This window comes from Undibacterium sp. Ji49W, assembly GCF_049340205.1.
Taxonomy (GTDB): Bacteria; Pseudomonadota; Gammaproteobacteria; order Burkholderiales; family Burkholderiaceae_D; genus Undibacterium.
Genome location: NZ_JBMPOW010000030.1, coordinates 1 through 56833, shown reverse-complemented (window position 1 = coordinate 56833; position 56833 = coordinate 1). Strand labels below are relative to the sequence as shown.

Below are 56833 nucleotides of genomic sequence, written 5' to 3'. Positions count from 1 at the left end.
GTGCAATCACTTTATACCCTGCTTTATGAGCAAGATAATCCTGCACTACTTTTAACTTGAACTGCTCGTCGTATTTAGTCATGAAAAAACCCAAAAAGTTGGTGTCCAACTTTTTGGGTTCAGTTCATGTCCGGAGCTGTTTTTTTACTGACAGCCCAAAGCACTCACACCGACAAATCTACCTGCTGCAAGCTATGCGCCTTGCCATCTTCACTCAGCCACACGCCGGAAGAACGGATTTGTCCATTCGATTGATTTTGCGCATTATTCAGAGAAAACTGGGTGCTGGCATTGCCCAGATACAGGGCGCCGACATTCGCCTGTTTTAGTGTCTGCAACTGGTCGTGGCCGGCACCGTCCTTGGTCCACACTTTCAGTTTCTGGTAGACCGCATCATTTTCATCTATCCAGTGATTGCCGTCGCTGTCGTAGGCCGCCAGCTCAGCGAAGCCATTGCCGGTACCGGGGCCAAATAATTCAGTGCCATTATTGATCTTGCCGTCATTGTTTTTATCCAGCGCCAGAAAGCCCGCACCCTGGACAAAGGAAATATTTTCTTTGGTGCCGTCACCATTCAGATCAAAGGCAAATTTCTGTGATGTCAGTTGGGCAGAATTACCGGCAAAATTGATGACCAGGGGATCCACTTTTTTGGCATCACCAAGGCGGATGTGGGTATCGCTTTCTTCGTGATAACTGCGGTTTAGCTCGAAGGACAGATCGAAACTGATTTCCTTGTTGTCGGCAGTGAGAATTTTACCGCTGGCCTTGAAAGAAGTCTGCTCGGTTTCGGTATAGGATTCGTGCGTATCGACCTCGACACCCCATCCAGCCTTTGCTGCTGGTTGTGCCGGTGGTGCTGTCGATGGTGCTGCCGTAGCATCAGCGGCTGGCGAGGCTGTGCCTGCCGTGGTACCTGACTGCACATCGGCACTGCTTAAGGTATTGATTTTCTTGCCGGTCATCAGTTCGATAATGTATCTGATCAAACGTATGCGCGGGTCATTGTCGGCCTCATCGGTGGCCTTTTGTACTGCATCAGCCTCAGCAGTCGAACTTGCCGGTGCCGCCTGGGCGGCACGTGCCGCATCAGAAATCTGCACGCTGCTGGAGGCATTCTGCAAATTTGCCGGCAAAGCGGTGTTCCGCCCTTCAAAATCGGGGCGCGTGTCACCTATCCAGGCACGCAGTTTTTCCTGGGTTTCCAGCGTACTGCTGGCAACATGATTAGATGCCAGGGATATGTCAGAAGAAACAATTTTCACGATGCGCTCCCGCCTTGCACTAAAAAATCAATATTGAGAACCGGCGGCAAGTTGTTGTGTCATTTTTCAAAACCCAATACCTTACCATCGCAGCCCAGGCAGGGACGCGACCACGCATGACGTGCATGCCTGATGCCAGTTTTAACGGCACGCAAACCCTGGTCTGATGAGCATTCAGACGAAATGTGCGTGATCACATGATCTAACGGTCAAAGTTGAAAAAGCTTTATAGAACAATGCAAAGAAAAGTGGATTTGTTCCCGACATGCATGGAACCTTTGGAACATTAGAGGGTCTGTTTGCTCTTTGCAGAGCAACACGATAGCAACCATTTCAAAAACAGGATTTACGCTTCTGACAATGAAGAAAATGCAAATGAGGAATTGAGTTCTGCTAAGCTTGCGAATTATTTTTCGATCCATTCGATCCATTCAACTCATTTCATTCAACTTATTTACCAGGAAAGTTCATATGACCAGATTGCGCCTCTTGAGCAGCATCCTTCTTTCCGCAGGCTTGCTGAGTTCAGTCAACCTGCTGGCGATTGCCGCTGCCTTGCCTGGGCAAACTGTCAGTTCTGAACCAGCCATGCCTGCCGGCAAAGTCAGCGCAAAAGTCAGTGCCGAAGCAAGCAGGCAACTCAATGCACTGGCTGAACAGTATTACAACAAGCAGGCAGCATTCGAACCCATAGGGGCGTCCTATAATGGCGACACCCGCTTTGATGACCGTTTGCCAATGACCATAGCACCTGCCGTCAAGGCCAAACAGGTCGCCATGTGGCAGGACATCGCTGCCAATCTCTCCAGAATCAATCGACACGCACTGACCGTAGCCGACGCCGTCACCTATGATTGCCTGAATTTTGAAATCCATGCCAATCTCGACATGAGCAAGTTTGATAATCAGTTGTTACCACTAAATCAAATGGATAGCGTGCCGGTCACATTGGCGCAATTTGCCTCCGGTCAAAATGCCCAGCCTTTAAAAACGGTCAAACAATACCGGATATTCCTGCGTCGCCTGCAACAATTGCCGCTGTGGCTGACGCAGGCCACCAGCAATATGCGTGAGGGCATGCAGCGTGGCATCGTATTGCCCAAGGCACTGGTTACCTCTGCCCTGCCGCAATTTGCACAACTGGCACAACTGACGCAATCAGCAAACGACAAAATCGACGATCATGCCTATTACGCTCCTATCAAGAATTTTCCTGCCAACTTCTCCGTGGCTGAAAAACAGGCATTGACACAGGAATACCGTAACGCACTAAACAGCCAGGTGTTGCCGGCACTGCGCCAGTTCTATCAATTCCTGTCTACCGATTACCTGGCCGCCAGTCGCAGCAGCAGTGGCTGGAGCGCCCTGCCCAATGGCGATGCCTGGTACCGTGCCTGGGTCAAAGACCAGACCACGACCGACATGGCTCCGGAACAAATCCATGCCCTGGGTCTGAAAGAAGTGGCGCGCATACAAAGCGAGTTTGTTGCTCTGGGACCAAAACTAGGCTACAAGGGTGACCCGGTTGGTTTGCCCGCATGGATAGATACACAACGCCAATATCGCCCGTACAAAACTGAGGCCGAGGTACTGGAAGGCTATCGCCAGATCGAAACCAAGGTCAAAGCTAAACTGCCGGCCCTGTTTGACAAGATGCCCAAGGCCCCGCTGGATATTCGTGCCGAACCTGAAATCAGCCGCCAGACGGCATCTGACCATTACACCCAGCCTGCATTTGACGGTTCCCGTCCTGGGGTGTTCTGGGCGGTCATCAACGATCCGGCCGACTACAGCACGACGGGCATGACAACCCTGTATCTGCATGAAGGCCAGCCCGGCCACCATTTTCACCTGGCAAGATCACAAGAACTGGATATCCCCAAATTTCGCAAATTTGGCGGCAACAATGCCTATACCGAAGGCTGGGCGCTGTATGCCGAAACCCTGGGCAGGGAAATGGGCTTATTTGAAAATGATCCGAATGCCTATCTGGGTCACCTGACCGATGAACTACTGCGGGCCACCCGCCTGGTGGTGGATACCGGCCTGCATTCCAAGGGCTGGACGCGTGAACAGGCTATCGCCTACCAACAGGCTACCCTGGGTTACAGCGAAGCTGCTTCGCGCCAGGCGACAGAACGTTATATGGCCTGGCCGGGTCAGGCGCTAGGTTACAAAATAGGTTCGCTGAAAATCATGGAATTGCGCCAGAGAGCCAGCACTGCGCTCGGCCCGCGCTTTGATTTACGACAGTTCCATGACGTTATTCTCAGCGATGGCACCTTGCCGCTGGCCTTGTTGGAAGCCAAGGTGGATAAATGGATAGCTCGCCAACAGACAAATTGATGCAGATTTGACTTATTTTGCATTGCTTGATTGACCTGCAACACTATCTGAAGCAGAATGAAATGAAATAATTCATTCTTTTATGATACGTGGGGACAGGTCACAAGCGGATGCGACGCCGCACCTCCCCCGACTGAACGGGCAGCAAGTATGCCCACACTCATGGTTGTTTAATTTGTGCAAAAGACATCTGCGATGAATAAAATCGATGCACTCAATAGCATAGCCGAACAAGCGCAACGCGGAGAACTGGTGTTCCCGACGAATGTGGCGGCTTCTCTCAAGCTTCAACAAACGCTGGATGACCCGGATTGCAGTATTGATACGGCCACCAAGCTGGTACTGAACGAGCCCTTTCTTGCCGCCCGTATGGTGGCGATTGCCAATTCTGCCGCCTACAGCAGAGGCAGCGATGTGACCAATGTCAAAGCGGCCATCAACCGGCTGGGGTTCCGTACCCTGCGTGCGGTCGTGGCGTCATTAGTCGTACGACAACTTGCTGGTACCAGCAAGAACAAGCAATTGCAGATGATGACCAACAAGCTGTGGGAACACACGGCCCAGGTCGCGGCCCTGTCCCAGGTGATTGCCCGACGCATTACCAAGCTTGACCCGGACACTGCCATGTTTGCCGGTATCGTGCATGAGGTAGGTAATTTTTACCTGCTGTCGCGAGTGGATGAATATCCATCACTGATAGAACGTGATCAGCCTGCCCCGGATTCCAGCCCTGATGATTTGCCGTCTTTTTCGGATACCATCATCGACCGTGAATCGTCTGAAACCCAAATCGGTTCTGCCGTCATACAAAGCCTGAAGTTGCCACAGGCCGTGGTAGAAGCGGTGCAAGCCCTGTGGTTTGGCTTGCGCGCCATGCCGCCAGAGACCCTGGGTGATACCCTGCTGCTGGCAAACGAACTGGCCACCACGCATTCCCCCATGGACATTCATTCCTACGCTGAAGAATCCGAACAGTATTCATCAGAAATTGATTTCGTCGTCGGTGATGGTACGCTCAACAGCATCCTTGAGGAATCGGAAGAAGAAGTCAAAACCCTGGCTGCCGCACTGCTGGTCTGAATCAGCCCATATCACAAGAAAAAGGGAAGGCAGCTGTAGCGCCTTCCCTTTTTGTTTTAGGGCGTGTTGACCTATGTTTTAGACTCTGAGGCTTTCAGGCTTTCAATGCAGCCATAATTTGCTGCAAGGACGATGGATCTTCTATCGTCGTTAAATCACCTGCATCACGCCCTTCACAGATCGCCTGTATCGAGCGGCGCAATAATTTGCCGGAACGGGTTTTCGGCAGCATGCCGACAAAATGCACGCGTGCTGGCCGGGCGACCGCACCGAGCTGTTTGTCGACAACGCCCATCACTTCCCCTTCCAGTGCACGCTTTTGTTCAGGTGTGGTGGCCAGTTCGGGATGCCGGAGTATCGCAAAAGCCACCGCCACCTGACCTTTGAGTTTGTCTTCCACCCCCACCACCGCCACTTCAGAAATTTGCGGATGGCTGGAAATGCTTTCTTCTATCTCGCGTGTGCCCAGGCGGTGTCCGGCAACATTGATGACATCATCGGTACGGCCAAGGATGAAGTAATAACCATCCGCATCCCGGATGCCCCAGTCAAAGGTTGAATACAATTGTTCATGCGCAAAATTGGACCAGTAGGTTTGTACAAAGCGCTGATCATCCCCGTACACGGTCTGCATGCAACCTGGTGGCAAAGGCCCCTTGATGGCGACCACGCCTTTTTCATTGACGCCACATTCGGCCCCGGTATTTTCGTTGATAATGCGCACGTCATACCCATACATGGCAATACCGGGGCTGCCCAATCGGGTCGCAGTCTGTTCCACGCCACGTGCCACAGTCAAAATCGGCCAGCCGGTTTCAGTCTGCCAGTAATTGTCGATGATGGGCACACCCAATTCAGTAGCGATCCAGCTGGATGTGGTTTCATCCAGTGGTTCGCCAGCAAGGTACAGGGCTTTCAGCGAAGACAGATCATATTTACGCATCAGCTCAGACGGATGCTTCTTCAAGACACGTACCGCTGTCGGTGCCGAGAACATGCGCGCGACCTTGTACTTTTCAACGATGCTCCACCAGATGCCGGCGTCCGGACGTATCGGCGTGCCTTCATACATGATGGTAGCCATGCCGGAAATCAAAGGGCCATACACGATGTAGGAATGCCCTACCACCCAGCCTATGTCCGATGTCGCAAAATAGGTTTCTCCCGGCTTGGCACAGAAGATCTGTTTCATCGATGAAGCCAGTGCCACCGCATAACCACCGACATCACGCTGCACGCCCTTGGGTTTGCCGGTAGTGCCGGACGTGTACAGGATATACGACATGGCATTCGAATCCAGCCAGGTCACAGCTACCTGCGCATCCATGTGTTGCGCCCTGGCTGTCGCATAATCGACATCACGCCCAGCCACTAACTGCATGGCATCCAGACCGCGATTCACCAGCAAGACATGCTCGGGTTTGTGTTCAGCCAGTGCAATGGCGTCATCCAGCAAGGGTTTATAAGGCACAGCCTTGCCACCACGCATGCCGGCATCGGCCGATACCACCAGCACAGGCCTGGCATCATCGATCCGCGTACCCAGGCTTTTTGAGGCAAAGCCGCCAAACACCACGGAATGCACGGCACCTATGCGGGCACAGGCCAGCATGGCAAAAGCTGCTTCGGCGATCATGGGCATGTAGATCAACACCCTGTCACCCTGCTTGACGCCCAGATTCAGCATGATGGCTGCCATGCGCTGCACCTCGGTGTGCAGTTCGGCAAAGCTATAGGTTTTCTCGGTATTGGTTTCAGTAGAAATGGCGATCAATGCCGGCTTGTCTGCCTGTGTTTTCAGCCAGCGGTCCACCGCGTTATAGCAGAGATTGGTTTCACCGCCGACAAACCATTTTGCAAACGGGGGCTTGCTGTGGTCAAGCACCTGCTCATACGGCTTGTGCCAATCTATCAACTGCGCTTCTTTGGCCCAGAAGCTTTGCGGGTCTTGTATCGATTCCTGATAAAACGCTGCGTAAGTCATGCTGTCTCCTTCGGTATCACAAAATGTTTTCACCTAGTACCGCACCGCTGAGCGTTTATTTTTATTTTTGGACAGTGGCGCTGGCGCGAGGCCATGCCTGCACTTTGACGTGCATAAAGCTACTTCAATTCAAATCAGAAAACTGTCAGCTAATATCTATGGCCGGAATGCGTACCCATCCCTCCATCAACACCCGCGCGCTGCGGCTCATGATGGCCTTGGTGACACTCCATTCGCCGTTGACCTGTGTCGCCTCAGCCCCTACCCGCAAGGTGCCGGACGGGTGCCCAAAACGCACGGCAGTACGTGCACCACCTCCAGCAGCCAGATTCACAAGAGTACCCGGTATCGCTGCCGCAGTGCCGATGGCTACGGCTGCCGTACCCATCATCGCGTGGTGCAACTTGCCCATGGACAGGGCGCGTACCAGCAAATCCACATCAGTTGCCTGGACTTGCTTGCCACTTGAAGAAGTATAGCCAGCCGGTTTGGCAACGAACGCCACCTTGGGCGTGTGCTGACGTTGTGCGGCTTCGCTGATATCCTTGATCAGCCCCATGCGCAATGCACCATACGCACGTATGGTCTCAAACATGGCGAGAGCCTTGGCATCACCATTGATGGCATCCTGCAATTCGGTACCGGTATAGCCGATCGCCTCTGCATTCACAAAAATCGTAGGAATACCTGCATTGATCATGGTCGCTTTAAGCGTACCCACACCTGGCACGTCAAGATCATCAACCAGATTACCGGTCGGGAACATGGAACCGCCTGCGCCCTCTTCATCTGCCGCCGGGTCCATGAATTCAAGCTGTACTTCTGCTGCCGGAAAGGTAACGCCATCCAGCTCAAAATCACCCGTCTCTTGCACTGCCCCATCAGTCACCGGCACATGGGCTATGATGGTCTTGCTGATATTCGCCTGCCAGACACGGATGGTGGCTATGCCGTTTTGCGGCACACGTTCAGCATCGACCAGCCCGGCACTGATGGCAAAGGCACCGACAGCGGCAGACAGGTTGCCACAATTGCCGCTCCAGTCTACAAATGCCTTGTCTATAGCTACCTGGCCAAACAGGTAATCAACATCATGATCCGGTTTGCTGCTTTTGGACAGGATCACGGTTTTGCTGGTACTGGAAGTCGCGCCGCCCATGCCATCGATCTGTTTGCCATACGGGTCGGGGCTGCCGATTACACGCAATAACAAGGCATCACGTGCTGCACCTGGCTGCTGTGCTGCTTGCGGCAAATCCTGTAGGCGAAAAAACATGCCCTTGCTGGTGCCACCGCGCATATACGTCGCCGGGATTTTGATCTGAGGAAGATGGGCCATTGTCTTTAACTCTTTAAAATTTGATTCAGAGGTAGCGCTACTCAATGATGAGTAGCGCTTACAACTAATGTCAGCACAACTAATGTCAGCACAACTTACGCAGCCTTGGCAGACTCCAGGAAGTCTTGCGCAAAACGCTGCAAAACACCGCCAGCTTCATAAATCGATACTTCTTCTGCTGTATCCAGGCGGCACAGCACAGGCACTGCCACTGATTCACCATTCTTGCGGTTGATGATCAGCGTCAGGGTTGCGCGTGGCATGCGATCACCTATGACGTCAAAGGTCTCTGTACCATCGATGTTCAGCGTCAGACGATTCACACCCGGCAAAAATTCCAGCGGCAAGACACCCATGCCGACCAGGTTGGTGCGGTGTATGCGCTCGAAACCTTCAGCGACAATCACTTCTACGCCAGCCAGGCGCACGCCCTTGGCGGCCCAGTCACGTGAAGAACCCTGGCCATAATCAGCACCGGCAATCACGATCAAAGGCTGTTTGCGCTCCATATAGGTTTCTATGGCTTCCCACATGCGGGTGATCTGACCTTCGGGTTCTATGCGTGCCAGTGAACCTGCCTTGACCTTGCCATCGACCACCACCATTTCATTCTTTAGTGTCGGGTTGGCAAAGGTGGCGCGTTGTGCCGTTAAATGGTCACCACGGTGGGTCGCATAAGAATTGAAATCTTCTTCTGGCAAACCCATCTTGGCCAGGTATTCGCCAGCGGCACTATCGAGCATGATGGCATTCGATGGTGACAGATGGTCGGTCGTGATGTTGTCACCCAATACTGCCAGCGCACGCATGCCCTTCATGCTGCGCGCCCCTGCCAGTGCGCCTTCCCAATATGGTGGACGGCGGATATAGGTGGTTTGTGGACGCCAGTCATACAGGGGGCTGACTTTTTCACCATCATCAGCCTGTCTGGCAAACATGGGGATATAGACTTTACGGAATTGCTCAGGCTTGACGCTGGCAGCCACCACGGCATCGATTTCTTCATCCGTAGGCCAGATATCTTTCAAGGTCACAGGCTTGCCTGCTGCATCCAGACCCAGCACATCTTTCTCGATATCAAAACGGATCGTGCCAGCAATCGCATACGCGACGACCAGCGGTGGCGAAGCCAGGAAGGCTTGTTGCGCATACGGGTGAATACGTCCATCAAAATTGCGGTTGCCCGACAACACAGCCGTTGCATACAAATCACGGTCTATGATTTCTTTCTGGATGACAGGGTCAAGCGCACCCGACATGCCATTGCAGGATGTGCAGGCATAGGCAACCACACCAAAGCCCAGTTGTTCCAGCTCAGGCATCAAATTAGCCTCTTCCAGATACAGGGTCACGGCCTTGGAACCAGGGGCAAGTGAACTCTTGACCCAGGGTTTGCGAGTCAGGCCCAGCCTGTTGGCATTGCGTGCCAGCAAACCTGCAGCCACCATATTGCGTGGGTTATTGGTATTAGTGCAGCTGGTAATCGCAGCGATGATGACTGCGCCGTCAGGCATAAGACCAGGCTCATTTTCTACCGTACCACTGATGCCGCGTGCAGCCAGCTCAGACGTTGGCACACGCTTGTGCGGGTTGGACGGGCCAGCGATATTGCGGACAACAGAAGACAGATCAAACTTCAGCACGCGTTCATATTCTGCATTCTTCAAGGTATCAGCCCACAGGCCAGTCTCTTTGGCATAGGTTTCTACCAGCTTGACGAGCTCATCATCACGACCTGTGAGTTTCAGGTATTTGATGGTTTGCTCATCGATGTAGAACATGGCGGCAGTGGAACCAAATTCAGGTGCCATGTTGGAAATAGTAGCGCGGTCACCCAGAGTCAGATGGGATGCACCTTCGCCATAAAATTCCAGATAAGACGATACGACTTTTTGATTGCGCAAAAATTCTGTCAATGCCAATACCGTATCGGTTGCAGTGATGCCTTCTTGTGGCTTGCCTGTCAGTTCTACGCCGATGATGTCTGGCAAACGCATCCAGGATGCGCGACCGAGCATGACGCTTTCTGCTTCCAGGCCACCGACACCAATCGCGATCACACCGAGCGCATCCACCATAGGCGTATGGCTATCGGTACCGACCAGGGTATCTGGATAAGCTACGCCGTCTGTGACCTGTACGACTGGTGACATGCGTTCCAGATTGATCTGGTGCAGGATGCCGTTGCCAGGTGGGATCACATCCACATTCTTGAATGCCTTCTTGGTCCAGTTGATGAAGTCAAAGCGATCTTCATTGCGCCTGTCTTCAATGGCACGGTTTTTATCAAACGCATCAGGGTCAAAACCACCGCATTCAACCGCCAGCGAATGATCAACCACCAGTTGGGTAGGCACGACCGGGTTGACCAACGCCGGATCACCGCCCTGCAAGGCAATCGCATCGCGCAAGCCAGCCAGATCGACCAGCGCAGTCTGGCCGAGGATGTCATGGCAAACCACACGGGCCGGGAACCACGGAAAATCCAGATCACGCTTGCGTTCTATGAACTGGCGCAGGGAATCAGTCAGCGTAGCCGGGTCGCAGCGGCGCACCAGGTTTTCTGCCAGCACACGTGAAGTGTAGGGCAGCTTGTCATACGCGCCTGTCACGATGGCATCTACTGCTTCACGTGTATCAAAATAATCCAGAGTAGTGCCAGGTAGTGGCTTGCGGAATTGAGTATTCATGGCTCGCTATTTTTAAATATTAGTATTCGGTATTTAGAAGATTTCATAGAACAACTCAGAGTTGCAATTTGAAGCCTTCATGTGATGCTGTGAAGCCCATGCTTCCGTAGAATCTGTGCGCCTGTATGCGTTTCTTGTCGCTGGTCAGTTGCACCAACTGGCAACCGCGCTCACGCGCCAATTGTATGGCCTGCTCTATGAACCAGTGCCCTATGCCCTGCCCGCGCAGATAACCCTCAACCCGCACGCTTTCTATCATGGCGCGGGTAGCACCTTTTCTGCTCAGACCGGGGATGAAAGTCACCTGCTGCATGGCAATGATGCGGCCATCCATCTCAGCCACCATCAGAAATTGATTGTCATCGGCTGTTATGCGCTCAAAAGCTTCGGCATAACATGCGTCCTCCGAGCCCACGCCTTCACGATTTTTGCCCAGGTCATCATCGGCAATGAGTTCCAGCAGGCGCGGCAGATCCTGCCTTACAGCGCGTCTTGTGCTGAGTCTGGACAGGTCTGCCTGCTCTTTCATATAGCAACCTCTGGTTTGCTTGCTTATTTAGTTACTTGCGTTTATTCAAAGGAACAAATTTCAGGTCTTCAGGGCCTACATAATTGGCACTAGGACGAATGATCTTGTTATCGATACGCTGTTCTATGATGTGGGCCGCCCAGCCCGATGTACGCGCAATCACGAACAAAGGCGTGAACATGGCAGTTGGTACACCCATCATGTGGTAAGACACGGCAGAGAACCAGTCCAGATTCGGGAACATCTTCTTGATATCCCACATTACTGTTTCCAGACGTTCGGCGATATCAAACATCTTCATTGCGCCGGCTTCTTTGGACAGGCCGCGTGCCACTTCCTTGATGACCTTGTTGCGTGGATCAGAGATGGTGTACACAGGGTGACCGAAACCGATCACCACTTCCTTGTTTTCCACGCGTTTCTTGATATCTGCTTCTGCTTCATCCGGATTGTCGTAACGCTTCTGGATTTCAAACGCGACTTCATTCGCGCCGCCGTGTTTGGGACCACGCAAGGCACCGATAGCACCAGTGATGGCGGAATACATGTCAGAACCTGTGCCAGCGATGACTCGACCAGTAAAGGTGGATGCATTGAACTCATGTTCTGCATACAGGATCAATGAAGTATGCATGGCTTTTTCCCACGATGCGCTTGGCTTTTCACCGTGCAGCAGATGCAGGAAATGGCCGCCTATGGAATCATCATCGGTTTCAGTTTCTATACGCTTGCCGTTGTGGCTGTAGTGGTACCAGTACAGCAGCATGGAGCCCAGCGATGCCATCAGACGGTCGGCAATATCACGTGCGCCGGGGGTATTGTGATCATCTTTTTCTGGTAATACGCAACCCAGTGCAGACACGCCGGTACGCATGACATCCATAGGATGGGACGATGCTGGCAACCATTCCAGTGCCGCCTTGACGTTGGCAGGCAAGCCACGCAAGGCTTTCAATTTGGCTTTATAAGCACGTAATTCTGCGACCGTCGGCAATTTGCCATGCACCAGCAAATGGGCAATTTCTTCAAACTCGCAAGCGTCCGCCACGTCCAGAATATCGTAACCACGGTAATGCAGGTCATTACCGGTTTTGCCTACGGTACACAGAGCAGTATTACCTGCTGTCACACCAGACAGGGCAACCGATTTCTTGGGTTTGAAAGGAACTGCTTCAGTCATGATTTTTTCTCCAGTATTTCATTAGAAGTGCTATTCCCCTTGGCTGGCTTGATGCAGCACAATAAGGGAACGGGCTATATACGTATTATTTACGTACTATTGGGTCTTTTGCTGTGCAAAAAGAGCATCCAGCTTTTGTTCAAAATCGTGGTAATTGATGCGCTCATACAATTCCATGCGGGTTTGCATGGTGTCGACGACATTTTTTTGCGTGCCATCACGACGTATCGCGCCATAGACGTTTTCTGCCGCCTTGTTCATGGCGCGGAAAGCGGACAATGGATACAACACCAGGCCCACATCCACGGCGGCCAGTTCTTCGACAGAGAACAATGGCGTCGCACCAAATTCAGTAATATTCGCCAGAATAGGCACTTTGACGGCATTGGCAAATTGCTTGTACATCGCCAGTTCAGTAATCGCTTCCGGGAAGATCATGTCGGCACCTGCCTCCACACATGCCAGGGCACGTTCAATTGCCGCTTCCAGACCTTCGACGGCCAAGGCATCGGTGCGTGCCATGATGACGAAGTTGTCATCGGTACGTGCATCGACTGCCGCTTTCACGCGGTCTACCATTTCCTGCTTGCTGACTATCTCTTTGCCCGGACGATGGCCGCAACGCTTGGCACCCACCTGGTCTTCAATATGCATGGCAGCAGCGCCAAACTTGATCATGGATTTGACGGTACGTGCCACGTTAAAGGCAGAAGCGCCAAAGCCGGTATCGACATCGACCAGCAAAGGCAGGTCACAGACATCGGTGATGCGGCGCACATCGGTCAGTACATCGTCAAGGTTAGAGATACCCAGATCAGGCAAACCCAGAGAACCGGCAGCAACGCCGCCACCGGACAGATAAATTGCCTTGAAACCGGCACGTTTTGCCAGCAAGGCATGGTTGGCATTGATTGCACCTACGACTTGCAGTGGGGATTCTTCCTGCATCGCCTTGCGGAAGGCGGCACCTGCGGAGTATGTACTCATGTGTATGCTTTCAGGTTAATGAACAGATTCTGGCAAGCGCATTGCAAGCGGCATGCCACCTTTGGTAACAAACACGACCAAGGCAACTGAAACACATAAAAATCAACTACTTATCCAAAAAAATCGTGAAACAGGCCTTGAGGCAAACAGAAAATAAAGTGCATAATGATGTTTCAAATAGAAACTTGAAACGAAATTGAAACAACGTTGAAACAAATTTGAAACATTAATTGAAACGCACATTGCAACACAGCTCGAAACACTCAATGAAGCAAGCCCAGGAACAATCCTGAACACAGGCAGCACACATCCTATAAGACACTACATGCAATGAAACACCCAGCACCGCAACGCGACAACAGCGACAAACCCGTGATCTGGACGGTATCCATTTCGCGGCTGTTCGACATGTTCCGCGACATCATGGTCGAATACGATGGCCGCGCCGACATTGAACCCATACACATGGGCTTTGAAGAAGCCGCGCAATACCTGAAAGAACGCCTGCAAACGGAAAGATGCGATGCCGTCATAGCCGCTGGTTCAAACGGTGCCTATCTGAAAAATAGACTGCCGGTACCGGTCGTCATCGCCAAGGCCAGCGGCTTTGATGTCATGCAGGCCCTTGCCAGGGCACGCAAGGTCTCCCCCGCCATCGGCCTGATCAATTACCAGGAAACCATGCCGGAACTGGCGGATTTCAAAACCACCTTCGGCTTCCCGCTGGAACAGCGCACCTATGTCACCGAAGAAGATGCACGCGCCCAGATCAGTGAACTGAAAGCCAGTGGCATCAAGGCCATCGTTGGGGCCGGCCTGATCACTGACCTGGCAGAAGAAGCCGGACTGACTGGTATCTTCATGTATTCAGCGGGGTCAATACGCCAGGCCTTTGATGACGCACTGGAAATCGCCCGTCTGACCCGGCTGGAATCTGCCCGCGGCCGCCAGCATCCGGCGGCAGATGCACTGCGTGCACGTCACAACCTGAATGACTTGCGGGGTGACTCGGCTATCATGCAGGCAACCCGCAAATCGATAGCCCTGTTTGCCCGCTCACCCGCTACCGTATTGCTGCAAGGTGAAACCGGCACCGGCAAGGAACTGGCAGCCCAGGCCCTGCACCGTGAAAGCACCAGGGCACGCCAGCCTTTCGTGGCCGTCAATTGCGGTGCCATTGCCGAAAGTCTGCTGGAATCTGAGTTATTCGGCTACGAAGAAGGTGCGTTTACCGGATCAAAACGGGGTGGCCATGCCGGCCTGTTTGAAACCGCCCATCGCGGCACCGTATTTCTGGATGAAATTGGTGAAATGCCTCTGGGTTTGCAAACCCGGTTATTGCGGGTACTGGAAGAGCGTGAAGTAATACGTGTAGGCAGCATGCGTCCCATTCCGGTTGACGTGCGCATCATCAGCGCTACACACTGCAATCTGGAAGACCGTATCAAGGAGGGAAAATTCCGCGCCGACCTGTATTTCCGGCTGGCGGTTTTGCGACTGCATCTGCCCGCATTAAGGGAACGAACAGACGACCTGCTCCCGCTTGCCGAATGGTTTCTCAAGCATGCTCTGGCCGGCATGGGCACGCGGCCCCATGCCAATTTGCATGCAGAAATCGCCTCTTGCAGCAATTTGTTGCAGCAATACACCTGGCCTGGCAATGTCCGGGAACTGCGAAATCTGATGGAACGCCTGGCCCTGTTCCTGGCAGCAGAACCCTTACAGGCCCTGACGCCAGGCTTTGTTAACCGAACCTTGCCGGAACTGATAGCAGTTGGCATACCTGCCAACGTAACTGAAACGACCGAATTGGCAGACCCGGCGACAGACTTGACGAACAAGGAAGAATCACTGGAACAGGTCATGCAAAAATTTGGCAATAACCGTGAAGCGGTGGCAGATTATCTGGGTATCAGCAGGACCACTTTGTGGCGGCGGCTGAAAAATTGAGGCTGACGGCAGTTGCAGAAAAAAGCGTAAAAAGCAGTTGCGCAAAACAGGCTGTGCAAATAGCTGTGTAAATAGCCGTGTAAATACCGCCAGAGAAACATTTATTGAACATCTTGACCACTCAATTTCCAGTACGGTAAGGTAAAATGAAATTGAGCTGCAACTCACTATCAATGGGTGCATTTGTCTTGCATAAAAAATATTATGAAAAAATTACTAATTGTTGATGATAGCAAAGTGTCACGCATGGTCATACGTGCCCATGTCAAGGCAGCGCAGCCAGATTGGGAAATCTTCGAAGCCAGCACGGGCGAAGAAGCCATGAAATCCGTGCAGGAAAACAAGCCAGACTATTGCACCATGGACATCAACATGCCTGGCATGCTGGGAACTGATGCCGCAGAGAAAATCTTGAAAGACCATCCGCATGTACGCATTGCCATCTTCTCTGCCAACGTGCAAGATAGCATGCAGACAAGAGCCAATTCCATAGGCAGTATTTTCGTGGCCAAACCCGTCACTGAAAAATCGATCACCATCGTCCTCAATTATTTTGCGAGCGGTCAATGAACACTCTGACTGAACTTCATCTTGATGCACTGAGTGAAGTTTTCAATGTCGGTGCTGGCAGGGCAGCAGCCAGCCTCAGCGACATCGTTGGTGAAGAAGTTCGTCTATCGGTTCCTTCTGTAGAAATTCGCAAGTCGTCAGAAATTGACGTGTCCATCATGGGCATGCAAAGCGACAAGTTTGGTGCCGTTCACCAAACCTTTAGCGGTACGTTTGAAGCCGACGCCATACTCCTGTTCACCGAATCCCATGCCCTTGAAATCGTGCGCGATATGATGGGGTCACAGATCAGTATCGAAGACCTGGCAGAGTTCGAGCAGGAAGCCATGTGCGAGCTGGGCAACATCATACTCAACGCCTGCCTGTCGGCGATGGCAGATATGCTGAATATACCGCTCACCTGTTCCCTGCCTGATTATTCGGTCGCCACCACGGAAGAAATCTTCCGGCGTGTCAGTGATGATCTGGAGCAACCATATGTCTTGCTGCTGCATATAGACCTGACGATAGAGAGAAGACATTCCGAAGGTCATCTGATTTTCCTGCTCAGCTCAACTTCGTTGACTGATTTGATCACTCAAATAGAACGTTTCCTGGGGGAAACCTGATGGCGCAGTTCTTGTCCACCAGCCCGGTCGCTGTGGAGCAAATTCTGAACTCCATCAGCCTTGGATTGATACTGGTCGATGCAGAACAACATGTCTGCCTGTGGAATGGCTGGGTAGAAAGGCATAGCGGCGTTGCCGCCGGGCAGGCACTGGGCCGCCATATTTCAGAAGTTTTTGAAGAATTGCCCAGTCGTGCCATCCTCAATGCCATCAGCAATACCCTGAATTACGGGTTGCCGGTGGTCTTGTCAAATGCGCTGCATCGCTCACCCTTGCCTTTATTTGAGCGCAGTGAGCAGGACGATGAAAAAAAGCGCATCCACCAGTCCATCACCATTACGCCGCTCAATGCGGACAATGGCAGCAGGCTATGCCTGATACAGGTCAGCGATTCATCTACCTCAATCAAACGCGAAAAAATCCTGCGCACCCATTCCGAGGCATTGAAGCGAGAAGCTACTACAGACAGTCTGACCGGCATCTACAACCGCCGCTTCTTTGACGAACATTACAAAATAGCGCTGGGTCACGCGGTGCGTCACAATGTTCCCTTGTCTATTTTCATGCTCGACATCGACTTCTTCAAGGAATACAACGATAGTTACGGCCACGTAGCTGGTGACAAGGCCTTGATACTGGTCGCCGCTGCTTTACGCAAACAATTACTGCGCGCCACCGATGTGCTGGCACGTTTCGGCGGTGAAGAATTTATCTTGATGCTGCCAAATATGGCGCCGGAACTGGCGATGGATTTTGCAGAAAAACTGCGTCGTGCCGTATGGGACCTGAATATCCCGCACATCAATTCGCGCATCGGGGACCGTGTCAGCATCAGCATAGGTTTCAGCAATTTCTACAAGCATCCAGAAGTGGATCAGCATATGTTACTGAAATGTGCGGACGCAGCTTTATACGAAGCAAAAAAATCTGGTCGAAATCAAAGTCATTACCTGCCATTGCAAAATTTTCACGTACCTTTGGCCAGCAGCACTGCTTCTACTAATATTCAAGACCAGGGCTTGCTCAAGCAAGAGGTCGGCCCGGTTTAATTTTCATCTGTTTTTTGTTTTCAACTCATGACCTAGGCATGTGCCCATTTAGTGGCTGGTCAAGCCACGCATACGCATACACAAACACATACACATACATCAACACAAACACTCACAAGGTATAAGCATGCGTAAATCACTTTCAGTATTTTCTCCTGCACGCCGCACTATGCATCACCTGATCGCTGCCGGTCTGCTGGCTTTTTCTGGCCTGGCAAGTGCACAGCAAGTCTTGCGCGTGTCCGCCATACCCGATGAAGCCCCTACAGAATTGCAGCGCAAGTTCAAACCACTGGGCGCGATGCTGGAAAAAAAGCTGGGTATGAAAGTGGAATTCATTCCCGTCACCGACTATGCGGCATCGGTCGAAGGCCTGATTAATAAAAAACTCGACATGGTCTGGTTTGGCGGCTTTACTTTCGTACAGGCCAAGGTCCGCAGCAAAGATCAGGTCATACCGCTGGTGCAGCGTGAAGAAGATGAAAAATTCAAATCAGTATTCATCACCACCGACAAAAGCATCACCAAACTGGAAGACCTGAAAGGCAAGACCTTTACCTTTGGTTCCGAATCCTCTACTTCCGGCCATCTGATGCCCCGTTCTTATCTGCTGGCCGCGAAGATCAACCCTGACACGGACATGAAACGCATCGCCTTTTCTGGCGCGCATGATGCGACTGTGGCTGCGGTATCGGGCGGCAAGGTAGATGCAGGTGCGCTGAATATTTCAGTCTGGGAAAAACTGCTGGCACAAGGCAAGGTCGATACCAAACTGGTCCACGTGTTTTACACCACCCCAGGCTATTTTGACTACAACTGGTCAGTGCGTGCCGACATGCCTGCCGACTTGCGCAAGAAGATCACAGATGCATTCCTGAATCTTGATCCCGCCAATCCGCAAGACAAGGAAATCCTGGATCTGCAACGTGCGACCCGCTTCATCCCTACCAAGGCTGACAACTACAAGGCCATAGAAGCGGCAGCACATAATGCCGGCCTGCTGAAGTAATGCCGGCAGCAATGTCGGCAACAATGACTACAGTGCAGCTACGTTTGCAGCAATTGAGTGTGGCTTTTCCCGGTGCGGCACACACTGCACCGGTGACAGAGCAAGGGCAAGAGCAACAGCAATACATACTTGAGAACCTGAACCTGACAGTAGCCCAGGGTGAGCAGATTGCCATCATAGGCCCGTCTGGTGCTGGCAAAACCACGCTGCTGCACACCCTGGCTGCGGCCCACCAGCCTGCCAGTGGCCAATTCCAGTTCATGGACCACGATGTCTGGGCGCTGTCACATACGGCGCGCCATGCCTTGCGCCGCCATCTGTTTCTGGCGCCGCAAACACCGCCACTACCAGCACGTCAGCGCGTGGTTACTGCGGTACTGGCCGGTCGCCTGCCACACTGGACACTGGCACAGGCACTGCGCAATCTGATCAAGCCCACAGACCCGCTGGCTGCCTGGCAAGCCTTGCAGCGTTTTGATCTGCAACACAAGCTGTATGCCAGAGTAGATAAACTGTCTGGCGGTGAACGCCAGCGCTGTGGACTGGCACGCCTGCTATTGTCCGATGCCAGCCTATTGCTGGTAGACGAACCCCTGTCTGCACTGGACCCGACTCTGGCCCTGCAAACCCTGAACACCTTGCAGCAGGAAGCACAACAACGCAATGCAACACTGATTTGCAGCCTGCATCAGGTAGAACTGGCACGTCAGCACTTCACGCGCATCATAGGCTTGCGTGCCGGTAAAGTGCTGTTCGACAGCAATAAAGTAGATGATCAGATGATCGCTGATCTGTACCGGAATGCTGGCAGCCCACAGCAACAATCATTGGATATGACTGCGCTGGATCAGCCTGATTTTTCTGATGCCCCCCGCTGTTTTTAAGCACGATGACACAGCAAGCAAGCCATTCCAACTTACAGCCAGCACATGATCCTGCATGGCGCATACGGGTAACAGCCACGCTGTGCATGCTGGTGCTGCTCTGGCCCATGCTGCTGATCACTGAATTCAAACCCTGGCAACTGATCGATGCACAAAGCCTGGGGGCAACCTGGCGTTTTTTGTCCGGCTTTTTTCCGCCTGCGCATTCCACAGAATTTTTATTGATCGTGCTGGAAGCAACCTGGCAAACCATCGCCATTGCTACGGCGGGCCTGACACTGGCCTTGCTGGGCGCGATACCCATGACCCTGATCGTCAATGAACATTTATCGATTTCACGCATCGGCAGCGGACGCATGCATGGCATGGCCAGGCTGTTGCGCCAGATGGTACGCTGGAAGCTGGTCTTGTTGCGCAGCGTGCCCGAGCTAGTCTGGGCCTTGTTGTTTGTGCGCCTGGTCGGGCTGGGGCCGACAGCGGGTGTATTTGCCATCGCCCTCACCTATGCCGGCATGCTGGGCAAGGTTTATGCTGAAATACTGGAAGCCAATGATGCCCACGCCACTGACAGCCTGCTCAGGAATGGTAGCAGCCGTCTGACGGCGTTTTTGTACGGGGCCTTGCCAAATGCCGCGCCAGAACTGATTTCCTACACCATCTATCGCTGGGAATGCGCGATACGTGGCTCGGTCGTCATGGGTTTTGTCGGTGCTGGCGGCCTGGGGCAGCGTATGGATGAATCCATGAAAATGTTGTCAGGCGCTGAAGTGTCGACCATGCTGATCGTTTTCGTGCTGCTGGTGGGCATTGCGGACCTGGCCAGTAAATTATTCCGCAAGGCACTGGCATGAGTACGCAAGATAACAACATGCCAGTCGCACCGGCGCTATTCAGCCCGCTCAAGCTGGCATTGAGCACAGGCATCATCTTGCTGGTCGTGACCAGTTTTGTCAGTCTGAACATGGAATGGCGTGCCCTCTTCAGCGACGATGCCGCAGGCAAAACCTGGGAATTTCTGCAAGGCTTCGCGCCGCCAGACATCAACCCTGCCCTGCTCAAAAAAACCGCCTTCGCCTCTTTTGAAACCCTGGCCATGTCGGCACTGGGCACCTTGATTGCTGCCATCCTTGGCCTGTTTCTGGCATTGCCAGCCAGCGGTCGTTTTGGCCAGGTTGCAAAAAGCAGTACGCGATTATTTCTGAATGTAGCGCGCGCCATACCCGAACTGGTGTGGGCATCCATCATGCTGATTGCCGCTGGGCTGGGTCCATTTGCCGGCACTATCGCGCTGGCCGCCCATACCACCGGCGTACTTGGCCGCCTGTTTGCTGAAGTTCTGGAAAACGCTGCGCCACAGGCAGAGACCAGTTTGCGCCTGAACGGTGCATCTGCCATCAATGCCTTTATGTATGCCACGCTGCCACAAAGCCTGCCGCAAATGCTGTCTTACACCCTGTACCGCTGGGAAAACAATATCCGCGCTGCCGCCATACTAGGCGTGGTCGGTGCCGGTGGGTTGGGGCAGATGTTGAAGTATCATCTGTCGCTATTCCAGATGCAGACAGCCGCCACGGTCATCATCGCCATGCTGATACTGGTCGCCATGGTGGATGCATTGAGCTTCGCCATGCGGCGCTGGCTCATGCATTAGATTAAAATGACTTCATGAGCCTATCCGCCAAACCCTATCTGCAACGCATCAGCATGCGCGATGATGCTGTCATTGATTTTGACAGCTACCCTTACCATATCCCGGCAGTACGCGAACTGGACGTGCTGGAGTTTCATGCCGATGTGACTTTTTTAGTCGGTGAAAACGGGGCCGGCAAATCAACCGTGTTGGAAGCCATCGCCATGGCGCTGGGTTATGGCCAGGAAGGTGGTACGAAAAATGTCGCCTATCGCACCACTGATTCAGTGTCTTCATTGCATCAGAATTTACGATTATCCAAAAGCTTCAAGAAACCACGTGATGGTTATTTCTTGCGAGCAGAAAGTTTTTTCAACGTCGCCACCTATATGGATGAAGTTGGCTATGTTGGGGGTTATGGAGGATCACTGCATACACGCTCGCATGGCGAATCTTTCATGGCACTGTTGCTGAACAAACTCGAAGGGAATGGCCTTTACCTGATGGATGAACCCGAAGCTGCGCTGTCACCCAACCGTCAACTGGCCGCCCTGAGCGCCATCCATCAACTGGTACAGGATGGATCGCAATTCATTATCGCCACGCATTCACCGATACTGCTGTCCTACCCGCATGCGAAAATCTACCAGTTTGATGGCAGCGGCATCACGGAAACCAGCTATGAAGACACGGAACACTTTGCAGTGACCCGTGACTTTCTCAACAATTACCCCAAGCGGCTGGAACAGTTATTGGCTGATGAAGAATAAGCAGATTCTCAACGCTTGCTTTACCAGTTGATTACGCAAGACAAAGCCAGCAAACCCAGTGCCAGGACAAAATACAACAACTGCAAGGGTATCATCCACTTTGCCCAGGTAGCCCAGGGTATGCGCGCCAGCGCCAGCACGCCGACGGTAATGCCGGATGTTGGTATCATCGGCGTTGTGAATTCACCAAACTGAAATGCCAGTATGGCAGTCTGTCTGGTCACGCCGACCAGGTCAGCCAGGGGTGCCATGATGGGCATGGTCAATGCTGCCTGCCCGCTGCCCGAATGGATGAAAAAGTTGATGACAGACTGAATCACAAACATCTTGTGTGCTGCAAAGATAGGATGCGAGGACTGCACGAAAGGCATGAGAAAATTCAACATGGTGTCAATGATATTGGCATCACGCGCCAATATCATGGTGCCGCGTGCCAGGGCTATCACCAGTGCGGTGGTGACCAGGTCTTTGGCCCCCTGCATGAAAGCTTCTACAAAACTGTCAGCACTGAGCTTGCCGACCACACCCACCAGGATGGCCATGACCAGGAACAAGGCCGCAATCTCTTCTATATACCAGCTGTATTTAACTACACCGACCACCATGGCAATCAGCGTAAACAGAAACATACATAGCACAGCCTTATGAGTCGTGGTCATGCCAGTAAAACTGGTGAATTCATCAATTTTGAGATTTTTGCGTTTTTCCTCATCAATTTCAAAAGTTGGGCTGAGCATGGGATTTTTCTTGATGCGTGCCGCATACCAGCTGAGAAAAGCAATAGTGACCACTGTCGCCAGCAACCACGCAACAAGCCGGAAACCTATACCAGAAAATAAGGGCACGCCAGCAATTCCCTGTGCAATACCCACATTGAAGGGATTCAGAAACGCTGCAGCAAAGCCCACTTGTGAACCGATAAAGGGAATCGATACGCCCACCACCGAGTCATAACCCAACGCCAGTGCCAACGGGATGAAAATCATGACAAAAGGTATCGCTTCTTCTGCCATGCCAAAAGTCGCGCCGCCCAAGGAAAACAGCGTCACGAACAGAGGAATGATACCAGCCCTGACCAGGCTGGAATGGGTATGCGCCCTGGCCACGGATTTGATCATGGCATCAATCGCTTCCGTTTTTTGCAAGACGGCAAATGCTCCGCCGACGATGAGTATAAAACCGATGATCAATGCCGCTTCCACAAAGCCCCTGACCGGTGCCATCATCAGGGCAACGATACCTTGCGGATTGCTGGTGACGTAATGAAAGGTGGAAGGATCAATGAGTGTCTTTCCATTGACCATATGGGTATCATATTTGCCGCCAGGTACCAGCCAGGTGGCCAGTGCAATCAGGGCCAGCAAGGAAAATAGCAGGACAAAGGTATTCGGCAATCTGAGGTTTTTCAGCATGATGGATTCCGGGTCACAAAGACAGTAAATTGCCGGTGCGGTACGCAACAGGGCCAGCAATCTTGGCGATGCGCATGCCGTGGGTGGCATAACGTCTGGCCACACGCGCAAACAAGATGCCCGATACCGTCGCCAATACCGGCGTCATCCGTGCGCTGACAGGATCAACAATGTCTGCCACTTTTTCACCTGCTTCAATGTAATCACCCGTTTCCCTGGTAAATACCAGGATGCCTGCATGTGGGGCGCGCAAAGGCTCTACACCTTCCAGCGGCGTGGGCTGGCATAAGGCCTGAGGTAAGGCTGGTGCTTTTCCACGCAGATAACCCGCATGTCTGAGGAAATTAATGATAGCCAAGGCATCTGCCTGCGCCACTTCATGACTGACCTCGGTTTCGCCACGCAATTCCACTGTGATGGCCATGCAGGCATTCGGGATCGGCGTCGCCGTACCAAAGTGTTGCGCCAGTTCCCACCAGTGGCGTGAGCAGGATTCGTCAAAAGGATCATCCCCCGACAATACCGATACCAGCACCGCCTGCGCCCCCAAATAAGCTGCCAGCGGCATACAATCATCTGCCAGGGGTGTCCCTGTATATAAATGCATGACAGCCTGGTTATCACAATGCAGGTCCAGCACGATGTCGGCATCCACCGCCAGGGTTTGCAAGATTTTCTTTTGATGATCGGTCGCGGTGTCCGGCTGCCATTCCCGCAATACGGCAAGTGCCTGCTGGCGTATCAGTTTTACATTTTCATTTGCATCTGCACCCAGTTTGCTCTCCAGCAAAGGCAATAGATGTGGCGTCAGATGGCGATAACCACGGTTGAAATTGATGCCTGTCGCCAGGTCAAAGCGGCCAAAAGCCGTGCCCTGTATATCCTGCGCCAGCCCTATCGGGTTAGCCACTGGCACCAGCACGATTTCTGCGGCGATGGCTGCAATTTTTTCATACTGCTCCAACATTTCACGCAGGTAGTAGTTCACCAGCATGCCGGGTATTTCATCCGCATGCAAAGACGACTGTATATATACCTTGCGCCCCTGGCCCGATTGAGCAAATGAGCCGTAATGAAAACTCCGCAATTCGCGCACCGTCCCGCTACTGATATCGGGCAATGCATGTTGCTGTATCTGCATAGAAAACTCTTTTCTTTGTTGGTAATACTAAAACCAAAAACAGAATCGCAATTTGATTCTGAATTTACATGAATATGGTCCGGCTCATGCAGGATTTATCCCAAGGATGTTCCCGCTACTTCAATCGCAATTTGTACAGGCAGCGTAAAAACAACACCGCAGCAACTGCCTCTCACTGCAAACAAATGAACGATTTTTTACATATTCTACATTTATGAAAATAAAACGACAAATAGTATTGAAAATATTTTTAAACAGGTCTACAGTTCATTCATCGAAAAAGTTTTGCTGACAGTTTTATTGATTGATGCGCATGAAAAAATTAACTACCCCTGTTGAATCCGCTTCACCCGAAATGGTCTTTGCCAAGTCCACGCTGGGTGAATCATTAATGCTGGTATTGCAGGAAGGTTCTGTCTCCTACAAACGGATTGCCAATTTCCTCTTGCGCAACCAGGTCAAGGTGACGGCACTGGGCATAGAAGACATGGCAGAACAGTGTGATGTATCAACCGCCACCATCAGCCGTTTTGCGCGCGACATGGGTTTTAATAATTACGCTGGCTTGCGTAACCAGATTGCAGAAGTGGTGCAGGCTGTATTTCAGCCGGTAGAAAAACTGCGCAATACCATAGAAGCAAAAAAGACAGCGCCCTCGCCTGCCCATACCAGCATGCAATTCGCCGCTGCCAATATTGATGCAGCAAACCAGGGCATGTCTGAACAAAGTCTGAACCAGATTGTGGGACACATCGCCAAGGCCAGCACTGTGTATGTCATGGGCTTTGGTCTCAGTGCTCACCTGGCTGGCATGCTGGCCCTGCATTTGCAGCCATTCTGTTCACATGTGGTGGAAGTGGTTGGCTACGGTGGTACTGAAGTGGCGGCGGGTCATCTGGCGAATATTTCTGACAAAGATGTGCTAATCGTTATCTCATTTCCACGCTATGCGCTGGATGTCATCAAGCTTACGCAGTTTGTGCGTGACCACGGTGCCTGCATCGTCACGATTACCGATTCCCCGGCCTCGCCAATTGCACAACTGGGTAATTATTTACTGCTGGCACCCAGCACTCATGGTGTCTTGCCCAGCAGTGCCAGTGCAGCGATTGCGGTTATCGAAGCCCTGGTCAGCAGCATGATGGTGTCAAATAAAAAGAATGTGGAAAAGGCCATGCGCCTGACCGAAGCCATTTCAGCCTATCTGCATAGCGCTGACAACAACGTCAAATATACACAGCCGGATAGCACTAAACCCAAGAAGTAAATAAGCAAAAAATTAGCACATCACAGTCACTCCCGGAGTGCCTGAGGGGGATGCTTTTTTTAAATTTCTGTAAAACCTGAGGAGAGCAAGGCAATGGCACCGAAAAAGCAAGCATTTCAGCCCATACCCAAGAAAGTGGCTGTCGCAACCTGGTCTGCATTGAGCGTCATGGCAATGTTGGGCATGGCCCCGCAAGGCGCATGGGCACAGGCTGAAAATCAAGAAAATAAACCGCAACGCATAGAAATCACTGGCTCATCCATCAAACGCATTGATGCAGAAACAGCCTTGCCGGTACAAATCATCAGTCGCGAATCGATAGAAAAATCTGGTGTCACTACAGCGGCAGAATTATTGAGCAAAGTGTCGGCCAGCACTGCGGGTCTGACGGACGGTGCCAGCTTCAGCGATAACGGTGGTACCCAACGTGGCTTCAATGGTGCCAACCTGCGTGGCATCGGTGTGTCATCCACCCTGATCTTGCTGAATGGTCGCCGCCTGGCTAATTTTGCTTCGCCAGGCACCTCATCTGGCGTGGATTTGAATTCCATCCCTTCTGCCGCCATCCAGCGTGTGGAGGTTTTGAAAGATGGCGCGTCAGCCATCTATGGTGCCGATGCGATTGGTGGTGTCATCAACTTCATTACCCGTCCTGATTATCAGGGTGCAGAAGTATCTGCCTACTTGGGCAATACCCAGCATGGTGGTGCAGACAAAAAGATCATCAGCCTGTCTGGTGGCACGGGCAATCTGAGCCAGGACAGATACAACCTCATGGGCGTGGCCAATTTTCAGAATACTGGCAGCTTGCGTTCTACCCAGCGTTCTTGGATAGGTTCAGCCTACCAGCCCGACATCAATCTGGATGTCGGTAGTTCCAACACTTTCCCAGCCAATGTACGCCGTACCACGGCCAGTGGTGGCGCCACCGGCTCACGCCTGAACCCCAGCGCCCCGACTTGCAATCCGCCTGCCACGGTATTTGCGGCAGACAGCTTTGTTGGCAGTAAAGCCTGTCTGTATGACTACATGCATGACACCGAGATTTTCCCTGAATCCCAGCGTGCATCGCTGCTGGGCCGTGCCCAGCTTGCCATTAATGCCGACAACACCCTGTTTGCCGAAGTGCTGCACAGTGACACCAAAACCACTTACCGCATCAGCCCGCTGACCGTCAGCAACCTGAATTACCCGGTCAGCGGAATGTACTATCCCAACGATCTGATCACCATCAACAAAACACCTTTGCGCGTCGGCCTGCGCCTCAGTGCGGCTGGCCCACGTACCAATGAAGTGAATGCCATTGCACAGCGCCTGGTGGTCGGTGCCAAAGGCACGGTAGCGGGCTGGGACTATGACACGGCACTGAATCACAGCGTCAGCAAGGTCGATGACAAATATGTCGATGGCTATGTCAGAACATCGGCTTTTGACAGCGCCTTCCTGACTGGAAAAATCAATCCTTTCGGCCCATCGGGAACGGAAGGCACGAACTTGCTGAATGCAGCAAAAATCAGTGACGCAGCCCGTCAATCCAGAGCCACTACCGATTCTTTTGACATCAAGGCTTCACGCGAATTGTTTGCCATGGCAGGCGGCAATGCCGGTCTGGCGATAGGTGCAGAATACCGTCGTGAGAAACTGGAATTCACGCCCTCTGCCCTGCTGGCTGCCGGTGAGATACGCGGTGATGGTGCAGCAATAGCTTACGGCGGCAGCCGTACCGTCAAAGCACTGTTTGCCGAATTGAATTTGCCGATACTCAGTAACCTTGAAGGCCAGGCTGCCGTGCGCCATGACAGCTACAACGATGTCGGCAGCACCACCAATCCAAAATTTGGCTTGCGCTGGACACCAGCCAAAGAAGTCGTGGTACGCGGCTCGTATAGCGCCGGTTTCCGCGCACCCAGTCTGGCCGACATCAATGAACCGGCACGCACTGGCCAGACCAGCGGCATCTACAATGACCCGCTGGGCTGTATCAAAGTCGGCAATATCGACAACACAAAGAACCCGGATTACTGCGGCATACAGCCTGACCTGATCAAGGGTGGTACTGCCAATCTGAAACCAGAGACATCGAAGCAGTTTTCTGCTGGCATGGTGATAGAACCCAGCCGCAGCCTGACTGCATCGCTGGATTACTGGCGCATCGAAAAATCTGACACCCTGCTGGCCAACGAAGGTGCCTATTTCAGCGACCCAAGGTCCAATCCTGGCTATGCGATACGTGGTGCCACAGACCCCAGCCTGCCTGGCATACCCGGCCCCATTCTGTCAGTAGATGGCCGCGTGAAAAATATCGGTTCACTGAAAACCTCGGGTGTGGATGTCAACGTCAACTGGAAACTGCCAGAAAACAGTCTGGGCAAATTCAATGTCAGTCTGAACGGTACCTATGTCATTGACTACAAGACGCACAACACGGCAGCCAGCCCGGAAGTGAATGGTGTCGGCATCTATACCGATACCCAGGTGGTACAGCGCTGGAGACATACGCTGACATTTGACTTTGACCGTGGCCCATGGGGCGCAACCCTGCAACAGACTTACTATCAGGGTTATCACGACCAGAATGCCCTGGCTGATGGCAGCACCCGTGATGTGCCTGCCTATGTTTTGTGGGATTTAAGTGGCAGCTATAAGTTCAGCAAGGCATTCAGCCTGCGTGCCGGCATCAAAAACCTGCTGGACACCAATCCACCCCGTTCCAACCAGGTGTATAGCTTCATAGCCGGTTATGACCCCAGCTATACCGATCCGCGTGGTCGCTTCTTCTACGTATCTGGTAACTATGCATTCAAATAAACTGCATCAGTAATGAATTAAATTTTTCCAAAGCAGCGCGTTCGGGGACAGCACTTGGTGTTGTCCCTTTTTTTAAATTCATGTCAATAGTGATGAATTGAATGATTTACAATATGAAAAAATCAGGATGAAAATAATGACAATTTCTCTGAAAAATACTGACCGGGTGTTGCGCAGTTTGTTAAGCTGCCTGGCTATCTTACTCTGGCAATTCCCCATGAATGCTCACGCTGAAGACATCTCCCCGCCACAAGGCTCACTGGTCATCATAGGCGGCGCATTACGGGTGGACAATGCCGTGGTATGGCAGCGCATCGTGCAACAGGCCGGTGGCAAAGGCGCAAAGATTGCCGTCATACCGGCGGCAGCCGGCAATCCGGAACGGTCTGGTGCTGCCACGGCTGCGGCACTGAACCAGAACGGTGCCCAGGCCTTTGTGATTCCCCTGTCGGTCAAGCATCCACAATTCAAACCACAGGATATCGTCAACGATGCGGGCTGGCTGGCAAAACTGAAGGATGCCAGCGGTGTATATTTCACCGGTGGTGACCAGGGTCGCATCGTGCAGGCACTGGTCAAACCCGATGGCAGCAAGACAGCCATGCTGGAAGCCATCTGGTCCATCTATCAGCGTGGTGGTGTCATCGCAGGCAGCAGTGCCGGTGCTGCCATCATGAGTACCACCATGTTCTATGATGCCAAACCGGTGCTGCCCACCTTGAAGCTGGGCGTCACTGACGGCAAGGAAATTGCCGCAGGCTTGGGCTTCATCGGTCCTGATGTATTCATCGACCAGCACCTGATCATCCGTGGCCGCTTTGCCCGCATGTTGCCGGTCATGCTGAAGAAGAATTACAAGCTGGGCCTGGGCGTGGATGAAAATACCGCCATGGTGGTCAGCAACCAGGGGGAAGTCGAAGTTATTGGTTACAAGGGTGCCATTCTGTTTGATCTGGCAGAAGCAAGCACCGACAGCAGTCAAAAAAATTTCAACATCAGCAATGCCCGCATCAGCTATCTGGACCGGGGCGATCGTTTCAACCTGCGCAGCAAGACGCTGACACCTTCGGCAGACAAACTGCAGGGCAAACTCAATCCTGCCCAGGCTTACAATACCGACCAGCGCTTTTACGCTGATATCCTGGCCAATACCGTGGTTACTGACCTGATGTTTCATTTAATCGATAGCAAACAGGAACGCGCCATTGGCCTGGCCTTTGGCATGGATGAACAGCCCGAACTGGGTTTTGAATTCAGCTTCAGCAAGGTAGCAGAAAGCCAGGGCTACTTTTCAGCATCATCCGGCGCCGAGGCTTACACGGTGCATAAGCTGCGCCTGGATATACGGCCAGTCAAAATGCAGTTACCCTTGTATAAATAACTAAATAACTAAATAAATAACTGAAATGCGGGCAAAAGGATGGCCATCTGCGCTGTCCTTTTATAGTGCCTTTGTAGCTATTTCTTTACAGCTCGGTTTTAGATGGCTACGGCAGGTTCATAGTTCTTTTGCCGCCCTCGTTACAGCCCGCCTTCCGGACTGCCGCATCAGAACAACACCCTCGCACCAATTTGTCGCTTGTTTGCCTGTTCTCCCCCCTATGCGGGGCGAGCTTCACATACAATAAAACTGCAGCACTGAACTTCCCTTGCACATTGTGTGCAAGCCCCAGGCTGCATCATTCATCAAATAATACAGATCCAGCCATCGGCGTATCGGCGTAAACGAAAGCCAGAGATGATCAGGCAAGCTTTCTGGCGATCATACGCACACCCTTTGTGCTGCATAAACCAGTGAGACCACACCATGAAACTCAGTACCCGTATCATTCTGCTGTGCGCCATCACCCTCTTCGGCATTTCCGTGATTTCCGTTATTTCACTATATTCCCTGCGTCAGAGCATGCTGAAAGAACGCGAGGAACAGATTTCCAATATGGTGGAAATGGCCTACGCTGCCATGGAAAAAGCCCATGCGCTGGAACAGGCGGGCAAACTGTCGCGTGATGATGCACAAAAACAGGCCAAGCTGGCGATTTCCAGCTTCCATAAGGATGAGATGTATTTCTTTGTGCGTGGCTATAACGATGATTTGCTACTGGTACACCCCAAAGCCTCACGTATCGGTGTTCCTCAAAAGGATATGAAAGAATCCGGTGACCGCTATCGGGCTTCACTGGCAAACAGCGCCATCGGCATCGTGCAGGCACCCGGCACACGGCCTGGCGTTGAAGCACCGGTCGATAAAATTTATGCAGTGAAAAGATTTACCCCTTGGGAATGGCTGGTGGGCACCGGCACCTACATCGACGATATCAATGAGTCGTTCTGGCAGCAGGCCGGCATACTGCTCGGTGTGGGTTGCGTCATGATGGCCCTGGTAGGCGGTATCGCCTGGCGCATCACACGGGCCATTCTGGGTCAGTTGGGTGGCGAACCAGCCTATGCGGCTGAAGTCGTCGGCCATATTGCCGAAGGTGACCTGACCACCGACATCAGCCTAAGACACAATGATAAATCCAGCCTGCTGTTCGCCATCAAGAGCATGCGCGACAAACTGGCAGCAGTCGTCAGTGAAGTACGTACAGGTTCTGAATCGATTGCGACAGCCTCGGGCGAAATTGCTTCGGGCAATCTGGATTTGTCTAACCGTACCGAGCAGCAGGCTGGCGCACTGGAAGAAACCTCATCCACCATGGAAGAACTGACGTCCACCGTCAAACAGAATGCAGACAATGCCCGCCAGGCCAACCAACTGGCGATTTCTGCGTCTGAAGTGGCAACCCAGGGTGGCAGCGTGGTGGGTAAAGTGGTGGCCACCATGGGCTCCATCAATGAATCATCGAAAAAAATTGTCGACATCATCAGCGTGATTGACGGCATTGCCTTCCAGACCAATATCCTGGCACTGAATGCAGCAGTAGAAGCCGCGCGCGCTGGTGAACAGGGGCGCGGCTTTGCCGTAGTTGCCAGTGAAGTGCGCAACCTGGCACAACGGTCAGCCTCGGCAGCCAAAGAAATCAAAACCCTGATAGATAGTTCGGCAGAAAAAGTCGAAGAAGGTGGCAAACTGGTCGCCATCGCCGGTTCCACCATGGATGAAGTGGTCGCCAGCGTCAGGCGTGTGACCGACATCGTGGCAGAAATTGCCTCGGCCAGCCAGGAACAAAGCTCGGGCATAGAACAGGTCAATCATGCCATCGTTGATATGGACAATATGACGCAGCAAAATGCCGCACTGGTCGAACAGGCATCGGCTGCCGCCCAGGCCATGAATGAACAGGCTGCAGCCCTGGCGCAGGTAGTGAATATTTTCAAAGTGCAGCAGGCCAGCATTGCACCACAGGTCAGCCGTGCCAGCATCCGCCCAGCGCAGTCAGGTCGGCCAGGTCAGCCAAGCCAATCAAACCAGCCGCGCCGGCTACGCTAAATCGGTGATCAGGATCAACTGTCGGAGAAGATTTTCCCGCTCAATGCGGCAATGATGCGCTGGCGCTGTAAAGCCTGTTCACTTGCCGTATTGTTGAGACCTGAACCGACCGCAAAATCAATGACTGTCGATTGTTTGTCCGGTGAATTTTTGGTGTCCACCAGCTTACCCAATTCGTAACGGGATATGGATAGATTGCGGTCATGGCTTTTTTCCAGACGTGCACTATTCAACTGATTTTTTTCAAAACCGATAGTCAGCTTGCTGCTTTCATGATCGTCTACCTTGACATAGCGATAGTTTTGCGAATTCTTGCTCTCACCCAGCACCGGTTTTCTATCTGATTTCAATTCCAGATGAAAGGCTGCACTCAGGCTGGATTCCAGGTTCTGACTGATCTTTCCATTCGCCTGATTACCTTCCTGCGTGGTCTTCTGGCTGGTCTGGAAATTAAAATAATCGCTTTCCTGCAAACGGACCGGGTTGGGTGAAGTCGTCACCCCTTTGATCTTTGCGTCAAAGTCTGCCAGTCCAGTCAACAAGGACCCGGCGCTTCCATCCCAAAAGGCAGGCGCTTTCGCTGGCACCAGGCTTGCCGGGCCAGTGACGCCGTCAGAAGTATTGATTTTCTGCATGGCAGAAAACGCGTCTTTATACATCGACACCAGTCCTTCATCCGCATTGCCACGCTTGGCTGCGCTGTCGATTTGCGTCAGGAATTGCTGGATAGCCTTGTTTCTTTGCGCCGCATTGCCCTTCAGGCCAGGGTTGTCATGGCTGACATCAATATCAACGACACCGCTGGCCGATGTCAGCTTGAGCTGGTGATGAGACTGATCAATACTGAAATCAAGTTGACGGTCACCTGCATTGATATTCAGTTTCAGCGAGCTGACCACAGATGTGTCAAAGCCTGACAAAGCGTCAAGATTGATCTTTTGGTCTGTGAAATAGCTTTGCGCTGCTGCTTCCAGGCCGGTCGCCAGTTTCTCCAGCGCCTTGCTATCCGCCTCACTCAATTCTGCATCGCTGCTGGCTTCTACACTCAGTCCACTGGCATTGCTTTTGATGGACAAGGTAACGCTGCGGCCCGAAGCCAGTTTCACAGTAAGCCCCAGGCTTTGGTCGGGACGGTCACGCAAGTCATTCAAACTGACCTGCCCTGCCTGGTCCACGGTTTTACTGTCCGCACCCACATCCACTGAAGTCGCTATGAATGCCTGTCTGACGTCTGCGCCGGTGGTGTGCAAACGCTCTATCAGGCCGGAAGCAAGCCCATTGAAGCGCCCTGCCGTGGTGGTCGTTGCAATGGCATTTTGTTCCAGTAGATAACTGAAATGATCGTCGCTCTTGTTTTCCCACCATTGCGATGGCGCAGCGCTGGTAGTAGTAGATGCTGCGCCTGACTGGGTATAAGTCTGGCTTGCAGATTCAGTATGCGATGTCCGTAAATTGACCTGGTAAGAAGCGGCTGTCGAAATAGCTGTCACAGTGGCAGTATTCACTGCACCAACCTGACTGTTCACATCCTGCGTCCGGCTGACATTCGGTGATGTCGTTGCCGCCGTATTCAAACCTGCAATAGTAGTCGACATGGTTTAGCAGCATCCCTAAATAAATTCTTGCCTTATATTTAATTAACTATCGGCAAGACTTCTTATTTCTTTAGCGGATGATGCTGCAATAATTCGATCTAACCAAAATCCATCCCTGCCAGATGCAAAAAAAGAGATGCCGCAGCATCTCTTTTTTCGTCTTGCTGATCAAGCCGATCAGCAAAAATCAGCTATTAAGACAGATTCCAGACATATTCCAGCTTGGTCCAGGCTTGCTGAGGCTTGCCGTCTTTTGCGCCTGGTTTGAATTTGCAAGAAGAGTAAATTTTCTGTGTTGCCTTGTCCAGCGCTTTGGAACCACTGGATTTTTCGACTTTGGAATCCACCACCGCGCCATCAGGGCCAACCAGAATCGACAATACCACAGTGCCGCTTTCTTCATTCATCAAGGCAGATTTTGGATAAACTGGTTTTTCGCATGTTTGTTTATCAACTGAAGGGGCGATTTCGTTGGCAGAAACAGACACAAAGGAAGCGAGCAGCGCTACAGCTAAAATGATTTTTTTCATGGAAGTCGATGATAAATAAAGGATTTTTAAAAAGATGGGAATTGCCAGGAATTGCCAAAAATTGCTATGCGGAAACACGGAGCATATTTTACTGCATATTTTTTCCGCATGGCAACATATTTCTGTAAAACATCTTTTCGCGATCATTGAATTGAGCAAACCAGCGATTAAATCCTTTTGTCCCCTCTCTCCAGCACCCAATGCACTTTCATGCGCCACACTTTAATAGCAACAATGGCATCAGGTCGAAAGCAATATCTGGTTAAACATTTTGCGTTTTCGGATTAGTTCCGCTAGCCTGAGTTCATGCCCTGCAATCTGGCTACCGGTCTATACACGGAACAAAATATCAGACATACATTCAAGGAGAGACAAAATGAAATTCTTGAAATTGCTTGCGACTCTATTCACCTTTCTTTTTTTTAGCCCCACTCAATTCGCGCATGCCGAAGATAGTCCCGCCGATGCAATCGCCATGGTAGAAAAAGGAGTCGCCTATATGCAAAAAAATGGCAAGGATGCCCTGGCGCAGGAAATCAATAATAAAAACCCTGAATTCATCAATGGTTCACTCTACCTATACATGCGCGGCATGGATGGCGCCATCATCGCCCACCCCGTCAATCCCAAACTGATAGGCAAGAACATGCTGGACCTGCCAGATGCCGACGGAAAATACTACCGCAAGGACATTCTTACGCTGGCGAAGAGCAAAGGTAAGGGCTGGGTCGATTATCGTTACAACAATCCTGTCTCCAAACAGATAGAAAACAAGACTACCTATATTTTCCGTAGCAATGACGTGATACTGGAAGCGGGGATTTACAAGGGTAAATAAGCTGTACACCAGACGCAACTTTCAAGTTCAAAGGTATCGGCTAAAAATTTAGCGATACCTTTTTTAGTATCTGCAAGCCTGATTCTGGCAAATTAAAAGATATCCACCCTTCATAAGTTGATTGTCGGCAGCTTTGTGCGACATCGCACAGACGCCTGCTGGCATAACGCGTATTTTTGGTCAGATGGAAACATGACATGGCAAAGGAACGGACTTATGACGCAGCGAATTCTTATTATCACCAACGACCTTACTGATCGCGTATCACTTCAGAATGCCCTGCGTGAAACCAGTGACGGTCCCTATGACATCCTGGTCGCAGGCAGCCTGTCAGAGGCCATCACGCATATACAAAAACACAAGGTAGATGCCATACTTGCAGATCTGCATCTGCCCGACAGCGAGGGCATAGCAACTTTTGACAGTTTATTCGCCAATGCACCTCAGATCCCTATTCTCACCCTGTCCGGTGACGATGAAACACTGGCTATTGAGGCCGTCAAGTCAGGAGCCCAGGGTTATTTGACCAAAGGGCATTTTGCCAGTTACCTGGTACCGCAGTCCTTGCGTAACGTAATATTGCGCAAGGCAGTAGAAGAATCCATCTACATCGACAAGGTACGGGCAGAGATCACCCTTAACTCTATCAGTGATGCCGTCATCGGCACGGATATGGCAGGTAATGTTGACTATTTGAATGTCGCGGCAGAGCATATGACCTTATGGAGCAGAGAAGAAGCACGCGGCCAGCCGATTACCACCGTCATGCCCATCATACATAGTGAAAGCCGACAAGAAAAAGACAATCCGGTGGCGATGGTATTGCAACAGGACATGGCAACAACCCTGACACCGGGAACCATCCTCATCAGACGCGACGGCAGCGAAGTTGCCATTGAAGACTCCACCGCCCCCATCCACGATTCGGCCGGTAATATTGCCGGTGCAGTCATGGTGTTTCACGACATTACGGATGCCAAGGCCATGGCGGTAAAAATGGCACACCTGGCACAGCATGACTTTCTCACCAATTTACCTAACCGCGCCCTGCTGAATGATCGCATCGCACAGGCAATTGGCCTGGCAAAACGGCGCGGTAGTTTTCTGGCCATTCTGTTCATGGATCTGGATAATTTCAAGCATATCAATGATTCACTCGGACACGCCACCGGTGACAAGCTGCTTAAATCAGTAACAGAACGTTTGAGCGCCTGCGTACGCAACTCTGACACCGTCAGCCGCCAGGGTGGTGATGAATTCGTGATCCTGGTCACAGACGACAAATCTGCCGAGAATGCGGCCCTGACCGCAGAGAAATTATTGAAGTCTCTGGCAACGCCGCACCATATCAATAAACATGAACTGCATGTCACCTCCAGCATAGGCATCAGCGTCTATCCGTCTGATGGTGTCGATGCAGAAACCCTGATCAAGAATGCTGATACAGCCATGTACCAGGCCAAGGACAAGGGGCGCAATAATTATCAGTTTTTCAAACCCGAAATGAATGTGCGCGCCGTGGAACGTCAGGTGATTGAAGCCAATCTGCGTGTAGCGCTGGTACGCAATGAATTCTTCTTGCACTATCAACCCAAGATCAACCTGAAAACTGGCGAAATCACTGGCGCAGAAGCCTTGCTGCGCTGGCAGCATCCGCAATGGGGCATGGTGCCGCCAATACGCTTTATCGGCATTGCCGAGGACTGTGGCGTCATCGTTCCGGTTGGTCGATGGGTACTGCGCGAAGCCTGCGCACAGACCAGGCATTGGCAGGATAGTGGCCTGGACATTGCCACCATTTCGGTAAATATTTCAGCCGTTGAATTTCGCCGCCAGGATTTTGTAGAAGGCGTGAAAACCATACTGATAGAAACCGGCCTGCCCCCAACCTGCCTGCAACTGGAAATTACCGAAAGTGTCTTGATGCGCAATGCAGAAGGCAGTATCGCCATCCTTGAACAATTAAAAAACATGGGTATACAACTGGCCATCGACGATTTCGGCACCGGCTACTCCAGTCTCAGCTATCTTAACCAGTTCCCCATCGACGTACTGAAAATTGACCAGTCATTCGTACAGGATATAGGCAACAACAAAACCGATAGCAATGGCATCATCGCCAGCGCCGTTATCGCGATGGGAAATAGCCTGAAACAAAAAGTCATCGCTGAAGGCGTCGAGGAAGAAGAACAACTATCCTTCCTCAAGGAACAGCATTGCGAAGAAGGACAAGGTTATATTTTCAGCAGACCCGTTGGGGCCGAGCAATTCGAGAAACTATTGCGCCAGGGCATAGCGTCCCAAAACACAGTCCTGATCTGAAACTTTCGCCTATCGATGATGATTAAAAAAAACGGACATGCAAACATGTCCGTTTTTCATCAGAGCAAAACTACAACTGGTTTATTCGTAATCACTGACCGGCACGCAAGAGCAGAACAGGTTACGGTCACCATAGACGTTATCAGCACGGCCAACCGGCGCAAAGTACTTATTCTTGCGCAGGGAAGCTACCGGATAAGCAGCTACCTCACGGCTGTAAGCATGCGGCCACTCATTGGCGATCAACACTTCTGCCGTATGTGGTGCATGTTTCAGCGGGTTGTCCTTGGCGTCGAATTCACCACTGGCGACCTTGGCGATTTCTTCGCGGATGCTGATCATCGCATCGATGAAGCGGTCGAGTTCGGCCTGGGATTCGCTTTCTGTCGGTTCTATCATCAAGGTACCAGGCACAGGGAAGCTCATGGTCGGTGCGTGGAAGCCAAAGTCGATGAGACGTTTTGCCACGTCTTCATTGGAAATGCCAGTCGCATCAGTCAATGGACGCAAATCCAGGATGCACTCATGCGCGACCAGGCCATCATGACCGCTGTACAGAACAGGGTAATGCGGAGCCAGGCGTTTGGCGATGTAATTGGCGGCCAGAATCGCTGTCTCTGTCGCAGCCTTCAAACCTTCAGAGCCCATCATGGCGATATACATCCATGAGATAGGCAAGATGCTGGCAGAGCCGAATGGTGCAGCGCTGACGGCAGATATACCATCTTCGCCACGTACATAACCAGTGGATTTCTGGTTAGGCAAGAACTTCGCCAGATGTGCGCCAACTGCAACCGGGCCTACGCCTGGGCCACCACCACCGTGAGGAATACAGAAAGTCTTGTGCAGGTTCAGATGGCTAACGTCGCCACCAAACTTGCCCGGTGCGGCTACGCCGACCAGCGCATTCATGTTCGCGCCATCGACATAGACCTGACCACCGTGGCTATGCACGATGTCGCACAATTGCTGTATGCCTTCTTCAAACACACCATGCGTAGATGGATAAGTCACCATCGCTGCTGCCAGGTTGGCGCTATGTTTTTCTGCCTTGGCTTGCAGGTCAGCCAGGTCAACGTTGCCTTTGTCATCGCAGGCAACCAAAACCACATCCATACCTACCATGCTGGCGGATGCTGGATTTGTGCCGTGTGCAGACGATGGAATCAGGCAGATATTGCGGTGTGCTTCGCCACGGGATGCGTGGTAAGCCTGGATCACCAGCAAGCCTGCGTATTCACCTTGCGAGCCGGCATTCGGTTGCAGGGATACGGCGTCGTAGCCAGTTGCTGCGCAAAGCATGGCTTCGAGCTGGTCGATCATTTCGCGGTAACCAATAGTCTGGTCATTTGGCGCAAATGGATGGATGCTGGAAAATTCTGGCCAGGTGACCGGGATCATTTCGCTGGTGGCATTGAGCTTCATTGTGCATGAACCCAGCGGTATCATGGTGCGGTCCAGCGCCAGGTCCTTGTCAGCCAGGCTGCGCAGGTAACGCAGCATTTCATGTTCTGCGTGATAGCGGTTGAAAGTTGGGTGCGTCAGGTAAGTCGTGCCACGTGTCAGCGCTGCCGGGTAAGCATCATTGACACCTGCTTCTATCGCCGCAAAATCCAATGCCGCTGTGATGCCGCTTGCTTTGGCAAAAATCGCCCACAGGGCTTCAACATCAGCACGTGTGACTGTCTCATCAACAGAGACACCAACCTGCGTTGCACTGATCTGGCGCAGGTTGTAGCCAGCTGCTTCGGCGGCCTGATGGCAGGCAACAGCATTGGCGACATTGACTGTCAGTGTGTCAAAGTAAGTTGTGTTGGCGATGGTCAAGCCTTGTTGTTTCAGACCGCCAGCCAGTACACCAGTCAAACGATGTACGCGCAAGGCGATCTGGCGCAAGCCTGCCGGGCCGTGATAGACGGCATACATGGAAGCGATGACTGCCAGCAAAACCTGGGCAGTACAGATATTCGAGGTGGCTTTTTCGCGGCGGATATGCTGTTCACGTGTTTGCAGGGCCAGGCGATATGCCTTGTTGCCTTGCGCATCGATCGTCACGCCTACCAGACGGCCTGGCATGCTGCGTTTGAATGCATCGCGTGTACCCATGTAACCCGCGTGTGGGCCACCAAAACCCAGCGGTACGCCAAAACGCTGGCTGTTACCGACGACAACGTCAGCACCCCATTCGCCTGGTGAGGCGATCAGTGTCAGTGCCAGCAGATCAGCAGCAGCGATGACCATCGCGCCCTTGGCATGCAAGGCCGCCGCGTATTCGCGGTAATCGCTGATGGAACCATCGACACCAGGGTATTGCAGCAAGACGCCAAAGCATTCATTCTCCAGCGCTTCAGTACCGGCGCAGGTACGTACTTCTATCCCCAGCGGTTTGGCGCGGGTTTCGATGATTTCACGGGTTTGTGGCAAGACATCGGCAGCAACATAAAACACATTGGATTTGGATTTACCAACACGCTGTATCAGCGTCATGGCTTCTGCCGCAGCAGTGCCTTCATCCAGCATCGATGCATTGGCAATGTCCATGCCAGTCAGGTCAGTGATGACTTGCTGGAAGTTCAGAATGGCTTCCAGACGGCCCTGGGAAATTTCAGGCTGATACGGTGTGTAAGCAGTGTACCAGGCCGGGTTTTCAAAGATATTGCGCAGGATGACGCCAGGTGTATGCGTGTTGTAATAACCCTGACCAATCAAAGACTTCAGTACACGGTTTTTCGACGCCAGTGCCTTCAATGTGGCCAGGGCTTCCTGTTCAGATTTGGCTTCGGTGAATTGTGCCAGTGGCAGCACGTCGTGACGACGGATATTGGCCGGAACGATGGCATCAATCAGGGCGGTGCGATCTGCATAGCCCAGGGTTTTCAGCATGGCGGCTTGTTCTGCTTCAGAAGGGCCGATATGGCGTGCGATGAAAGCATCGTGTGCTTCCAGTTGTGTCAGTGAAGGACGGGTCATGGTATGTGGGGTACAGAAGAGTAACGTGGAATATCAGGCGGAGCTATGCAGGGCAAACCGCATTCAGGCAAATCCAGATTAAAGGAGGTGATCACAAGATCACCCCTTTTAAACAAATAATTAAGCGATGTTCTTGGCGTAAGTTTCAGCACTCAGCAAGCCATCCACATCAGCAATATTTGCTGGTTTCAGTTTGAACAGCCATGCTGCAAAAGCATCTGCATTGATGGATTCTGGTGCATCCGCCAGCGCTTCATTGATGGCAACGACTTCACCTGTGACTGGAGCATAGATATCACCGGCAGCCTTGACAGATTCAACCACGGCGCAGTCTTTACCAGCGTCGAGTACGGTACCGACTTTGGGCAGGTCAACAAAAACGATATCGCCCAAGGCGTCCTGGGCAAATTCAGTAATGCCGACAGTGATGGTGCCGTCTGCTTCTGTGCGTACCCATTCGTGGGATGTGGTGTATTTCAGATCTGCTGGTACGTTCATGATGGGCTCCAAATAAGTAAATTAAAGAATAATCAGTAAGACTGCCGGTTCAAATCACGCAGCCAGGATTTTGCCGTTACGGACGAAAGGCAGTTTGACCACAGATGCGGCCAATTGCTTGTCACGGATAACAACCTGCACAGTATCGCCTACAGACACACCCATAGGCAACCGCGCCAGGGCAATCGCTTGCTGCATGGTCGGGCTGAAAGTACCGCTGGTGATCTCGCCTTCGCCTTGTGCGCAGACGACTTTTTGATGGGCGCGCAGGATGCCGCCTTTTTCACGCAGGATCAGGCCCAGGAACTGGGCATTCTGTCCCTGCGTCTGCAAGGCTTGCTTGCCGACGAAATCACGTTCGCTGACCAGATCAATCGTCCAGGCCAGGCCCGCATCCAGCGGGTTGACGGTTTCATCCATGTCCTGGCCATACAGGTTCATGCCGGCTTCCAGACGCAGGGTGTCACGTGCACCCAGGCCGGCCGGTTTGACGCCTGCTGCTGCCAGGGCATTCCACAAGTCATTAACACGATCAGCAGAAACCGCAATTTCAAAACCGTCTTCACCGGTATAGCCTGTGCGTGCCACCATCACTTCACCAAAGGAAGTGTCAGCAACGATCACGGCATTGAAGGGTTTGATATCTGCACTGGCAGATTTGGTTTCTGGCAAGACTTCCCAGGCTTTGGCGCGCGCATTTGGTCCCTGCACTGCCACCAGGGCAAAAGCATTTGCGCCGTCACGGCGCTGGGTAATCGTCAGGCCGCTATTGGTTTCTGTATTGCGGGCATTCATCCAGGCGATATCTTTTTCTGCCGTGCCGGCATTGACCACCAGGCGGAACCAGTTTTCGCTGAAGAAGTAAATGATGAGGTCATCAATGACGCCGCCTTCAGGCTTGAGCATGCAGGAATACAGAGCCTTGCCCGCTACCTGTAATTTATCGACATTATTGGCGACCAGGCCACGCAGGAAGCTGCGTACATTTTCACCCTGCAAATCGACGACACACATGTGCGATACATCAAACATGCCACAATCAGTGCGCACAGCATGATGTTCTTCGATTTGGGAACCATAGTTGACAGGCATGTCCCAGCCGCCAAAATCAACCATTTTTGCACCAGCCGCACGATGGGCTGCATTGAGGGGAGTTGCCTTGAGTGATGTCGCTGTTTGCGTCATGAATGCCTCATTACCAGATTGAAGGGACGAACAAACGCATGCCGACGAGTAAACGTCGCATGCGTTGAAATCGCATACCCCTCTGTCCTGGTACCTGAGAGATTACGGGAGCCATGTATGTTTGCTGCCCGCGCGCACCTTCGGTGGGTAGCCCGGCGAATATTTATAAAAATAAACGTGTATGCCGCTACCGCTCTCCAGAGTTGGGGCAACTTTTAACTACCCCGTCGATCGGTCCTTTTGCCTGAGAGTTTTTTGGGTATTAGCCCCTTCGGCGGCGACTTTCGTCACGCTCTCCCGATCAAGTAGCGCGATTATATAAGGCTTGCCACGGATTGGATAGTTGGGTGCGGAAATATTTGCAGAAAAGCTGTGGGAATAGTTAAAAAATCACAGAAACGGCACTTCGAGACAGTTTTACCGACTTCTTAGGCAATAGAACCACTCGCCAAGATTTGCTCTGCTTCCAAAGTAAAAAATCGGGAAACAGGGGCTAACCTTACCAGACCACTATCCATCTCAGCGCTCACTTCTGTATTAATTTGTAATTATTGTATTAAGTAGAAACAATTGCCATAAAACAATGTATGAGTTGCTACTCTTCGCTACGGTTTTATTTCCATTGTATAAATATCTGACCCTAAGAATTCATCGTTGCCTGTCGTTTCCTGCTGCAAATGACTACCTCGAATGAACACCTCGAATGAATAACCCGAATGACTAACTTTTTTTACGACTAAGCAACCAAGAAGTGACCGGAGAAAAAATGAATAGCAATAAGTTGAAATTGATCGCCTTTGCCGCCATCACAACATGTGGCATGGGTTCTGCATATGCAGCAGACTGGCCGTCCGGCTTTTCCAAATGCGCCGACGAAGGTGGCATCTGCAAAGTAGGCGATAAAGCACTGCAAGTGTCATTTGGATTGAAAGACAAATGGGTAGTGAAATCCCTGTCTGGCAATGTCAGTTGTACCGCCGCGACCTTTGGCGTCACCGCCACGTCGGATATCAAAGAGAAATGTGCCGTCGGCCCAGCCGCCACACCAGATACCGGCGGCAGCAGTGGCGGCGGGAATGGCGGCAGCACGGGTGATGGATCAGGCACCACACCGGTCCCAGCCGGACACAGCGGCGGCTTTGCCGGACTGGTCACTGGCGGCGGCACCGTGCCAGCGGTCACTGTCACGACAGCGGCACAGATGCAAGCGGCGATTGATGCCTACAATGGCACTGGTGGTTTGGTTATCCGTTACACCGGCACGTTCGACTTCCGTACTATTCCGGATGCCTGTACACAATGGAAAAAAGCCAAAGGCGCGATTGTTGAAATCAAGAACAAAGGCAATGTCACCATTGAAGGCAGCAATGGTTCCGCTGCCAATTTTGGTATTGCTGTTAAAGGTGGCGCGACCAACATCATCATCCGCAACATGACCATAGGTCTGCTACCCGGCTCTATTGATGCCATAGGCATAGAAGGCCAGAGCGGCAAGTTCCCCGGTTACGTCTGGGTCGATCACAATACCCTGTTCAGCTCACTGGCAGAATGTCCGGGTGCAGGCGACCTGGAATTTGATGGCCTGGTGGATAACAAGGCAGGTGCACATCATCTCACCTATTCTTACAACTACATCCATGATCACCACAAAGTTGGCCTGATCGGTTCCAGCGACAGCGATGCGAGTGACCGTTACATCACTTTCCATCACAATTACTACAAAAACGTAGGCTCACGCCTGCCTCTGCAACGCGGCGGTTATACCCATATCTACAATAACCTGTACAGCGATATCAAAACATCCGGCATCAATGTGCGCATGCTGGGCTATTCTCTGATCGAAAGTAACTATTTCGAGAATTCACAAAACCCTGTGACTTCCCGCGACAGTGATGTCATCGGCTACTGGGAATTGCGCAACAATAATATCAAGACTCCCGCTGACTTCAATACCTACGGCATCAAATGGGTGGCCAGCGATTCCAAGCCGAATCGCGACGCTACAGACTGGGTAACAACATCGCACCTGCCGATTGGCATCGCTTACAGTTACACACCAGATGAGCCTGCATGCCTGAAACAAAAACTGCCTGCAGTCGCAGGTGCGGGCACGTCACTGGCTAAACTGAGTTGCAAGTAATGTAGTAAGAAAGCAATGCAGTAAGAAAGTATACTGTCTTTGCAATCTGAAGCTGAGTGGTCATTCCAGGCCGCTCAGCTTCCACAATAAATTCATGTCTTTAAATGACATGCAAACCTATTTCTTGCGCAACACCAGCACACTCCTGGCATGCGCGCTTACATCCTTCGTATCCAGATATTGCTGCACATAGTTTCCCGCTACGAACCCTGCTGCCTGATCATTGTAATGCGCGTCAAACCAGACCCCGCTCTGTCCCACAGGGTTGATGCCGAGCGACTTGCTGGCATCGGCAAAGTCTATCAGTCGCCGGGTTGAAGGGCCGTAAGTCACTTCCCATGGAGCCGGACCGATAGGGCCGGACAGATTGTTTGGCACTTCCCGCCCACCGGGTGCAGCGAAGGGACCGACGTTGAACAATTTATCCAACGGCTTTTGTTGCGACAAGGGATGCTTGTGTGTCAATGTATGCGCCCTGCCCCAGGTCCATTGCTTGCTGTCAGCACCAAAAGTATTTTGCAGGTGGATGATACTGTCGCGCCATGCAAGACGGATGATATCGTCGCGGCTTTCCACCGTTGGTGTTTTGCGGTTATCCCACCAGGGAGAATGTTCATCCGCCAGCAAGCGTGGCAAGGCCATATCCAGCGCACGGGTACGCAACAGATTCTTGAACTGTACTTCACCCAGTTCATCCGCCATGGCGGCAAAACTTACCTGGTACAAAAGCTGACTGAAGATCACGGGTGCCACGCTGTTGATCTGGTAACTGCCATCCCATTTTTCCAGTTGATCCAGCAGGCGGCGGCCTTCGGCATCGGTGACTTGCCGGTGTAAAACAGGCAGCAGGTTTTTCAATAGCTGTGGACCATAGTCAGTGCGGGTATCGAGTTGCAGGGCCTGGCTGTTCTTGGTATCCCATTTGATGCCGGGTTTGGCCAACAGATATTCCAGCCTGCGCGCCCGTTCTGGCAGGTTGTAATAACCGGGAATGGCAAAATTAACCGAAGGCAAAGGCTGCTGATTGGCTGAGACGATAAAGCCACGTTCTGGATTGATCTCATGCGGGTTGTCAGCGAAGTCATAATAGCCTGGCTTATCGGCCTCGGCAGTGCTGCCATCCAGGATGAAACCCGGGTTCACCTCTGCCGGGCGTCTGACCAGTTTGGCCGCAGCCCACCAGGCAATATCGCCACTGGTATTGGCCCACAATACATTCAGGCCGGGCGCATGGATTTTGCTGACGGCCTTGCTGGCCATGGGCTGCGTGCCGGCACGGTTCAGCTCATAAAAAGCGTCCAGCACTGGGTTTTCTGTTTCCAGAAATGCCCACCACATGGCCACCGGATTATTGCGGAAATTATCCCGAAATGCGTCGGTGATGATAGGGCCGTGTGGCGAAGACCGCAGTTGCAGGCGTACCGGATCACTGCCTTTGACCTTAATGATTTCTTCGCGATTTTGCATGTCCACCCACTGCCCTTTGATCCAGACCTGGTTGGCATTTTTCGGGTTTACCTTTTCAGCAATTAAATCCAGATCATCATTCTGGAACATGGTCAGTGTCCAGCCAAACTGGCTGTTATGGCCAAGCAGCGCAAACGGGTTCAACACCTGATGGTGCCCATACAGTTCAAAGCCCGGCATTTTCAAATGCGCTTCATACCAGACTGCGGGGACCGAATAGGCAATATGCGGGTCACCCGCCAGCAAAGGTTTTCCACTGACAGTTTTGCTACCCGCCACCACCCAGGCATTGCTGCCTTCCAGTTGCGGCAAGCCGAATTCCTCCAGCGCTTGCTGGCTGGTGGTGGCAATGCGCTGTAAGCCATCCCAGTCCGACTGGCTTAATTTGGGGCCAGATTTGATGACACCCTGCGGATACCATGACAGATCAAATATGCGCAGATAGTCTTGCCCCAACTGGTCACGTACCTGTGTCAACACCGGTTCGGTGCGAAAGGCTGCGGCAAAGCTGTAGGCCATATAGCCAGAAACGGCGATGGTGTCTTCCGCAGTAAACGGGCGTTTGGGAATACCCAATAAATCAAATTCCAGCGGGGCGGCATGGCCAGACTGGAATTGATTGATGCCATCCAGATACGCATTCAGGGCTTTTACCGGGGCGGAATTCTGATCCAGCTTTGCCGCATAGTCTGCCGCATGCTTGCGTATGCCCAGGGTGCGGAACAGGCGGTCGGTATCGACCAGCTTGGGCCCGAGGATTTCTGCCAGTTCGCCACGTGCCAGGCGGCGCGCCATTTCCATCTGAAACAGACGGTCTTGCGCATGCACATAGCCTAAGGCACGATACAGGTCGGCTTCATTTTTTGCTTCGATATGCGGCACACCACGTTCATCATATTGCACGGTGACTTTGGCACTGAGGCCGCTCAGTTCACCAACACCTGAGCGCTGGACCCGCTTGCCGTACACGTACACCGAAACAGCGATCAGCGCGATGATGATCAAGCCAACCAGTAACAGCAAACTCCATTTCAACAGACGTTTCATCAGCATCTCTCATTCCGGGTATGTTTGCTGATTTTACACTTCTATGCCCGGACTCTGCCGTGATCGCCTTTTTACAAATATAAATCCCGTTTGATCTGGCGCATTTGCTGGTCATAACGGAATTCCCATGCACGCAAATCATCGATGCGTCTGCGGCTGCCGTTCAGGAATTCTTGCAGCTCGCGGCGTTCACGTTCGCGCTTGCGGTCGATGTTGGCATTGTCTTCGGTTTTAGGGCGATTTTTATCATCCTGATCGCGCTTGATATCCTGCTCTAGCCTGCGTAACTTGCGTTCGGCATCGGCATGGCGATCTTCATGTGCCAGCAAATCGGCATGTGTCTGACTATATTTTCGCGACAGTTCTTCATAATCCTGCCCACCCAGCATGGCACGACGCAAATTACCCTGCATACTGATATTGCATACCTCAATTGCCATGCCTTTATTTTCACGGCCCCAGTTGAAGGCATTGTCGACCGTGCAGTAACGTGCATTCTGGCTGATCCAGGCCTGTTCATAGACATCGCGGGTCTGTGCAATCACGAAAACATTGTCACGTCGCGCATTGGCCATGCGCTGCTCCAGCTGGTTGGGATGGCCATAGCCGTCGCTGTTACCGGCATCGGTCCAGTATTGCAATAATCTTTGTTCCCATTTTTGCTGGTATTCAAGCTCGAATATTTTAAGGCCACGTCGTTTGGCATCATCGCGACGGGTATGGATATCACGTCCGCTGACTGCATCATTCCAGCCCAGGTTCTTCCAGTATTCGACGATCTCGCGATTCCAGCCCACATGGTAAGCGTCTTCACGCACTTGCAGGCCGCTGGCTGTGGCCGTCCTGACTCTGGCAGCCAATTCACTGTCGGGTATGCCATCATGCGCATCCTGATAACCCAATTGCTGCCAATAGGCGTAATTGCCATCGGCCCAGCCGCGCTGGTAGCTGGGGGCCTGGAAGCCGATTGCCGCACCCGACCTGGCACGGGATGCTTCTTCGCTGGCATTGCGCCCGGCCTTGCCATCCTGCAAACCGGTCTGGTACCAGTAATCGGCATTGCCTTGCTGCCAGCCTTGTTCATAAGCGGGACGGTTCAGCGGCGTGCTATTGCGTCCTACTACATCTGATTTAACCTGGGCATCAAAATAACTGATGGCACGGGCATTACGACCGTCTTCCCGCCCTAGCCGTGACCAGAAAATCTGGTTACCCTGCGCCCAGCCCTGTTCATAATTGCTGGCAGATTCCGCCTTGATCTTGTCGCCATCGATCAGCGAGCAAAACCTTCGCCTGTCATCAAAACGCTTGTCCAGCCCTTCTGCCCCATCTTTACTGCCGATAGTGATCCAGTCACCCAGCTTGCAGTCATTGACGCGGTTAACGGTCGATTGACAGCCGCTTAACAAAAAACTGCAAGCCAAAACGGCTGCCAGGATGACACGTTGACCGGGTTTTGATATAAGGTACATAGCAATAATGACTTTAAATGATGATGTTTTAAGCGACGATGCAGTATCAACGCATTTGCTTTACATTTGTTGACAAAGCCCATCACAAACATGGCAGAACATCTTGCCAGACAAGCCATAAACCTTTGCCACAAGGATAAAAAGAATGGTCTGCGCTATTGATTTTGACCAGGCCGACATCATCTATTCGCTTTGCTATTGTTTAGCTCACGCCTGCCCCCTATTCTGGACTACGCATGACCACCTCCCCTACCGGCACTGACATTTCCCAGCGCAGCAGTCTGCAAACGCTGAAAGGATTGTTGCCCTTCTTAAGTCCGTACAAGATGCAGTTTGTGCTGGCCGGCATTGCCTTGCTGGTGGCGGCTGGCGCGACCCTGGCTATTCCCTATGCCTTCCGCCAGATGATAGACCTGGGTTTTGGTGGCGGCGATCATAGCATCAAGCATGTGGACCTGACCTTCATTGCCCTGTTTGGCGTCGCCTGCGTACTGGGCATCGCCACTGCAGCCAGGTTTTACATGGTGTCCTGGCTGGGTGAAAGGGTGACGGCTGACATACGCGACGCCGTGTATTCCCACGTGGTGACGCAAAGCCCGGAATTTTTTGAAACCACACAGACCGGTGAAGTGCTGTCGCGCCTGACCACTGATACCACGCTGATACAGACCGTAGTCGGCACCAGCATATCGATGGCCTTGCGCAATTTCCTGCTCTTCCTCGGTGGGCTGGTGATGCTGTTCATTACCAGCCCCAAACTGTCATCCATCATTATCGTCACGCTGGCGGTAGTGGTGCTGCCAATCATCCTGTTTGGCCGCCGCGTACGAAAGCTGTCGCGCGATTCGCAAGACCGGATAGCCGATGCGTCAGCCATCGCTGGCGAAATTTTAAATGCCATGCCTACGGTGCAAGCCTTTACCCATGAACATATCGAAGCACAACGCTTCTCTGGCTCGGTGGAAGGTGCCTTCAATACTGCCATGCGTCGCATACGCGCACGATCATTGCTGACGCTGATTGCCATTCTGCTGGTATTTGGCGCCATCGTATTTGTATTGTGGCTCGGCGCGCATGCCGTTATGCAGGGCCGCATGAGCGGCGGTGAACTTGGTCAGTTCATTCTGTACGCATCCATTGTTGCCGGTGCCGTCGGCGCATTGTCCGAAGTAATGGGCGATGCCCAGCGCGCTGCCGGGGCGACCGAGCGTTTGCTGGAATTGATTGAGGTGCAGTCACCGATTCAGAATCCGGCTCCTGACCTGGCTTTGCGTCTGCCAGCCAGGGCTGAGCATGACGCCAGTGGCGCTGCACTGTCATTGCAGGGACTGGAATTTTATTACCCTTCACGCCCCAACACTGCTGCACTGTCTGAGCTTGATCTGGATATACGGCCAGGCGAAACGGTGGCAATTGTCGGCTCGTCTGGTGCCGGCAAGACCACGCTGTTCCAGATGCTATTGCGTTTTTATGATCCACAGCGAGGTGAAATACGTCTTGATGGTGTCAACATCCGTCAACTAAGCCTGCACGACCTGCGTGCCGCCATCGGCATCGTGCCGCAAGATACCATTATTTTTTCTGCCAACGCCATGGAAAATATCCGTTATGGCCGCGCCGATGCCACAGATGCCGAAGTGATCGCCGCCGCCAAAATGGCAGCCGCGCATGAATTCATAGAAAGACTGCCGGAAAGCTATCAATCCTTCCTGGGCGAACGCGGTGTGCGCCTGTCTGGTGGACAAAGACAAAGGATAGCCATCGCCCGTGCCCTGCTAAAAAACCCGCCTTTACTGCTACTGGACGAAGCCACCAGCGCGTTGGATGCAGAATCAGAACGTCTGGTACAGGGTGCACTGGAAGTGGCGATGCAAGGCCGCACCACCCTGATCATTGCACACCGCCTGGCGACCGTGCAGCGGGCAAACCGCATCATCGTCATGGAACATGGGAAGATTGTGGAAACTGGTACCCATGCCTCACTGGTCGAACAAGGTGGCGTGTATGCCAAACTGGCGGCGCTGCAATTTGATTTGCACAAGAACGAAGAGTAAATCTGGTAAGCTCGGCAAGTCCGGCAAGTCCGGCAAGCCCGACCAGACGGGAGCCTGCCACGTCAGATTGCAGGCTCCTGAAGCTTTACAGCGACGGCCTGTTTTTCCAAAGTCACAGCAACTGCATGCAGGATGCGCTGCGAAAACCCTGCATCATCCACCGCACGCGCCAGCATGACCGCTCCTACCATGCTGGCAAAAGCTGCCATCGCCTGATCTTCTTTTTCCGTTTCAGTATCTCCCGGCAATAGTTCTGCCAGCACAGCAATCAGATCATGCGCGCCTTTGCTGGCGGTCTTGCGCACGGCCTCACCCTGCCTGCCCATGTCAGAACCCAGTGCTGCAAGCGCACAGCCACGGCCGGGTGCATCGCGATGCGCTGCCGACAAATAGTCTGTGACTATGCGTGACAGGGTCGTTTCTGGCGATTCTGATTTCCATCTTTTCCATCTGTCTGCGGAACGCCCCAGGCTGCGAGCGCAGGTCTGCACAATCAAATCTTCTTTGGAAGAAAAATTTCCATAAAATCCACCATGGGTCAGGCCCGCCCCCTTCATCAGGTCAACCACACTGACACCGTCAAAGCCCTGCTCACGAAATAATTGCGCTGCTACATTCAGAATGCGCTCGCGATTTTCGTTTGCCTGCTCTCTGCTGACTTTCATTACGGCCTCCCACACAAGAAATTGTCTTGACATTATAAATTATGACCGTAATATATACAATCATGATGGCCATCATCTATAAATAAAAATGCATAAACCTGCATGAACCCGCGTGAACCTTTGATTGGTTTTTCAGCATTTGCTCACCACCCATTACCGGAAACCCATATGGATACTCAAAGCAACTTTGTGAACAAATACCCGGCCGTCTGGCTGGTATTGTTAGGCACGGCCGGCACCTTTGCCCTGAGTATGGGCGCACGGCAAAGCATGGGCTTGTTTCTCAGTCCTATGAATACGTCTACCGGCCTTGGCGTAGGCAATATCAGCCTGGCATTCGCCTTTGGTCAGTTATGGTGGGGTTTGACGCAGCCGTTTGCCGGGGCCATTGCCGACAAACTGGGAGCTGGCCGCGTGTTATTCATTGGCCTGATATTGGTGGCACTAGGTACCTTTATCACGCCATTGATGACCACCACCGCTGGTTTGATCTTTGCGATAGGCATATTGGCGGCAGGTGGGGCCGGCATGGCCGGACCAGCTGTGCTGATGTCAGTCGCTACCCGCATGATCCCGGCAGACAAGCGCGGCCTGGCCACTGGCATCATTAATGCAGGTGGCTCGTTTGGCCAGTTCCTGATGGCGCCACTGGCAGTATGGCTGATGAGTCAGTACGGCTGGAATAATGCGATGCAGATTCTGGGCCTGGTGGTGTTGCTGGCGCTACCCGCTGCTTTTCTGTTGCGTGGCACACCTGTGCAAAACACAACTGTCGGGCACGTACCAACCAGTACCAAAGAAGCCATCTACAGTGCCCTGAAAAACCCCAGTTACCTGATGCTGGCAACAGGCTTTTTTGTCTGCGGTTTTCATGTCGCTTTTCTGGCTACGCACTTGCCGGGCGTGATCAGCCTGTGCGGCTTGCCGCCAACCTATGGCGCCTGGTCACTGGGTATATTGGGCCTGTTCAATATTGTTGGCAGTATTTCCATGGGCCTGGCAGTGAGTCGCTGGCGCATGAAATCCCTGCTGTCGCTGCTGTACGCGACACGCGCCCTGGCCATCATCGTGTTCTTGCTGACACCCAAGACTGGCCCCGTCGTACTGGTCTTTGCTGCCGTCATGGGTCTGACTTTCCTGTCCACAGTACCACCCACAGCCGGCCTGGTCGCCAAGTTCTTTGGCCCGACACACATGGCCAGCCTGTTTGGCATCATCATGCTGGCACATCAACTGGGTGGTTTCCTGGGAGTCTGGCTAGGCGGCAAAATCTTCGAAGCCAGCGGTAACTTCAACCTGGTCTGGTATATCGATATCACGCTGGCAGTCGGTGCTGCCTTGATACATTTGCCGATAGAGGAAAAACAATTGCAACTACAGGCAGCATAAGTACAACTCAGTAGAACTCATTTCATAAATAGGGACTGTTGAATGTGAATGAATGCTGATAAGGCATGGCAACTTCAACAGTCCCTTCCAGAACGCGATGATAACTTGGTGACATCTGTCATAAAATATTCGACTTACAAGAAATAAGCTTTCAAATCGGTGAGATATAGCCACATTAGCGATATTTACACCCCATAAGCATAATTTAAAGCTCCAATACCAGCACTTGCATGTAATCAACAGGCAAAATACTGGTCTATAGATGTAACAGTTGTCATTTCATTGACATTTTCCTTGACGCTGCAAAGCGCACTTGCGTACACTCTCACGATCCTGCAATCCACGTTGACCATGGTCGATCAGACACACTATTGCCTATGAAACGATTCCCCCTACGCTCTTCATCCCTGTTTGCTGCCGCGCTGCTCAGCTACGTTGCGCCACAAATTTGCCTGGCTGACGCGCCACCTGCATTCGCGCTGGCATCTGCACCGGAAACCATTGCGCCCGTACCAACGATAGCGACAACACCCACCGCTGTCCCAGAAATGTCGCTGCCCAGGCCTATGGCGGCAGAAATGGCAACAAATACAGGCACGCTTGAATATACAGAGAAGAATGGTGACTTGTGGAACAGAATCCGCACCGGTTACGCCATACCCGATCTGGAAAATCAGTTGGTCAGCAATCAGCTGGCCTGGTACAGCACCCGCACTGACTATATATTGCGCACCGTGCAGCGTGGCTCACGCTATCTCTACCATGTGGTCGAGGAACTGGAAAAGCGTGGCATGCCCACAGAACTGGCGCTGTTGCCTTTCATTGAATCCGCTTTCAACCCGCAAGCCATCTCCACCGCCAAGGCAACCGGCATGTGGCAGTTTATGGCGGCAACGGGACGTGATTTCAACCTGAAACAAACCATGTTCAAGGATGACAGGCGCGGCGTGCTGGATTCTACCGATGCGGCCCTGAATTATCTGGAAAAACTGTACGGCATGTTTGGTGACTGGCAACTGGCACTGGCCGCCTACAACTGGGGCGAAGGCTCGGTGCAACGTGCCATCAAGAAACAGCAGGCTGCTGGCTTGCCTATCGACTTCCAGAGTCTGTCGGTACACATGCCGAACGAAACAAAAAATTACCTGCCGAAGTTGCAGGCGGTTAAAAACATCATCGGCCACCCGGAACAATTCAGCCTGGCGCTGCCCAAGCTGGACAACCAGCCCTACTTTGTCACGATAGAAAAAACCAGAGACATTGACGTGCGCGTCGCCGCACAACTGGCAGAATTGCCGCTGGATGAATTTACCGCATTGAATCCACAATTCAACCGGCCGGTCATCACCGGAGACAGCAACACCAAGATTTTACTGCCGACCGACAATGCGGCACTGTTCAGGGAGAACCTGAGCAAATGGCAGGGCCCCTTGTCCACCTGGTCTGCCCATACGGTGCAAAAAACCGAACGCGTCGAATCACTGGCAGGCAAACTGGGGCTGAAACCAGAACTGTTACGTGAAGTTAACCTGATCCCGGCAAAAATGATGGTGAAGGCAGGTTCCACCCTGCTGGTACCCAAATCAACCAAGGCACCAGACAACGATATCTCGCTGGAAATCGCTGAAAAAGCCCAGCTGATCATGGAAAAAACTTCTACCCGCCAGGTCAGCTACAAAGTTGGCAAGCACGACAACCTAGCCGGCATCGCCAAACGCTATCGCGTCAGCATTGCCGACCTGAAATCATGGAACAACCTGAAGCGTGAGAATGTTGCCCACGGCCAGACTTTGCGTGTGCAGGTGCCATTCGTGACCCAGGTAGGCCAGCATACCCCACTGGCCACCCGCCATACTGCGGCAGCACCCCGGGTCGTACACCGCTCTGCCGCCCCAGTACGCAGCAGTGGCAAATCATTGATCGCGCATCTCAAGAACAGTCGCAAGAAGCATAGCTGACTCATTCAAGCTGGTTACATGCAATCCAATTGCATGTAACCATACTGGGGAGAGAGGCGACTAACTTTCCAAGTATTATTCTTTATTGCCATGCCCCATTCCCGCCTTTGATGGCACCCTTGCCTAATCTCACAGAAAATACTTGAGCTCGAATTTTGATCTTAGTTTAGTCATCTTATATTGCCCTTAATAACCTGCGCGTGAGTAAGGCGCTCATATCTCGTCTGGCATCGACAACAATATGGATATAAATAATATCCTGCCGCACTTCGTAAATAACCCGATTCATGCCAGATAAAACTTGTCTGTATTGTGTGAGGTTCAGCTTTTCAATTTCGTCTGGAATTGAACCCGTCTGCGGAAAATCTTGCAGATTACGGATAACTTCTTTTATCTTGGCATAGGTCGTGCGCCATGTGTCCAAGGAAAAGTCTTTTACTATGTAAGCTTTAAGCTCTCTCAGATCTTGTTCGGCCGAATTGAGTATGACGACCCTAAAGCCCATTAGTGATCTGCCTTATCCAGTTCAGCAAATACATCTTCGGCATCGCGAAATTTGCCTTGTTCAATTTCACGATTACCAAGTGCCAGGATTTTTAACAGTGCGAGCGTTTCTTCTTGTTCTTCAAAACTCTTGACGTCCATGACAACCAGCTTGGCTTCACCATTTTGCGTAATGAGCATAGGTTCACGGGTTTCCGTGATGTCTTTGATAATTTCAGCAGCGTGACTCTTGAGGTAGCTGATAGGCTTTACCTGAGTTGAAAATTTCATAGTCAAACCCCGATTGCAAATGAATGAAGACCAATTTTAGTCTTAATTAAGTCTCGAGTCCATAGACTGCATTTGTATTTTTACAATACAATGATATTTATTCTCAAAAAAAAGAGATGCCACGGCATCTCTTTTTTCATTGATCGTACTGACGTTTCAGTACCATCCACAATCACTTAGACTTATTTAATCGACTGATTGGCGTAGATAACCCAGTAACGTGCCAGATCTGCCGTGCCATCAGTGCCACGTACCGTCTTCAACATCTTGACCGCAGCGGATTTTTTACCCGCCTGAATGTAGGCCACGCCCAGGTGCAATTTGGCGTCATCTTCATGCTTCAGATTGTCTTTGGCAATGCCCTCTTCCATCATGCTCAGGCCTTTGTCAAACTTGCCTGCTGCCACATAGTTGTAGCCGATATTAAGCAGACCCGAGCCATCTTTGGCTTTTTTGGCTTCATCTTCGTTGGCTGCCATGGTTTTGTTGGCGTCATCCTGTGCTTTGGTCGCCATATCGCGCAAACGCTTGTGACGATCAGCATCCTTGCCTTCGCCCAAGACACCAGCCTTGTAGCCTGCATCAATAATCTTTGTTGCTTCCGCCGGGAAACCAGCCTGGATAGCAAACAGAGACATATCCATATAGTCAGCAGTTTTGGTGATCTGACCCAGGGCCAGCTTCAGGCGCATCAGATCCAGTTTCAGACGCTCGGAATAGCCTGGTTGCTTCTGCATATTATTCAGCAGGTTGACCCAGTATTCTTTCTTGCCATGGAAGGAAACCATTTTTTCCAGCGCGCTGGAATAAGTGGCCATGTCCTTGTTCTTCAATGCATCATTGGACAGGTATTCCAGATTGGTCAGGCTTGGTGTACGACCAGCTTTTTCATCCGCTGCCAGCTCAGCCTTGATTTCTTTCATGGCCTTGGCGCTGTCACCACTCTGTGACATCGCCTGGATCAGGTAAGGACGCAGGGAAGAGTCAGTACCGCCATCCGCATAATAGCGGTTATACCATTGCGCTGCTTTCGAGTAATTGCCTGATTTAAAATAGGCATTCGCCAGCACTTGTATCATCTGCAACTGCTCTTTACCTGGCAACTTATTGGCAGAAATTATCGTTTCAGCAGAACGGATAACCGAATCATTGTCGCCAGCAGCAGAGGCGATCGACAGGCGCATGCGCTCTATGGTGAAATTTTCATTGACTGACTTGCCACCAACGCTGTCCGCTTCATGAATCTTGGACAGCGCATCCTTGTATTTTTTCGCTTTGTACAACTCACCGGCCGCCTGGACGATACGACCGATTTCAGGACGCATGGATTCCTGAGCATAGGCCTGGTTTGCTGCAATATTAGTTAATTCTGGAGCGGCGGCAAAGCCAATAGCTGCAATCAGTACAGCGATACGAGACAAGCGAAGTTGCTTCATATGTTGATCTCTCAATCAATAAATTTAATAAACTTTGGGACTGCAGCTTCAGAAAAACCTGGGCTCAACCCGTGAATATGAAAAATGGCAGGGAAGCCCCCTGCCAATTTTCTATCATACCTTAAGAACTCAGCATTGATGCGCCGAAATCGTCTTGAAATGAATATTTGTCATTTCAGGAACTGCTCGTTCCCGACCATCCCGATCTTGGTCACACCCTTGCGCTGTGCTGCTGCCATTACCGCAGCCACCGATTTGTACGGTACCACAGCCACTGGACGCAAATGCACTTCTGGCTGTACTGCTGCAGTCGCGGCTGCCTGCAACTTGGCATCCAGCTCAGTCGGGTTGACTGCCACGCCATCCCACAATACCGTACCATCAAAGTCCACGTCGATATTAACTACTACCGGCTCGACCAATGGTGGTGGTGATGGACCTGTCGGCATGTTCAGATTGATCGCATGGTTCTGAATAGGAATGGTAATAATCAACATAATGATCAATACCAGCATGACGTCAATCAATGGCGTCATGTTCATTTCTATCATTACTTCCGGATCAG

The 56833-nt window shown here is 52.0% G+C and carries 42 protein-coding genes and 2 riboswitches; of the genes, 21 read left to right on the top strand and 21 right to left on the bottom strand.

The window, feature by feature from the left end; all coding sequences use genetic code 11:
- Window positions 1-164: 164 nt before the first annotated feature.
- Window positions 165-1265: a hypothetical protein gene (locus ACO0LK_RS26170; protein WP_422980374.1), complete on the bottom strand. Its 1101-nt coding sequence runs from the start codon at window positions 1263-1265 to the stop codon at window positions 165-167.
- A 471-nt stretch (window positions 1266-1736) separates the two neighbouring features.
- Here ACO0LK_RS26170 and ACO0LK_RS26165 point away from each other — a divergent pair, with 471 nt between their 5' ends.
- A complete protein-coding gene (locus ACO0LK_RS26165; protein WP_422980372.1) occupies window positions 1737-3611 on the top strand; it encodes a DUF885 domain-containing protein in 1875 nt (624 codons plus the stop codon).
- 195 nt (window positions 3612-3806) lie between these two features.
- Window positions 3807-4691 (top strand): HDOD domain-containing protein, encoded by an 885-nt coding sequence (locus ACO0LK_RS26160; protein WP_422980370.1) that lies wholly within the window; start codon window positions 3807-3809, stop codon window positions 4689-4691.
- 94 nt (window positions 4692-4785) lie between these two features.
- On the opposite strand, the gene ACO0LK_RS26155 is transcribed toward ACO0LK_RS26160, so the two are convergent.
- The 6 genes from ACO0LK_RS26155 to prpB form a co-directional block, all read right to left on the bottom strand.
- Window positions 4786-6675: a propionate--CoA ligase gene (locus ACO0LK_RS26155; protein WP_422980368.1), complete on the bottom strand. Its 1890-nt coding sequence runs from the start codon at window positions 6673-6675 to the stop codon at window positions 4786-4788.
- 145 nt (window positions 6676-6820) lie between these two features.
- Complete coding sequence (prpF, locus tag ACO0LK_RS26150) at window positions 6821-8014, bottom strand: 2-methylaconitate cis-trans isomerase PrpF (RefSeq protein ID WP_422980366.1); 1194 nt, start codon at window positions 8012-8014, stop codon at window positions 6821-6823.
- A 95-nt stretch (window positions 8015-8109) separates the two neighbouring features.
- Window positions 8110-10704, bottom strand: a complete 2595-nt coding sequence (gene acnD, locus ACO0LK_RS26145) for a Fe/S-dependent 2-methylisocitrate dehydratase AcnD (RefSeq protein ID WP_422980364.1) — start codon at window positions 10702-10704, stop codon at window positions 8110-8112.
- Window positions 10705-10759: 55 nt separating this feature from the next.
- Window positions 10760-11233, bottom strand: coding sequence for a GNAT family N-acetyltransferase (locus ACO0LK_RS26140; protein ID WP_422980362.1), 474 nt, complete (start codon window positions 11231-11233; stop codon window positions 10760-10762).
- A gap of 31 nt (window positions 11234-11264) precedes the next feature.
- Window positions 11265-12413: a bifunctional 2-methylcitrate synthase/citrate synthase gene (prpC, locus tag ACO0LK_RS26135; RefSeq protein ID WP_422980360.1), complete on the bottom strand. Its 1149-nt coding sequence runs from the start codon at window positions 12411-12413 to the stop codon at window positions 11265-11267.
- Window positions 12414-12509: 96 nt separating this feature from the next.
- Window positions 12510-13400: a methylisocitrate lyase gene (gene prpB, locus ACO0LK_RS26130; protein WP_422980358.1), complete on the bottom strand. Its 891-nt coding sequence runs from the start codon at window positions 13398-13400 to the stop codon at window positions 12510-12512.
- Window positions 13401-13730: 330 nt separating this feature from the next.
- On the opposite strand from prpB, the gene prpR reads away from it, so the two are divergent.
- From prpR to ACO0LK_RS26085, 9 genes are all read left to right on the top strand, one after another.
- Window positions 13731-15350 carry a propionate catabolism operon regulatory protein PrpR gene (gene prpR, locus ACO0LK_RS26125; protein ID WP_422980356.1) on the top strand — a complete coding sequence of 540 codons (1620 nt, stop codon included), beginning with the start codon at window positions 13731-13733 and terminating at the stop codon, window positions 15348-15350.
- Window positions 15351-15554: 204 nt separating this feature from the next.
- The gene (locus ACO0LK_RS26120) at window positions 15555-15920 is read left to right on the top strand and encodes a response regulator transcription factor (protein WP_422980354.1); all 366 of its coding nucleotides are present in this window, start codon (window positions 15555-15557) and stop codon (window positions 15918-15920) included.
- Entirely contained in the window at window positions 15917-16528 is a 612-nt protein-coding gene (locus tag ACO0LK_RS26115; protein ID WP_422980352.1) for a chemotaxis protein CheC, read from the top strand. The genes ACO0LK_RS26120 and ACO0LK_RS26115 overlap by 4 nt, the downstream gene beginning before the upstream one ends.
- A complete protein-coding gene (locus ACO0LK_RS26110; RefSeq protein WP_422980350.1) occupies window positions 16528-17577 on the top strand; it encodes a diguanylate cyclase in 1050 nt (349 codons plus the stop codon). The genes ACO0LK_RS26115 and ACO0LK_RS26110 overlap by 1 nt, the downstream gene beginning before the upstream one ends.
- A gap of 127 nt (window positions 17578-17704) precedes the next feature.
- On the top strand, window positions 17705-18586 hold the full coding sequence (locus tag ACO0LK_RS26105) for a putative selenate ABC transporter substrate-binding protein (RefSeq protein WP_422980348.1): 882 nt from the start codon (window positions 17705-17707) through the stop codon (window positions 18584-18586).
- A 23-nt stretch (window positions 18587-18609) separates the two neighbouring features.
- A complete protein-coding gene (locus tag ACO0LK_RS26100; RefSeq protein WP_422980346.1) occupies window positions 18610-19470 on the top strand; it encodes a phosphonate ABC transporter ATP-binding protein in 861 nt (286 codons plus the stop codon).
- Between the two features lie 5 nt (window positions 19471-19475).
- On the top strand, window positions 19476-20321 hold the full coding sequence (locus ACO0LK_RS26095) for a PhnE/PtxC family ABC transporter permease (protein WP_422980344.1): 846 nt from the start codon (window positions 19476-19478) through the stop codon (window positions 20319-20321).
- Window positions 20318-21121 (top strand): phosphonate ABC transporter, permease protein PhnE, encoded by an 804-nt coding sequence (phnE, locus tag ACO0LK_RS26090; protein WP_422980342.1) that lies wholly within the window; start codon window positions 20318-20320, stop codon window positions 21119-21121. The genes ACO0LK_RS26095 and phnE overlap by 4 nt, the downstream gene beginning before the upstream one ends.
- 14 nt (window positions 21122-21135) lie before the next feature.
- The gene (locus tag ACO0LK_RS26085) at window positions 21136-21870 is read left to right on the top strand and encodes an AAA family ATPase (RefSeq protein WP_422980340.1); all 735 of its coding nucleotides are present in this window, start codon (window positions 21136-21138) and stop codon (window positions 21868-21870) included.
- Window positions 21871-21890: 20 nt separating this feature from the next.
- Here ACO0LK_RS26085 and ACO0LK_RS26080 read toward each other — a convergent pair whose 3' ends face one another.
- Both ACO0LK_RS26080 and ACO0LK_RS26075 read right to left on the bottom strand, forming a co-directional pair.
- Complete coding sequence (locus ACO0LK_RS26080; protein ID WP_422980338.1) at window positions 21891-23372, bottom strand: YfcC family protein; 1482 nt, start codon at window positions 23370-23372, stop codon at window positions 21891-21893.
- Entirely contained in the window at window positions 23296-24423 is a 1128-nt protein-coding gene (locus tag ACO0LK_RS26075) for a succinylglutamate desuccinylase/aspartoacylase family protein (protein ID WP_422980337.1), read from the bottom strand. Before ACO0LK_RS26075 ends, ACO0LK_RS26080 begins: the two co-directional genes overlap by 77 nt.
- A gap of 313 nt (window positions 24424-24736) precedes the next feature.
- On the opposite strand from ACO0LK_RS26075, the gene ACO0LK_RS26070 reads away from it, so the two are divergent.
- The 4 genes from ACO0LK_RS26070 (at window position 24737) to ACO0LK_RS26055 (ending at window position 31928) form a co-directional block, all read left to right on the top strand.
- Window positions 24737-25690, top strand: a complete 954-nt coding sequence (locus tag ACO0LK_RS26070) for a MurR/RpiR family transcriptional regulator (RefSeq protein ID WP_422980335.1) — start codon at window positions 24737-24739, stop codon at window positions 25688-25690.
- A 93-nt stretch (window positions 25691-25783) separates the two neighbouring features.
- Window positions 25784-28498, top strand: coding sequence for a TonB-dependent receptor (locus tag ACO0LK_RS26065; protein ID WP_422980333.1), 2715 nt, complete (start codon window positions 25784-25786; stop codon window positions 28496-28498).
- Window positions 28499-28634: 136 nt separating this feature from the next.
- Window positions 28635-29879, top strand: a complete 1245-nt coding sequence (locus ACO0LK_RS26060; RefSeq protein WP_422980331.1) for a cyanophycinase — start codon at window positions 28635-28637, stop codon at window positions 29877-29879.
- A gap of 426 nt (window positions 29880-30305) precedes the next feature.
- Complete coding sequence (locus ACO0LK_RS26055; protein WP_422980329.1) at window positions 30306-31928, top strand: methyl-accepting chemotaxis protein; 1623 nt, start codon at window positions 30306-30308, stop codon at window positions 31926-31928.
- 14 nt (window positions 31929-31942) lie between these two features.
- Here the strand turns inward: ACO0LK_RS26055 and ACO0LK_RS26050 are convergent, their stop codons facing one another.
- A complete protein-coding gene (locus tag ACO0LK_RS26050; protein ID WP_422980327.1) occupies window positions 31943-33523 on the bottom strand; it encodes a hypothetical protein in 1581 nt (526 codons plus the stop codon).
- 194 nt (window positions 33524-33717) lie between these two features.
- Entirely contained in the window at window positions 33718-34272 is a 555-nt protein-coding gene (locus ACO0LK_RS26045) for an energy transducer TonB (protein WP_422980325.1), read from the bottom strand.
- Between the two features lie 157 nt (window positions 34273-34429).
- Here ACO0LK_RS26045 and ACO0LK_RS26040 point away from each other — a divergent pair, with 157 nt between their 5' ends.
- Both ACO0LK_RS26040 and ACO0LK_RS26035 read left to right on the top strand, forming a co-directional pair.
- Complete coding sequence (locus tag ACO0LK_RS26040) at window positions 34430-34891, top strand: cache domain-containing protein (protein ID WP_422980323.1); 462 nt, start codon at window positions 34430-34432, stop codon at window positions 34889-34891.
- A gap of 216 nt (window positions 34892-35107) precedes the next feature.
- Entirely contained in the window at window positions 35108-37213 is a 2106-nt protein-coding gene (locus ACO0LK_RS26035) for a GGDEF/EAL domain-containing response regulator (RefSeq protein WP_422980321.1), read from the top strand.
- Window positions 37214-37294: 81 nt separating this feature from the next.
- Here ACO0LK_RS26035 and gcvP read toward each other — a convergent pair whose 3' ends face one another.
- The 3 genes from gcvP to gcvT all read right to left on the bottom strand — a co-directional run bounded on the left by gcvP (window position 37295) and on the right by gcvT (window position 41866).
- Window positions 37295-40183 carry an aminomethyl-transferring glycine dehydrogenase gene (gcvP, locus tag ACO0LK_RS26030; protein ID WP_422980319.1) on the bottom strand — a complete coding sequence of 963 codons (2889 nt, stop codon included), beginning with the start codon at window positions 40181-40183 and terminating at the stop codon, window positions 37295-37297.
- 120 nt (window positions 40184-40303) lie between these two features.
- Entirely contained in the window at window positions 40304-40681 is a 378-nt protein-coding gene (gene gcvH, locus ACO0LK_RS26025; RefSeq protein WP_186948830.1) for a glycine cleavage system protein GcvH, read from the bottom strand.
- 54 nt (window positions 40682-40735) lie between these two features.
- Window positions 40736-41866: a glycine cleavage system aminomethyltransferase GcvT gene (gene gcvT, locus ACO0LK_RS26020; protein WP_422980317.1), complete on the bottom strand. Its 1131-nt coding sequence runs from the start codon at window positions 41864-41866 to the stop codon at window positions 40736-40738.
- A gap of 72 nt (window positions 41867-41938) precedes the next feature.
- Window positions 41939-42077, bottom strand: a riboswitch (glycine riboswitch).
- Window positions 42078-42088: 11 nt separating this feature from the next.
- Window positions 42089-42176, bottom strand: a riboswitch (glycine riboswitch).
- A gap of 456 nt (window positions 42177-42632) precedes the next feature.
- Between gcvT and ACO0LK_RS26015 the strand changes: the two genes are divergently transcribed.
- On the top strand, window positions 42633-44006 hold the full coding sequence (locus ACO0LK_RS26015) for a pectate lyase family protein (RefSeq protein ID WP_422980315.1): 1374 nt from the start codon (window positions 42633-42635) through the stop codon (window positions 44004-44006).
- 117 nt (window positions 44007-44123) lie between these two features.
- On the opposite strand, the gene ACO0LK_RS26010 is transcribed toward ACO0LK_RS26015, so the two are convergent.
- Together ACO0LK_RS26010 and ACO0LK_RS26005 are read right to left on the bottom strand one after the other, a co-directional pair.
- Complete coding sequence (locus ACO0LK_RS26010; protein ID WP_422980313.1) at window positions 44124-46520, bottom strand: penicillin acylase family protein; 2397 nt, start codon at window positions 46518-46520, stop codon at window positions 44124-44126.
- Between the two features lie 71 nt (window positions 46521-46591).
- A complete protein-coding gene (locus ACO0LK_RS26005) occupies window positions 46592-47992 on the bottom strand; it encodes a DUF2799 domain-containing protein (RefSeq protein WP_422980311.1) in 1401 nt (466 codons plus the stop codon).
- A 236-nt stretch (window positions 47993-48228) separates the two neighbouring features.
- On the opposite strand from ACO0LK_RS26005, the gene ACO0LK_RS26000 reads away from it, so the two are divergent.
- Window positions 48229-50046, top strand: a complete 1818-nt coding sequence (locus ACO0LK_RS26000; protein WP_422980309.1) for an ABC transporter transmembrane domain-containing protein — start codon at window positions 48229-48231, stop codon at window positions 50044-50046.
- A 62-nt stretch (window positions 50047-50108) separates the two neighbouring features.
- Here ACO0LK_RS26000 and ACO0LK_RS25995 read toward each other — a convergent pair whose 3' ends face one another.
- Window positions 50109-50711, bottom strand: a complete 603-nt coding sequence (locus ACO0LK_RS25995) for a TetR/AcrR family transcriptional regulator (RefSeq protein WP_422980307.1) — start codon at window positions 50709-50711, stop codon at window positions 50109-50111.
- 168 nt (window positions 50712-50879) lie between these two features.
- On the opposite strand from ACO0LK_RS25995, the gene ACO0LK_RS25990 reads away from it, so the two are divergent.
- Entirely contained in the window at window positions 50880-52100 is a 1221-nt protein-coding gene (locus tag ACO0LK_RS25990; RefSeq protein WP_422980305.1) for an MFS transporter, read from the top strand.
- A gap of 377 nt (window positions 52101-52477) precedes the next feature.
- Window positions 52478-54058 carry a transglycosylase SLT domain-containing protein gene (locus ACO0LK_RS25985; RefSeq protein WP_422980303.1) on the top strand — a complete coding sequence of 527 codons (1581 nt, stop codon included), beginning with the start codon at window positions 52478-52480 and terminating at the stop codon, window positions 54056-54058.
- Window positions 54059-54233: 175 nt separating this feature from the next.
- On the opposite strand, the gene ACO0LK_RS25980 is transcribed toward ACO0LK_RS25985, so the two are convergent.
- From ACO0LK_RS25980 to ACO0LK_RS25965, 4 genes are all read right to left on the bottom strand, one after another.
- Window positions 54234-54563, bottom strand: a complete 330-nt coding sequence (locus ACO0LK_RS25980) for a type II toxin-antitoxin system RelE/ParE family toxin (protein ID WP_422980301.1) — start codon at window positions 54561-54563, stop codon at window positions 54234-54236.
- Window positions 54563-54832 carry a type II toxin-antitoxin system Phd/YefM family antitoxin gene (locus ACO0LK_RS25975; protein ID WP_422980299.1) on the bottom strand — a complete coding sequence of 90 codons (270 nt, stop codon included), beginning with the start codon at window positions 54830-54832 and terminating at the stop codon, window positions 54563-54565. The genes ACO0LK_RS25980 and ACO0LK_RS25975 overlap by 1 nt, the downstream gene beginning before the upstream one ends.
- A 182-nt stretch (window positions 54833-55014) precedes the next feature.
- Entirely contained in the window at window positions 55015-56268 is a 1254-nt protein-coding gene (locus tag ACO0LK_RS25970) for a tetratricopeptide repeat protein (RefSeq protein WP_422980297.1), read from the bottom strand.
- 170 nt (window positions 56269-56438) lie between these two features.
- The coding region (locus ACO0LK_RS25965; RefSeq protein ID WP_422980295.1) for an ExbD/TolR family protein at window positions 56439-56833 on the bottom strand (395 nt) is incomplete at its 5' end.

Coding starts and splice junctions, on each gene's coding strand:
- ACO0LK_RS26165 (WP_422980372.1), top strand. CDS start 1,737: ATGACCAGATTGCGCCTCTTGAGCAGCATCCTTCTTTCCGCAGGCTTG.
- ACO0LK_RS26015 (WP_422980315.1), top strand. CDS start 42,633: ATGAATAGCAATAAGTTGAAATTGATCGCCTTTGCCGCCATCACAACA.
- ACO0LK_RS26080 (WP_422980338.1), bottom strand. CDS start 23,372: ATGCCACCCACGGCATGCGCATCGCCAAGATTGCTGGCCCTGTTGCGT.
- ACO0LK_RS25980 (WP_422980301.1), bottom strand. CDS start 54,563: ATGGGCTTTAGGGTCGTCATACTCAATTCGGCCGAACAAGATCTGAGA.
- ACO0LK_RS26120 (WP_422980354.1), top strand. CDS start 15,555: ATGAAAAAATTACTAATTGTTGATGATAGCAAAGTGTCACGCATGGTC.
- ACO0LK_RS26155 (WP_422980368.1), bottom strand. CDS start 6,675: ATGACTTACGCAGCGTTTTATCAGGAATCGATACAAGACCCGCAAAGC.
- ACO0LK_RS25985 (WP_422980303.1), top strand. CDS start 52,478: ATGAAACGATTCCCCCTACGCTCTTCATCCCTGTTTGCTGCCGCGCTG.
- ACO0LK_RS26005 (WP_422980311.1), bottom strand. CDS start 47,992: ATGTACCTTATATCAAAACCCGGTCAACGTGTCATCCTGGCAGCCGTT.
- ACO0LK_RS26095 (WP_422980344.1), top strand. CDS start 19,476: ATGACACAGCAAGCAAGCCATTCCAACTTACAGCCAGCACATGATCCT.
- ACO0LK_RS26035 (WP_422980321.1), top strand. CDS start 35,108: ATGACGCAGCGAATTCTTATTATCACCAACGACCTTACTGATCGCGTA.
- ACO0LK_RS26040 (WP_422980323.1), top strand. CDS start 34,430: ATGAAATTCTTGAAATTGCTTGCGACTCTATTCACCTTTCTTTTTTTT.
- ACO0LK_RS26075 (WP_422980337.1), bottom strand. CDS start 24,423: ATGCAGATACAGCAACATGCATTGCCCGATATCAGTAGCGGGACGGTG.
- ACO0LK_RS26085 (WP_422980340.1), top strand. CDS start 21,136: ATGAGCCTATCCGCCAAACCCTATCTGCAACGCATCAGCATGCGCGAT.
- ACO0LK_RS26160 (WP_422980370.1), top strand. CDS start 3,807: ATGAATAAAATCGATGCACTCAATAGCATAGCCGAACAAGCGCAACGC.
- ACO0LK_RS26105 (WP_422980348.1), top strand. CDS start 17,705: ATGCGTAAATCACTTTCAGTATTTTCTCCTGCACGCCGCACTATGCAT.
- ACO0LK_RS26060 (WP_422980331.1), top strand. CDS start 28,635: ATGACAATTTCTCTGAAAAATACTGACCGGGTGTTGCGCAGTTTGTTA.
- ACO0LK_RS26050 (WP_422980327.1), bottom strand. CDS start 33,523: ATGTCGACTACTATTGCAGGTTTGAATACGGCGGCAACGACATCACCG.
- ACO0LK_RS26100 (WP_422980346.1), top strand. CDS start 18,610: ATGACTACAGTGCAGCTACGTTTGCAGCAATTGAGTGTGGCTTTTCCC.
- gcvP (WP_422980319.1), bottom strand. CDS start 40,183: ATGACCCGTCCTTCACTGACACAACTGGAAGCACACGATGCTTTCATC.
- ACO0LK_RS26065 (WP_422980333.1), top strand. CDS start 25,784: ATGGCACCGAAAAAGCAAGCATTTCAGCCCATACCCAAGAAAGTGGCT.
- ACO0LK_RS26110 (WP_422980350.1), top strand. CDS start 16,528: ATGGCGCAGTTCTTGTCCACCAGCCCGGTCGCTGTGGAGCAAATTCTG.
- ACO0LK_RS25990 (WP_422980305.1), top strand. CDS start 50,880: ATGGATACTCAAAGCAACTTTGTGAACAAATACCCGGCCGTCTGGCTG.
- ACO0LK_RS25995 (WP_422980307.1), bottom strand. CDS start 50,711: ATGAAAGTCAGCAGAGAGCAGGCAAACGAAAATCGCGAGCGCATTCTG.
- ACO0LK_RS26140 (WP_422980362.1), bottom strand. CDS start 11,233: ATGAAAGAGCAGGCAGACCTGTCCAGACTCAGCACAAGACGCGCTGTA.
- prpC (WP_422980360.1), bottom strand. CDS start 12,413: ATGACTGAAGCAGTTCCTTTCAAACCCAAGAAATCGGTTGCCCTGTCT.
- ACO0LK_RS26055 (WP_422980329.1), top strand. CDS start 30,306: ATGAAACTCAGTACCCGTATCATTCTGCTGTGCGCCATCACCCTCTTC.
- ACO0LK_RS26070 (WP_422980335.1), top strand. CDS start 24,737: ATGAAAAAATTAACTACCCCTGTTGAATCCGCTTCACCCGAAATGGTC.
- acnD (WP_422980364.1), bottom strand. CDS start 10,704: ATGAATACTCAATTCCGCAAGCCACTACCTGGCACTACTCTGGATTAT.
- gcvT (WP_422980317.1), bottom strand. CDS start 41,866: ATGACGCAAACAGCGACATCACTCAAGGCAACTCCCCTCAATGCAGCC.
- prpR (WP_422980356.1), top strand. CDS start 13,731: ATGAAACACCCAGCACCGCAACGCGACAACAGCGACAAACCCGTGATC.
- phnE (WP_422980342.1), top strand. CDS start 20,318: ATGAGTACGCAAGATAACAACATGCCAGTCGCACCGGCGCTATTCAGC.
- gcvH (WP_186948830.1), bottom strand. CDS start 40,681: ATGAACGTACCAGCAGATCTGAAATACACCACATCCCACGAATGGGTA.
- prpB (WP_422980358.1), bottom strand. CDS start 13,400: ATGAGTACATACTCCGCAGGTGCCGCCTTCCGCAAGGCGATGCAGGAA.
- ACO0LK_RS25975 (WP_422980299.1), bottom strand. CDS start 54,832: ATGAAATTTTCAACTCAGGTAAAGCCTATCAGCTACCTCAAGAGTCAC.
- ACO0LK_RS26010 (WP_422980313.1), bottom strand. CDS start 46,520: ATGAAACGTCTGTTGAAATGGAGTTTGCTGTTACTGGTTGGCTTGATC.
- ACO0LK_RS25970 (WP_422980297.1), bottom strand. CDS start 56,268: ATGAAGCAACTTCGCTTGTCTCGTATCGCTGTACTGATTGCAGCTATT.
- ACO0LK_RS26000 (WP_422980309.1), top strand. CDS start 48,229: ATGACCACCTCCCCTACCGGCACTGACATTTCCCAGCGCAGCAGTCTG.
- ACO0LK_RS26115 (WP_422980352.1), top strand. CDS start 15,917: ATGAACACTCTGACTGAACTTCATCTTGATGCACTGAGTGAAGTTTTC.
- prpF (WP_422980366.1), bottom strand. CDS start 8,014: ATGGCCCATCTTCCTCAGATCAAAATCCCGGCGACGTATATGCGCGGT.